At 56.5% G+C, this 56,790-nt stretch carries 57 protein-coding genes and 1 pseudogene (2 of these 58 cut by a window edge); 32 read left to right on the top strand and 26 right to left on the bottom strand.

Going from position 1 to position 56,790, the window contains the following annotated elements; translation table 11 throughout:
* Positions 1–70, top strand: partial view of a sulfotransferase family protein gene (locus ACR0L3_RS16490; protein ID WP_480746855.1) — the 3' end only. It extends 749 nt beyond the left edge of the window; 70 of the gene's 819 nt are visible here — the last part of the coding sequence; the start codon falls outside the window, past its left edge; it ends in the stop codon at positions 68–70.
* Between the two features lie 4 nt (positions 71–74).
* On the opposite strand, the gene ACR0L3_RS16485 is transcribed toward ACR0L3_RS16490, so the two are convergent.
* Together ACR0L3_RS16485 and ilvD are read right to left on the bottom strand one after the other, a co-directional pair.
* The gene (locus tag ACR0L3_RS16485; RefSeq protein WP_480746853.1) at positions 75–524 is read right to left on the bottom strand and encodes an NUDIX hydrolase; all 450 of its coding nucleotides are present in this window, start codon (positions 522–524) and stop codon (positions 75–77) included.
* Between the two features lie 118 nt (positions 525–642).
* Complete coding sequence (gene ilvD / locus ACR0L3_RS16480) at positions 643–2,475, bottom strand: dihydroxy-acid dehydratase (protein ID WP_480746852.1); 1,833 nt, start codon at positions 2,473–2,475, stop codon at positions 643–645.
* Positions 2,476–2,582: 107 nt separating this feature from the next.
* Here ilvD and ACR0L3_RS16475 point away from each other — a divergent pair, with 107 nt between their 5' ends.
* The 4 genes from ACR0L3_RS16475 (at position 2,583) to ACR0L3_RS16460 (ending at position 5,539) form a co-directional block, all read left to right on the top strand.
* Complete coding sequence (locus tag ACR0L3_RS16475) at positions 2,583–3,146, top strand: helix-turn-helix domain-containing protein (protein ID WP_480746850.1); 564 nt, start codon at positions 2,583–2,585, stop codon at positions 3,144–3,146.
* Positions 3,147–3,150: 4 nt separating this feature from the next.
* A complete protein-coding gene (locus tag ACR0L3_RS16470; protein ID WP_480746849.1) occupies positions 3,151–3,420 on the top strand; it encodes a CBU_0592 family membrane protein in 270 nt (89 codons plus the stop codon).
* Between the two features lie 80 nt (positions 3,421–3,500).
* A complete protein-coding gene (gene sseA / locus ACR0L3_RS16465; RefSeq protein WP_480746848.1) occupies positions 3,501–4,355 on the top strand; it encodes a 3-mercaptopyruvate sulfurtransferase in 855 nt (284 codons plus the stop codon).
* Complete coding sequence (locus ACR0L3_RS16460; RefSeq protein ID WP_480746847.1) at positions 4,355–5,539, top strand: amino acid aminotransferase; 1,185 nt, start codon at positions 4,355–4,357, stop codon at positions 5,537–5,539. The genes sseA and ACR0L3_RS16460 overlap by 1 nt, the downstream gene beginning before the upstream one ends.
* 116 nt (positions 5,540–5,655) lie before the next feature.
* On the opposite strand, the gene ACR0L3_RS16455 is transcribed toward ACR0L3_RS16460, so the two are convergent.
* Positions 5,656–6,981: an ammonium transporter gene (locus tag ACR0L3_RS16455; RefSeq protein ID WP_480746846.1), complete on the bottom strand. Its 1,326-nt coding sequence runs from the start codon at positions 6,979–6,981 to the stop codon at positions 5,656–5,658.
* A 33-nt stretch (positions 6,982–7,014) separates the two neighbouring features.
* Complete coding sequence (locus ACR0L3_RS16450; protein ID WP_058273036.1) at positions 7,015–7,353, bottom strand: P-II family nitrogen regulator; 339 nt, start codon at positions 7,351–7,353, stop codon at positions 7,015–7,017.
* A gap of 260 nt (positions 7,354–7,613) precedes the next feature.
* On the opposite strand from ACR0L3_RS16450, the gene ACR0L3_RS16445 reads away from it, so the two are divergent.
* A complete protein-coding gene (locus ACR0L3_RS16445) occupies positions 7,614–9,803 on the top strand; it encodes a transglycosylase domain-containing protein (protein WP_480746845.1) in 2,190 nt (729 codons plus the stop codon).
* A gap of 57 nt (positions 9,804–9,860) precedes the next feature.
* Here ACR0L3_RS16445 and leuB read toward each other — a convergent pair whose 3' ends face one another.
* The gene (leuB, locus tag ACR0L3_RS16440) at positions 9,861–10,964 is read right to left on the bottom strand and encodes a 3-isopropylmalate dehydrogenase (RefSeq protein WP_480746843.1); all 1,104 of its coding nucleotides are present in this window, start codon (positions 10,962–10,964) and stop codon (positions 9,861–9,863) included.
* 91 nt (positions 10,965–11,055) lie between these two features.
* Here leuB and ACR0L3_RS16435 point away from each other — a divergent pair, with 91 nt between their 5' ends.
* The gene (locus tag ACR0L3_RS16435) at positions 11,056–11,583 is read left to right on the top strand and encodes a redoxin domain-containing protein (RefSeq protein ID WP_480746842.1); all 528 of its coding nucleotides are present in this window, start codon (positions 11,056–11,058) and stop codon (positions 11,581–11,583) included.
* On the opposite strand, the gene ACR0L3_RS16430 is transcribed toward ACR0L3_RS16435, so the two are convergent.
* From ACR0L3_RS16430 to ACR0L3_RS16400, 7 genes are all read right to left on the bottom strand, one after another.
* Positions 11,565–12,473: a LysR family transcriptional regulator gene (locus ACR0L3_RS16430; protein WP_480746841.1), complete on the bottom strand. Its 909-nt coding sequence runs from the start codon at positions 12,471–12,473 to the stop codon at positions 11,565–11,567. The genes ACR0L3_RS16435 and ACR0L3_RS16430 overlap by 19 nt on opposite strands.
* 57 nt (positions 12,474–12,530) lie before the next feature.
* On the bottom strand, positions 12,531–13,574 hold the full coding sequence (locus ACR0L3_RS16425; RefSeq protein ID WP_480746840.1) for an endonuclease/exonuclease/phosphatase family protein: 1,044 nt from the start codon (positions 13,572–13,574) through the stop codon (positions 12,531–12,533).
* Positions 13,571–14,401 (bottom strand): hypothetical protein, encoded by an 831-nt coding sequence (locus ACR0L3_RS16420; RefSeq protein WP_480746839.1) that lies wholly within the window; start codon positions 14,399–14,401, stop codon positions 13,571–13,573. Before ACR0L3_RS16420 ends, ACR0L3_RS16425 begins: the two co-directional genes overlap by 4 nt.
* Before the next feature lie 330 nt (positions 14,402–14,731).
* Positions 14,732–15,337 carry a 3-isopropylmalate dehydratase small subunit gene (gene leuD / locus ACR0L3_RS16415; protein WP_170691699.1) on the bottom strand — a complete coding sequence of 202 codons (606 nt, stop codon included), beginning with the start codon at positions 15,335–15,337 and terminating at the stop codon, positions 14,732–14,734.
* A 42-nt stretch (positions 15,338–15,379) separates the two neighbouring features.
* Positions 15,380–15,952 (bottom strand): HdeD family acid-resistance protein, encoded by a 573-nt coding sequence (locus ACR0L3_RS16410; protein WP_480746838.1) that lies wholly within the window; start codon positions 15,950–15,952, stop codon positions 15,380–15,382.
* Between the two features lie 37 nt (positions 15,953–15,989).
* Positions 15,990–17,393, bottom strand: a complete 1,404-nt coding sequence (gene leuC / locus ACR0L3_RS16405; RefSeq protein WP_480746837.1) for a 3-isopropylmalate dehydratase large subunit — start codon at positions 17,391–17,393, stop codon at positions 15,990–15,992.
* A gap of 43 nt (positions 17,394–17,436) precedes the next feature.
* Positions 17,437–17,532, bottom strand: a complete 96-nt coding sequence (locus ACR0L3_RS16400; protein WP_480746836.1) for an isopropylmalate isomerase — start codon at positions 17,530–17,532, stop codon at positions 17,437–17,439.
* 102 nt (positions 17,533–17,634) lie between these two features.
* Between ACR0L3_RS16400 and ACR0L3_RS16395 the strand changes: the two genes are divergently transcribed.
* From ACR0L3_RS16395 to ACR0L3_RS16380, 4 genes are all read left to right on the top strand, one after another.
* Positions 17,635–18,987 carry a mechanosensitive ion channel family protein gene (locus ACR0L3_RS16395; protein WP_480746835.1) on the top strand — a complete coding sequence of 451 codons (1,353 nt, stop codon included), beginning with the start codon at positions 17,635–17,637 and terminating at the stop codon, positions 18,985–18,987.
* Between the two features lie 164 nt (positions 18,988–19,151).
* Positions 19,152–19,511 (top strand): ribosome silencing factor, encoded by a 360-nt coding sequence (gene rsfS, locus ACR0L3_RS16390; protein ID WP_480746834.1) that lies wholly within the window; start codon positions 19,152–19,154, stop codon positions 19,509–19,511.
* Between the two features lie 44 nt (positions 19,512–19,555).
* Positions 19,556–20,026 carry a 23S rRNA (pseudouridine(1915)-N(3))-methyltransferase RlmH gene (gene rlmH, locus ACR0L3_RS16385; RefSeq protein WP_480746833.1) on the top strand — a complete coding sequence of 157 codons (471 nt, stop codon included), beginning with the start codon at positions 19,556–19,558 and terminating at the stop codon, positions 20,024–20,026.
* Position 20,027: 1 nt separating this feature from the next.
* A complete protein-coding gene (locus tag ACR0L3_RS16380) occupies positions 20,028–20,513 on the top strand; it encodes a flavodoxin family protein (RefSeq protein WP_480746832.1) in 486 nt (161 codons plus the stop codon).
* Positions 20,514–20,516: 3 nt separating this feature from the next.
* Here the strand turns inward: ACR0L3_RS16380 and ACR0L3_RS16375 are convergent, their stop codons facing one another.
* The gene (locus ACR0L3_RS16375) at positions 20,517–20,864 is read right to left on the bottom strand and encodes a hypothetical protein (protein ID WP_480746831.1); all 348 of its coding nucleotides are present in this window, start codon (positions 20,862–20,864) and stop codon (positions 20,517–20,519) included.
* Between the two features lie 35 nt (positions 20,865–20,899).
* Complete coding sequence (locus tag ACR0L3_RS16370; RefSeq protein WP_480746830.1) at positions 20,900–21,610, bottom strand: DUF599 domain-containing protein; 711 nt, start codon at positions 21,608–21,610, stop codon at positions 20,900–20,902.
* Between the two features lie 82 nt (positions 21,611–21,692).
* Here ACR0L3_RS16370 and ACR0L3_RS16365 point away from each other — a divergent pair, with 82 nt between their 5' ends.
* From ACR0L3_RS16365 to ACR0L3_RS16330, 8 genes are all read left to right on the top strand, one after another.
* Positions 21,693–23,141, top strand: coding sequence for an FAD-linked oxidase C-terminal domain-containing protein (locus ACR0L3_RS16365; protein ID WP_480746868.1), 1,449 nt, complete (start codon positions 21,693–21,695; stop codon positions 23,139–23,141).
* 22 nt (positions 23,142–23,163) lie between these two features.
* Complete coding sequence (locus ACR0L3_RS16360) at positions 23,164–24,264, top strand: FAD-binding protein (RefSeq protein ID WP_480746829.1); 1,101 nt, start codon at positions 23,164–23,166, stop codon at positions 24,262–24,264.
* Positions 24,265–24,268: 4 nt separating this feature from the next.
* A complete protein-coding gene (glcF, locus tag ACR0L3_RS16355; RefSeq protein WP_480746827.1) occupies positions 24,269–25,591 on the top strand; it encodes a glycolate oxidase subunit GlcF in 1,323 nt (440 codons plus the stop codon).
* A gap of 117 nt (positions 25,592–25,708) precedes the next feature.
* Complete coding sequence (locus ACR0L3_RS16350) at positions 25,709–26,500, top strand: trypsin-like serine peptidase (protein ID WP_480746826.1); 792 nt, start codon at positions 25,709–25,711, stop codon at positions 26,498–26,500.
* Complete coding sequence (locus ACR0L3_RS16345) at positions 26,497–27,312, top strand: trypsin-like serine peptidase (RefSeq protein WP_480746825.1); 816 nt, start codon at positions 26,497–26,499, stop codon at positions 27,310–27,312. The genes ACR0L3_RS16350 and ACR0L3_RS16345 overlap by 4 nt, the downstream gene beginning before the upstream one ends.
* A gap of 121 nt (positions 27,313–27,433) precedes the next feature.
* A complete protein-coding gene (locus tag ACR0L3_RS16340; protein WP_480746824.1) occupies positions 27,434–27,901 on the top strand; it encodes an Hsp20 family protein in 468 nt (155 codons plus the stop codon).
* A 212-nt stretch (positions 27,902–28,113) separates the two neighbouring features.
* Positions 28,114–28,536 carry a hypothetical protein gene (locus tag ACR0L3_RS16335; protein ID WP_480746823.1) on the top strand — a complete coding sequence of 141 codons (423 nt, stop codon included), beginning with the start codon at positions 28,114–28,116 and terminating at the stop codon, positions 28,534–28,536.
* Between the two features lie 338 nt (positions 28,537–28,874).
* On the top strand, positions 28,875–30,851 hold the full coding sequence (locus tag ACR0L3_RS16330; RefSeq protein ID WP_480746822.1) for a glycosyltransferase family 2 protein: 1,977 nt from the start codon (positions 28,875–28,877) through the stop codon (positions 30,849–30,851).
* 105 nt (positions 30,852–30,956) lie between these two features.
* Here the strand turns inward: ACR0L3_RS16330 and ACR0L3_RS16325 are convergent, their stop codons facing one another.
* A complete protein-coding gene (locus tag ACR0L3_RS16325) occupies positions 30,957–33,140 on the bottom strand; it encodes an esterase-like activity of phytase family protein (RefSeq protein ID WP_480746821.1) in 2,184 nt (727 codons plus the stop codon).
* 128 nt (positions 33,141–33,268) lie between these two features.
* Positions 33,269–34,744 (bottom strand): NAD-dependent succinate-semialdehyde dehydrogenase, encoded by a 1,476-nt coding sequence (locus ACR0L3_RS16320; RefSeq protein WP_480746820.1) that lies wholly within the window; start codon positions 34,742–34,744, stop codon positions 33,269–33,271.
* Positions 34,745–34,990: 246 nt separating this feature from the next.
* Here ACR0L3_RS16320 and ACR0L3_RS16315 point away from each other — a divergent pair, with 246 nt between their 5' ends.
* The 8 genes from ACR0L3_RS16315 (at position 34,991) to ACR0L3_RS16280 (ending at position 42,571) form a co-directional block, all read left to right on the top strand.
* Entirely contained in the window at positions 34,991–36,070 is a 1,080-nt protein-coding gene (locus ACR0L3_RS16315) for a hypothetical protein (RefSeq protein ID WP_480746819.1), read from the top strand.
* Between the two features lie 298 nt (positions 36,071–36,368).
* Entirely contained in the window at positions 36,369–37,487 is a 1,119-nt protein-coding gene (locus ACR0L3_RS16310; protein WP_480746818.1) for a hypothetical protein, read from the top strand.
* Between the two features lie 19 nt (positions 37,488–37,506).
* Positions 37,507–39,444 carry an AAA family ATPase gene (locus tag ACR0L3_RS16305; RefSeq protein ID WP_480746816.1) on the top strand — a complete coding sequence of 646 codons (1,938 nt, stop codon included), beginning with the start codon at positions 37,507–37,509 and terminating at the stop codon, positions 39,442–39,444.
* Complete coding sequence (locus ACR0L3_RS16300; RefSeq protein ID WP_480746815.1) at positions 39,437–39,889, top strand: hypothetical protein; 453 nt, start codon at positions 39,437–39,439, stop codon at positions 39,887–39,889. Before ACR0L3_RS16305 ends, ACR0L3_RS16300 begins: the two co-directional genes overlap by 8 nt.
* Positions 39,886–40,314: a hypothetical protein gene (locus tag ACR0L3_RS16295; RefSeq protein ID WP_480746814.1), complete on the top strand. Its 429-nt coding sequence runs from the start codon at positions 39,886–39,888 to the stop codon at positions 40,312–40,314. The genes ACR0L3_RS16300 and ACR0L3_RS16295 overlap by 4 nt, the downstream gene beginning before the upstream one ends.
* Positions 40,311–41,648 carry a DUF6638 family protein gene (locus ACR0L3_RS16290; RefSeq protein WP_480746813.1) on the top strand — a complete coding sequence of 446 codons (1,338 nt, stop codon included), beginning with the start codon at positions 40,311–40,313 and terminating at the stop codon, positions 41,646–41,648. The genes ACR0L3_RS16295 and ACR0L3_RS16290 overlap by 4 nt, the downstream gene beginning before the upstream one ends.
* Position 41,649: 1 nt before the next feature.
* Entirely contained in the window at positions 41,650–41,916 is a 267-nt protein-coding gene (locus tag ACR0L3_RS16285; protein WP_480746812.1) for a hypothetical protein, read from the top strand.
* Positions 41,917–41,926: 10 nt separating this feature from the next.
* Positions 41,927–42,571 (top strand): DUF1523 family protein, encoded by a 645-nt coding sequence (locus ACR0L3_RS16280; protein ID WP_480746811.1) that lies wholly within the window; start codon positions 41,927–41,929, stop codon positions 42,569–42,571.
* 28 nt (positions 42,572–42,599) lie between these two features.
* Here ACR0L3_RS16280 and ACR0L3_RS16275 read toward each other — a convergent pair whose 3' ends face one another.
* The 10 genes and pseudogenes from ACR0L3_RS16275 to ACR0L3_RS16230 form a co-directional block, all read right to left on the bottom strand.
* Positions 42,600–43,694: a flagellar basal body P-ring protein FlgI gene (locus ACR0L3_RS16275; RefSeq protein WP_480746810.1), complete on the bottom strand. Its 1,095-nt coding sequence runs from the start codon at positions 43,692–43,694 to the stop codon at positions 42,600–42,602.
* Positions 43,691–44,701, bottom strand: a complete 1,011-nt coding sequence (locus tag ACR0L3_RS16270; protein WP_480746809.1) for a flagellin — start codon at positions 44,699–44,701, stop codon at positions 43,691–43,693. Before ACR0L3_RS16270 ends, ACR0L3_RS16275 begins: the two co-directional genes overlap by 4 nt.
* A complete protein-coding gene (gene flgK / locus ACR0L3_RS16265; protein ID WP_480746808.1) occupies positions 44,701–46,152 on the bottom strand; it encodes a flagellar hook-associated protein FlgK in 1,452 nt (483 codons plus the stop codon). Before flgK ends, ACR0L3_RS16270 begins: the two co-directional genes overlap by 1 nt.
* A gap of 33 nt (positions 46,153–46,185) precedes the next feature.
* Positions 46,186–47,481, bottom strand: coding sequence for a flagellar hook protein FlgE (locus tag ACR0L3_RS16260; RefSeq protein WP_480746807.1), 1,296 nt, complete (start codon positions 47,479–47,481; stop codon positions 46,186–46,188).
* Positions 47,482–47,579: 98 nt separating this feature from the next.
* Positions 47,580–47,990: an OmpA/MotB family protein gene (locus tag ACR0L3_RS16255; RefSeq protein WP_480746805.1), complete on the bottom strand. Its 411-nt coding sequence runs from the start codon at positions 47,988–47,990 to the stop codon at positions 47,580–47,582.
* A 76-nt stretch (positions 47,991–48,066) separates the two neighbouring features.
* Positions 48,067–48,648, bottom strand: coding sequence for a flagellar biosynthetic protein FliR (locus tag ACR0L3_RS16250; protein WP_480746804.1), 582 nt, complete (start codon positions 48,646–48,648; stop codon positions 48,067–48,069).
* Positions 48,645–50,672: pseudogene (gene flhA / locus ACR0L3_RS16245) on the bottom strand (flagellar biosynthesis protein FlhA). The gene ACR0L3_RS16250 and the pseudogene flhA overlap by 4 nt, the downstream one beginning before the upstream one ends.
* Positions 50,673–50,741: 69 nt before the next feature.
* Positions 50,742–51,437, bottom strand: coding sequence for a lytic transglycosylase domain-containing protein (locus ACR0L3_RS16240; protein WP_480746803.1), 696 nt, complete (start codon positions 51,435–51,437; stop codon positions 50,742–50,744).
* A 73-nt stretch (positions 51,438–51,510) separates the two neighbouring features.
* Positions 51,511–51,939, bottom strand: a complete 429-nt coding sequence (locus tag ACR0L3_RS16235) for an Lrp/AsnC family transcriptional regulator (RefSeq protein WP_480746802.1) — start codon at positions 51,937–51,939, stop codon at positions 51,511–51,513.
* A gap of 36 nt (positions 51,940–51,975) precedes the next feature.
* Positions 51,976–53,205 carry an MFS transporter gene (locus ACR0L3_RS16230; protein WP_480746801.1) on the bottom strand — a complete coding sequence of 410 codons (1,230 nt, stop codon included), beginning with the start codon at positions 53,203–53,205 and terminating at the stop codon, positions 51,976–51,978.
* A 198-nt stretch (positions 53,206–53,403) separates the two neighbouring features.
* Between ACR0L3_RS16230 and ACR0L3_RS16225 the strand changes: the two genes are divergently transcribed.
* The 5 genes in view from ACR0L3_RS16225 to lptB are tightly spaced (at most 15 nt apart) and all read left to right on the top strand, a layout consistent with a single transcriptional unit that may run on beyond the window.
* Complete coding sequence (locus tag ACR0L3_RS16225; RefSeq protein WP_480746800.1) at positions 53,404–54,018, top strand: ribonuclease D; 615 nt, start codon at positions 53,404–53,406, stop codon at positions 54,016–54,018.
* On the top strand, positions 54,015–54,983 hold the full coding sequence (locus ACR0L3_RS16220) for a KpsF/GutQ family sugar-phosphate isomerase (protein WP_480746799.1): 969 nt from the start codon (positions 54,015–54,017) through the stop codon (positions 54,981–54,983). Before ACR0L3_RS16225 ends, ACR0L3_RS16220 begins: the two co-directional genes overlap by 4 nt.
* Before the next feature lie 15 nt (positions 54,984–54,998).
* A complete protein-coding gene (gene lptC / locus ACR0L3_RS16215; protein WP_480746798.1) occupies positions 54,999–55,598 on the top strand; it encodes an LPS export ABC transporter periplasmic protein LptC in 600 nt (199 codons plus the stop codon).
* Between the two features lie 3 nt (positions 55,599–55,601).
* On the top strand, positions 55,602–56,093 hold the full coding sequence (locus ACR0L3_RS16210; protein ID WP_480746797.1) for an LptA/OstA family protein: 492 nt from the start codon (positions 55,602–55,604) through the stop codon (positions 56,091–56,093).
* Positions 56,093–56,790, top strand: the 5' portion of a protein-coding gene (lptB, locus tag ACR0L3_RS16205) for an LPS export ABC transporter ATP-binding protein (RefSeq protein ID WP_480746796.1). 61 nt of this gene lie beyond the right edge of the window; the window shows 698 of its 759 coding nt (coding positions 1–698); it begins with the start codon at positions 56,093–56,095; the stop codon falls past the right edge of the window. Before ACR0L3_RS16210 ends, lptB begins: the two co-directional genes overlap by 1 nt.

The raw sequence follows: 56,790 nt of genomic DNA, 5'->3' as shown, positions 1-56,790 counted from the left end.
AAACCCGGCGAATAAGATGCCGATAGGCGAAATTGATCTGGATGAGGTCCATGCCAAACTGGGCGATTGATCTCTCAGCGAGCGGTGAGGTGTTCCTTTAAGCCTGTAGGATAAAGTTCCGGACCACCTGTATTAAGTGTATCCAGGCTAAACCACCGCGCCGTGCAGCTCACCCCGTCGTCCTCAGCGAACGAGATCGCGGCATCGGGCAGGGCCAGAAGCGCAGCGGATGTTACGTCAGCTGCGAAGATGATTTCATGCCCCGGATGACCTTCGTGCTGATAGATGTTTTCAAATACTAGCGGTTGGCCTTGGACCTGAATCTCTACCCCAAGTTCCTCTTGAAACTCACGCTTCAACGCCGCCTCCCAGGTTTCACCGAATTCGACTGTTCCACCGAGGGGGCGCGCACCCTTCATATGGTTGTTGTCATCATAAACTTCGGCAGCGAGAATCCTGGTCCCTCTCCAATGCAAGCCAATGGCTTTGACACGAATACCCTTATATGGGCGCCAAACCGTCATTTCTTTCCTCATCGCTTAGTCAGAGAAAATCGCTTCTTTACAAAAGCTAAGGCCTCACTAACCGAAATAGTGAGGCCTTGAAAGATGTTTAGCGTCTGCAGGTTAAATGGATGCTTAACTAGACGTGGCGCACGGCCCCTTTTGCCGCGCTGGTGGTTAGCTTGGCATAGGCCTTAAGCGCGGTTGACACCTTGCGCTTGCGCGGCTCAGCTGGTTCCCAGCCTTTTTCATCCTGTTCTTCACGCCGTGCAGCCAGCTCTTCGTCAGACACGGCCAGATGGATCGAGCGGTTGGGGATGTCGATTTCGATCTTGTCGCCTTGGCGTACGAGGCCAATCTCACCGCCTTCGGCCGCTTCCGGTGAAACGTGGCCGATCGAAAGGCCGGATGTGCCTCCTGAGAAACGCCCATCTGTGAGCAGGGCGCAGGCTTTTCCCAGACCTTTGGACTTCAAGTAAGACGTTGGGTACAACATTTCCTGCATCCCCGGTCCTCCGCGTGGGCCTTCATAGCGGATGACTACCACGTCGCCGGCCTCGACCTTGCCGGTCAGGATATCGCTTACGGCCTGATCCTGGCTTTCGCAGACATAGGCAGAGCCGGTGAAGGTCAAGCTGCTTTCATCAACGCCTGCAGTTTTTACGATACAGCCGTCGCGCGCGATGTTGCCGAACAGAACTGCCAAACCGCCATCTTGGCTAAAGGCGTGTTCCTTGTTTCGGATAACCCCGCCTTCGCGGTCAGTATCCAGTTCCTTGTATCGGTTCGACTGGCTGAAAGCTTCGGTGGTGCGGACACCGCCGGGAGCGGCCTTGAACAGCTCCTGAGCCTTGGGGTTGTTGGCGACTTTAATGTCCCAGTTGGCAATCGCTTCACCCATCGTACTGGAATGCACCGTGCTGCAGTCCTCGTGTAGCAATCCGGCGCGGCCAAGTTCTCCGAGGATCGAGAAGATGCCGCCGGCGCGGTGAACGTCTTCCATGTGCACGTTCTCGGTGTTGGGTGCGACCTTGCACAAACAGGGCACTTTGCGGCTTAGGTGGTCCATGTCCGACATGGTGAAATGCACCTCACCTTCATGGGCAATGGCCAGCAGGTGAAGAACAGTATTGGTCGACCCGCCCATGGCAATGTCCAGGCTCATTGCATTTTCGAAGGCTTCGAATGTTGCAATCTCGCGCGGCAGAAAACCTTTTTCGTCCAACTCATAGTGGCGCTTGGTGATCTCAACAATGCGGCGACCGGCTTCAAGAAACAGCTCTTTGCGGTCCGAGTGAGTCGCCAATGTCGAACCGTTACCAGGCAGAGCCAGACCCAACGCCTCGGCCAGACAGTTCATCGAGTTGGCGGTGAACATGCCCGAGCAAGAGCCACAGGTCGGGCAGGCGTTTTCCTCGATATGTTTCACCTGCTCATCGGTGTAGTGGTCGTCGGCGGCAGCGACCATGGCGTCGACCAGGTCGATTTTCTTAACGTCCAGATCCTCGATGTCGATCTTGCCAGCTTCCATCGGACCGCCCGAAACAAAGATTGCCGGGATGTTCAGGCGCATTGCGGCCATCAACATGCCGGGTGTGATCTTGTCGCAGTTCGAGATACACACCATCGCGTCGGCGCAATGGCCGTTGATCATGTATTCCACCGAATCCGCAATGACTTCACGCGAGGGAAGCGAATACAGCATGCCGTCGTGGCCCATCGCGATCCCGTCGTCCACAGCGATGGTGTTGAATTCCTTCGCGACACCACCTGCTGCCTCGACCTCGCGCGCAACCATCTGGCCGAGATCCTTTAGGTGTACGTGACCCGGCACAAACTGGGCGAATGAATTGACGATGGCGATAATCGGTTTGCCAAAATCGCTGTCGGTCATGCCTGTGGCGCGCCACAGGCCACGGGCGCCGGCCATGTTACGGCCGTGGGTGGAGGTTCTTGATCGGTACATTGGCATGATGCTGTTTCCCTTTTGCCCTGGTTGCGATATGCGGGATATGTGCGTTATAGCGCACGTACCACATGTGCGCTATAACGCACAAGAGGATTCGAAAGACGAATAGAATGGCACCTGACGATATTACACTGAAACTGAGGGATGTGCGGGCGGCATCGGGTCTCAGCCTGTCGAAAGTGGCCGAGATGACCGGCGTCAGCAAAGCCATGCTGGGCCAGATCGAACGCGGTGAATCTAGCCCGACAATTGCCACGCTTTGGAAGATCGCCAAGGGGTTTCAGCTGCCGCTGAGCGCCCTGATAGGTTCTGAAGCCCTGCGCGATACGCCCAGTTCCGACGTGTTCCGCACCGTGACCTTTCCCGGCAGTCTTGAGGTCAAGATCGTCTTTCCTTTCGACCCCGCGTTGCGGGCCGAGACGTTTCACGTCAACCTTGCCCCCAATCAGGTGCACGACTCTGCTGCCCACGCGACAGGTGTAACAGAAGAGGTGTTCATCCTGCATGGCGCGCTCGACATTCTGCGGGATGGGGAATGGGTGTCCTTGCAGGCTGGACAGGGGCTACGCTTTGCGGCGGACCTGCCGCACAGTTATCGCGCAGGTGAACAGGGTGCTGCGTTTCTGAATATGCATCACTACGCCCAGTTGGACGCGCTGGCCGCGATTGGTTGAGAACATGACCGCGTTTCTAAACAGTCTGACACTGGCCGATGCCGTAGGCTCTTTTGGGGCCTTGATTGTTGTGGCAGCCTATTTCGCCACTCAGATGCGAGTAATGAATTCCGAAGATCTGGCTTTTCCAGTTCTAAATCTCGCCGGGTCGGTTCTGATCGTCTATTCGCTACTTCAGAACTTCAATCTGGCCTCGATGTTGATCGAGGGCTTCTGGATATTGATCAGTATGATCGGGATCGTTCAGTTTTTCCGGCTGAGACGCACGCGATAGACACGCAAGACCCCTTCCAGCCTTGAACCCGTATGTCCGCGCGTATAGGGACAGATCAAACGCGATTTGGGGAGGCTTTGATGCAGGACGATCCGAAAACCCTCGTTTCAACCGAATGGCTTGCGGCTCATCTCAAGGATCCCGACCTTCGGATTCTGGATGGTTCGTGGTATCTGCCGCAACAGGGGCGTAACGCAAAGGCGGAATATGACGCCGGCCATATTCCAGGCGCGCGGTTCTTCGATATCGATGAGATTTCCGACTTGCGCTCGGATCTGCCTCATATGGCGCCACCGGTCGAGAAATTCATGTCGCGTCTGCGGGCTATGGGCGTGGGCGACGGGCATCAGGTGGTGGTTTATGACGGGGCTGGGCTGATGTCAGCCGCGCGGGTCTGGTGGCTGTTCCGCCTGATGGGTCAGGAAAACATCGCAGTTCTGGATGGTGGGATGCCAAAGTGGGAGGCGGAAGGCCGCGAGGTTGAAGACCTACCGCCCGTCATTCGCGACCGCCACATGACGGTGCGCGTGCAAAATCATCTGGTGCGCGATGTCACACAAGTATCCGCTGCGTCCAAGCTGGCTGATCATGAGATTATCGATGCGCGTTCCGCGGGCCGTTTCGCCGGAACCGAGATCGAACCGCGCGAAGGTTTGCGTTCGGGCCACATCCCAGGCTCACGCAATGTTCCATTTGGTATGCTGCTGAACAAGAACAGTACGATGAAGTCGCCCGACGATTGCCGTGCCGCGTTCGAGGCCGCAGGCGTGGACCTGTCGAAGCCTGCTATTACTTCGTGTGGGTCAGGCGTGACCGCCGCGATCCTCAGCCTAGCGCTTGAGCGCATGGGCAAAAAAGACCATTCGCTTTATGACGGCTCCTGGGCCGAATGGGGTGCCTTCCCGACCCTGCCCGTCGCAACCGGAGAGAACTGATGTTCGAAAATCTCAAACCGCAGCCTGCCGACAAAATTCTGGCGCTGATGCAGATGTACCGCGAAGACCCGCGCGATCAAAAGATCGACTTGGGCGTTGGCGTCTACAAGAATGCCGAAGGGGTGACGCCGGTTATGCGCGCGGTAAAGGCCGCCGAAAAGCGCATTCTGGAAGAGCAGGAGAGCAAGGCTTATACCGGTTTGGCCGGTGATCCGGCCTTTGCCGATGCGATGATCGGCCTGATTCTGGGCAATGCAGTACCCCGAGCGAACATCGCTGCCGTGGCAACGCCGGGCGGGACAGGTGCCTGTCGTCAGGCGTTTGAGATGATCCGCATGGCCAACCCTTCGGCACGTGTGTTCGTCTCTAACCCGACTTGGCCAAACCATCTGTCGATTCTGAACTATCTTGGGATTGAGATGGTTCCGTATCGTTATTTCGACGACGAAACACGTGGCGTCGATTTCGATGGCATGATCGAAGACCTGAAAACCGCCAAGGCGGGCGACGTGGTGCTGCTGCACGGTTGCTGCCACAACCCAACTGGTGCCAACTTGAACATGGTTCAGTGGCAAGAGGTCGTGAACCTGATCAACGAACTGGGTCTCATTGCGATGATCGACATTGCCTATCAGGGCTTTGGCGACGGTCTGGAAGAGGATGCGCAGGGGACCCGTTTGGTGGCGTCTTCGGTCAAGCGCTGCCTGATCGCAGCTTCTTGTTCGAAGAATTTCGGCGTTTACCGTGAACGCACCGGTTTACTGATGGCGATCAGCGATGAGCCGGCGCAAACCGCTCTGAACCAGGCGACCTTGGCGTTTCTGAACCGCCAGAACTACTCGTTCCCGCCGGATCACGGCGCGCGAGTTGTGACCACGATCCTGAATGACGACGCCTTGCGGGCCGATTGGGCCGCTGAGTTGGAAGAGGTGCGTTTGTCGATGCTCGGTCTTCGTCAACAGTTGGCTGATGAGCTGCAACGCCTAAGCGGTTCCGACCGGTTTGGCTTTGTGGCCCAGCACCGTGGCATGTTCTCACGCCTAGGTGCCGCCCCGGAACTGGTCGAGAAGCTGCGCGCGGATCACGGCATTTACATGGTTGGCGACAGCCGTCTGAACATCGCTGGACTGAACGCCAATACAGTGCCGATTCTGGCCAAGGCGATTGTCGATGTAGGGATTTAAGCCCCGACAAAGAAATATGAGAAAGCCGCGCATTTCAGCGCGGCTTTTTTGTTTCGTTCGTCACCAAATGAAAAGGCCGGGCGCGAACGCCCGGCCTTGGATTGGTTGCCTCGATGTCAGCCTTTCGAGAACTCGGGGTAGGCTTCCATACCCAGTTCCGCCATATCCAATCCGTTGATCTCATCCTCTTCGCTGACACGGATGCCAACGGTGGCTTTGAGGATGGACCACAGGATCAGTGCGCCGACGAAGGTGAATACACCGTAGGCGATGATGCCTGTCAGCTGGGTGATCAGGTTTGCCTCACCGTAGAAGATCACGGCGATGGTGCCCCAGATACCGGCGAACAGGTGAACTGGGATGGCGCCGACAACGTCGTCAATCTTGAACTTGTCCAGCATCGGAACCGCGAAGACCACGATGATACCACCTACAGCACCGATCCACAGTGCGCCGAACAGGGTCGGGGCCAGAGGCTCGGCAGTGATCGAAACCAGACCGGCCAGCGCGCCGTTCAGAACCATGGTCAAGTCAGGCTTTTTGTACAGGACCTGAGTCATGATCAGGGCTGCAACAGCACCAGAGGCTGCGGCCATGTTGGTGTTGGCAAAGATACGCGACACGTCGGATACGTCGCCAACGGTGCCCATTGCAAGCTGCGAGCCGCCGTTGAAGCCGAACCAACCCAGCCACAGGATAAACGTACCCAGGGTTGCCAGTGCCAGGTTCGAACCGGGGATCGGGTGAACTTTGCCGTCTTTGTACTTGCCGATACGCGGGCCAAGGATCAGACAGCCAGCCAGGGCCGCCCAGCCGCCGACCGAGTGCACAATGGTTGAGCCGGCGAAATCCGAAAAGCCCATGCCGTCAAGCCAGCCGCCGCCCCATTTCCACGAACCGGTGATCGGGTACATGATGCCGGTCAACACGATGACGAAGATAAGGAAGGGCCAAAGTTTGATACGCTCGGCCACTGCACCTGACACGATGGACGCGGTCGCAGCGACAAAGACCAGCTGGAAGAAGAAGTCCGAACCGATCGATGCATAGTCGAGCGCAGCCGCATCGGCGCCAACGCCAACAGGATCAAGCACGGTGGTCGAGAAGAACGGACCAAGCCAGCCTGCAATTGACCAGCTGTCGCCGGGGTACATCAGGTTGAAGCCGATCAGCCAGTACATGATTGCGGCAAAGGAAAACAGCGCCACGTTCTTGGTCATCTGCATGGCCACGTTTTTCGAACGCACCAGGCCGCCTTCCAGCATGGCAAAGCCCGCAGCCATGAAGAAGACCAGGAAACCCGCCATCAAGAACAGCAGGGTGGTGAAGATATACTGGGTGTGCTGTGCAGGCTCGCCGGTCGCGGCGGCCTCTTGTGCAAGGCCCATCTGCGGCAACGCGACAAGCGCGGCGGCAGGGATGAGAGATTTCATCAGGTTCATTGTCAGTCCTCGAATTTTTGTGAGTGGCGGCGCTTACAGCGCCTCTTCGTTCGTTTCCCCGGTCCGCACGCGCAGGGCTTGCTCGACATCGAGGACGAAAATCTTGCCGTCGCCGATCTTGCCGGTCTTGGCTGTTTTGGTGATAGTTTCGACGATCTGGTCGGCCATCGTGGCAGGGACCACGATTTCCAGTTTGATCTTAGGTACGAAATTCACGGCATATTCGGCACCGCGATAAATCTCGGTATGGCCCGATTGCGAGCCGAAGCCCTTGATTTCGGTCACCATCATGCCGCGAACGCCAGCTTCGGTCAGTGCTTCGCGCACCTCCTCAAGCTTGAACGGCTTGATTGTCGCAATGATCAGTTTCACGTTAGTCCCCTCTGCTTTCCGGGTCTGTCCGGTCTGTTTTTGCACCTGCAGAAAAAGAGCGCGCCTGATCGCGGTAAGGAACGGTTAAGGGGTAAGACGTTGGGGAAAATAGCAGCAAGGTGCACAATTTTTGCACAAAAAATCACTTTTGATTAAAAATAAGGCAGATTGAAGAGGCGAATTGAAGGAATTTCTGACCTCTACTTCGTCGCCTTGGCAGGGTATGGTGCCACAAAACGATAACCGGGCAGAGTTTGAGCATGACTGAGTCCAGGCGCCGAAAGACACCGCTTGTCGCGGACAAAAGATACCCGTCGAAAGGGCGCAAGCCTACTACGACCAAGCGTGCTGCAAAACCTGCCGGTAAAAAGGCGGCTGCGCGCAAAACGACGACTCGCAAGACGACCCGAAAAAGAACCCGTAAAAAGTCTGGCGGCAACGGAGGTGGGTTTTTCCGCCGCCTGATCCGATGGGTCTGGCGCTTGGTCTGGGGTATTACATGGCGCGTGGGTGCAGTGGTGGGCATGCTGCTGGCGCTGGCGGTCGGCGTTGTTTACACCACGCTGCCCGATGTCGACGCGTTGTTGGATGGTCGCGCGCGTGGTTCTGTGACGTTGTTGGATCGCGATGGCAAGGTGTTTGCCTGGCGCGGCGATCAGTTTGGCGGGGTGATTACCGCCGATACAGTTTCTCCTCATCTAAAGAACGCCGTGGTCGCGACCGAGGACAAGCGATTCTACCGTCACTTCGGTGTCAGCCCGCGTGGTGTTGCCAGTGCCGTGCGCATCAACCTGAGCGAAGGGCGCGGTCCGCTGTCTGGCCATGGCGGTTCGACCATTACTCAGCAAACTGCAAAACTGCTTTGTCTTGGCGAATCTTATGTGCCCAGCGAATGGGAGTCTGAGGCCGCCTATGAAGCAGACTGTCGTCAGGGCTCGTTGTGGCGCAAGGCCAAGGAGGCGGTCTATGCAATGGCGATGGAGGTCAAGTACTCAAAAGATGAGATCCTAACCATCTACTTGAACCGGGCTTTCCTAGGCGCGGGCGCACGTGGATTTGAGGCTGCGAGCCAGCGCTATTTCGGAATTTCGGCTGCGCAGGTGAACCCTTCACAGGCCGCAATGCTCGCCGGATTGCTGGTGGCCCCAACACGTTATGCACCCACCAACAACCTTCAACGGTCGCAGGACCGGGCGCGGCTGGTGATTGGGTTGATGGAGGCGCAGGACTATCTGACAGCCTCGCAGGCCAGCCAGGCGCGCAGCAACCCTGCGCAGTTGTCCGAGGCCGCCGCTGCGCGTGCAGGTGGCTATTTCGCTGACTGGGTGATTACCGAACTGCCCAGCTTTTTTGGCACCGATACCACCGATGATGTGGTGATCCGCACCACGCTGGACCAACGCCTGCAAAAATCGGCGGAAGAGGCGTTGAAGTTTATCTTCCAGGAAAAGGTGCGTGAGGGGTCAAAGGCGCAGGCCGCGATTGTGGTCATGTCAGCGGATGGCGCTGTGCGGGCCATGGTTGGGGGGCGCAAGACTCGGGTGTCGGGCGCGTTCAATCGGGCTACGCAGGCGTTGCGCCAGACCGGGTCGTCGTTCAAGCCGTTTGTTTATGCCACCGCGTTGGAACTGGGTTATTCACCACTGGATACGGTCGTGGATGAACCTTACTGCATCAACATCCCCGGATCAGGGCAATGGTGCCCCAAGAACTATACCAACAAGTACTATGGTCGGGTCAGTTTGGCGGATGCGCTGAAGAACTCGTTGAATATCCCGGCGGTGAAAGTGGCCGAAGTTGCCGGTTTGGACAATGTTCGCACGATCGCCAGTGAGTTCGGCATTGAAAGCGACCTGGCCGAAGGACCAGCATTGGCGCTGGGCGCGTCCGAAAGCACGTTGATCGAGATGACTGGGGCCTATGCCGGAATCCTGAACGGCGGATCTGCCGTGGAACCTTATGGCCTGTCAGAACTGAAGCTTTTGGGCGATGACACGCCCCTGATGGTGACAAGCTCGGGCATCGGTGAGCGGGTAATCAACGACAAGGCCGCCAAGCAGCTGACCTGGATGATGGAGCGTGTGGTCTCAGAAGGCACCGGCGCGCGGGCGCAATTGCCCGGATGGCAGGTTGCGGGCAAAACCGGAACGACCCAAGCGGCGCGGGATGCATGGTTTATTGGGTTTACAGCAGACTACGTCGCCGGTGTTTGGATGGGCTACGACGACAACACCCCGCTTTCTGGCGTGACCGGTGGTGGCCTGCCTGCCGAAATCTGGAAGGAAACCATGCTGCGCGTGACTGAAGGAATGACCCCGACACCGCTGCCAATGGTAGCCCCCGATCCACCAGTTCGAACTGCACAACCCAAGAAGAAGAAAAAGCGCAAACCAGGTCGCGGACTGGAAGACACCATCAACAACCTGCTGAACAATATCTTCGGGAATTAAGGCGCAAAAAAAGGCGGTGCAACACGCACCGCCTTCCTTGTTGGGTATCAGCTATAATCAGAGGCTGTCATCCAGCGCCGCCAGAATAGCGTCACCCATTTCCGTTGTCGAAACCGGAGTGACACCTTCATCCGCCAGCAGGTCACCCGTGCGGACACCATCGGCCAGAACTTTTTCGATCGCGGTTTCCAAGCGATCTGCCTCGACGCCCTGATCGAAGCTGTAGCGCAGCGCCATTGCAAAGCTGAGGATGCAGGCAATCGGGTTGGCTTTGCCTTCGCCTGCGATATCGGGGGCTGAACCGTGCACGGGTTCGTACATTGCTTTGGGGCGACCATTTTCCATCGGAGCACCCAGAGAGGCCGACGGCAGCATACCCAGAGATCCGGTCAGCATCGCGGCACAGTCCGACAGGATGTCGCCGAACAAGTTGTCGGTCAGAATAACGTCAAACTGTTTGGGTGCGCGTACCAGCTGCATTGCGCCGTTGTCGGCATACATGTGCGATAGCTCGACCTCGGGGTAGTCTTTGGCCACACGGTCCACCACCTCGCGCCACAGGATGCCCGACTCCATCACGTTGGCCTTCTCCATCGAGCAGACTTTTTTGTTCCGGCGCATCGCCAGTTCAAAGGCCGAACGTGCAGCACGTTCGATCTCGGATTCGGTATAGCGCTGGGTGTTAATGCCTACGCGTTCGTTGCCTTCCTCAAAAATGCCGCGCGGCTCGCCGAAATAAACGCCCGAGGTCAGCTCGCGAACGATCATGATATCCAGACCTGCAACGATGTCTTTCTTCAGCGATGAAAAATCGGCCAGCGCGTCAAAGCACTGCGCGGGGCGCAGGTTGGAGTAGAGGTCCATCTCTTTGCGCAGACGAAGCAGACCACGCTCGGGCTTGAGGCTGAAATCCAGATCATCGTATTTCGGACCACCCACGGCGCCCAGAAGAACCGCGTCCACTTCTAGTGCCTTTGCCATGGTTTCGTCTGACAGCGGCTTTCCATGCGCGTCATAAGCTGCACCGCCGACGAGATCCTCGCTCACGTCAAAGTGAAGGCCACGCTTTTCGCCGAACCAGTCGATGATTCTGCGCACTTCGGCCATGACTTCGGGGCCAATTCCGTCTCCGGGCAGGATGAGGAGCGAAGGGTTGGACATGAAGGATCTCCTTGCGTTTCGTCGCAATGGCCCTAGCGTCTGCGCCGCACCGGGTCAATGAGACGAACCCGCCAATTCACGAGGAAAACACATGTTGATACCGGGAAAACCCGCCCCTGCGCTGAAAATCGAAACCGTAAACCACGGGATTTTCGATCTGAACACCGACAAGGGTGAAAACGGAACGATGGTGATTCAATACCGTGGCTTGCACTGCCCGATCTGCATCAAGCAAATGGCCGAGGTCGAAGCAACGCTGGATGCATTCGCGGCGCTGGGGGTCGAAGTGATCATGATCAGCACGGACACGGCCGAGCGTGCGGCTGAAACGATCGAAAAGGCCGGGGTTTCACGACTGCGCGTTGGCCATAGCCTGCCGATGGCAGCCGCGCGAGAGGATTGGGGGCTGCATATCTCGACAGCACGCGAGGGCAGTTCCGAGCCCGCCCTGTTCGCCGAGCCTGGCCATTTCTTCATTTCTCCGGATCAGATGCTGTATTACGCGTGGCAGCAGACTACTCCGTTCGCTCGACCCGCTATGTCCGACATCGTTGGGGGATTGAAATTCACGTTAAGCAATAATTACCCCCCACGCGGCACCTATACTGGCGCTCTTTGAAGATCGGTTTTTAGCCCGTCTGCCAGCAAGTCCCAGACCCTGCGAATGCGTGGCGTTTGGCGCATTGCTTGAGGTGCGGCCAGCCAAACAGGCAGCGCCAACACTTCGAGGTTCGGAAGCACGATCTCGACATCCGGATCGGCCTGAGCCACCTGAACCTGGGTAAAGCCGATTCCGCAGCCCGCGCGGATCAGCTGCCAATATGCGCTTTGCAGATCGCAACGTGTGGCAAAACTGTCCTTGCTGACCGGCCAACCGCGAGCGCGCATCTTGGTAATCATCTGTTCATTGGCGTCAAAGCCCACCAGATCGTGATCCAGCAAATCCTCGGGGTGCTTAGGCCGTCCCGCGCGGTCCAGATATGATCGGGCGGCGCAAAAACACAGCTGCACGTCCCCCAAATTGCGCGAAATAAGATCCATTTGTTCCGGGCGGTACATTCGAACGGCGATGTCGGCCTCGCGATAGAGAAGGTTCTCGCTGGCATCTGTTGCGACCAGCTCGAGTTGAATAGCCGGTTCTTGTAGCCGAATTTGCGCCAGAATTGGCGGCAACAGGTGTTGAGACGCAAAGACCGAGGCGGTAATGCGAACCGTCCCCTCCAACTGCTGTGACTGACCTGCCGCCGCAAGGCTGAAAGAGGTCATCGCGCCGTGCATCTGTTGTGCCATAGGCAGCAATTGGGTGCCCACCTCACTCAGCTTGAGGCCGCGCGCGTGACGATCGAACAGAGAAACGCCCAACTCATCCTCAAGCGCGTGTATCTGACGACCCAGCGTCGGTTGACTGCGGTTCAGCTGCCGTGCCGCCGCCGATAGTGAGCCGGTTTCAGCTACGGCCAGAAAGCTCTGGATCAGAGACCAGTCTGCATGTGAGAGAGATTTGTCCATTCAGATATGAATACACTTTCTGCGCAACTCGGCAATTCCCGAAAGTAAATGAATGGGTTAATGTGATGGTTGGCCTGGTGTGGTCACGTCTACCCAAACTAAGCGGTGTCTGCTGGCTTGTTCGGCAGCTTTGCGCAGTGGGGATTCACTATTAGGCCAGAACACGCCCGCATCTGTGATTTCCAGATCAACGGAGGGTAGAACATAGTCTACCCGCATTTCGCCGACCGCCTTCCAGAGCACCGTTGTCAAAGCACCAGATGGGTCATTAGGCAGAGCGTCGCGCAGGCGGGGATCGGCCAGCAAATTTTGGATTGCCTCTTTGCGCCCCTCTCCGCGCGTTGGGTCCAGATTGGCATCCCCCGTGATTACAAACGGATCTTCGGGCGGATGCCCTAATTGACCGTCCAGTACAACAGACCAAAGGCGTATCTCATCCCGGTTGCGCAGCCCGTTGCGATCTTCGGGTCCGTCAAAAACGGGCGGAGCTGCATGAAAAGTCATCACGTCCAGCATGCCGATAGGTGTATCCACGGGTACGATCCAATGGGCCACGGCTGACAGGCGCTGTATACGCTGTGCGTTCTCCGAAGGGAATGGACCGTCTTCAGTGGCTGGTAACTGCGCGTCTGGTAGCTCGTGCCACAACAGATCGGTGAAATTCTGAACGCTGTCGGCGTGAATTGGATAGCGTGATAACACTGCAAGCCCATTCTGACCGGTGAAACGACCCCAGCCTTGCGCGTCGGCTGGGCCATGCGTTCGCCCATCACCGTTTAGGTCCAGAGACGTTTCCAGCCCAGAATTGGGCTGTGCTGAAAAGTGATGGGGATAGTCCAACCCAGCCTTTCGCAGTTGCTCGGCCAGAGCAATCACAGCCAAGCCATCCATATCCCAGTCGATACCCTGCAGTGTGACAATGTCAGGTTGTGCAGCGACCAGTACATCAACGACGGCCTGCACCTGTGGGTCACCACGTCGAATATCTCTCAGCAGCAATCCCGGTCCGTCGCGGCTGAGCTCTGTGTTGAATGTGGCAATACGAACCGTGTCTGCCTGCGCCAAAACTGGCGTCAGCAGCAGTAAAAAAAGACGGATCATGCCGTCTGCGTAGTCTCGGTCGTGGAATAGGCGCGACGCTTTTCAACGATCAGGTTGGCGATGCGAAGCGTCGCCATTCCGCGCATGATCATGCTGGCCGGGAGGAACGCCCAAGCACTCAACGTCCAGATCAGGGTCTGAGGGTTATTTAGTGAGATCGGGTCGGCATAGTCAGTCAGCAGTTTGATCAGCGCCGGGATTACGAACGGTAGTAAAATTCCGATAGAGATGTTCAGACGGCCGTCGCGCTGCAAGCGGGCAACAACATCACCGCCCTTGGTCGGATCGAACAGGGGCAGGTTGGTCCAAACGTTGAAAGCGCCGTTGCTGGTTGGCCAACCCCGCACTTTTACTGCGTAGGCAAAGCTACCGATGGTCACGAGAGCGATTATATACGCTACGCTGGCCGCTATTCGCACCAGCTCGATCAGCGGTGCATTTGCATCGGCAGGCAGCATGAGCACGATGAGACGTACCGGTGAATAGGGGAAATCGACTACGTTGGCGATACCCAGACCCAAAGCGTAGATCGTCGTGGTCAAATCGCTGGGCATGTAGGCGTTTTTGCAGATCAGCGTCAAAAAGGTGATCATCGACATCAGCCCGACATAGCGCAGGCGGTTCACAGGCGGTGCGTCACGGAATTCAATGAAGCTGGGAAAAGCCGAGTTATACTCGGCAAAGGTTAGAAAGAAGGCAAGAATAGCGAGAAAGACGACAATCTCGGTGCCATTCGTTGACGATACGGGCAAGTACAACGCGGGGGTCAGCACCAACAATGCGACCAATATTCCCCGAATTGCCGCCCCTGTTGTGCGAGCAATCACTATCCGAACCCTTTCAAACTGGATTAGTCGATTCTGTGCCGACTTTCTTCCAACTTGTGTCCGCCATTTTGAATTTTCGGCGGCTTCCTCTTGAGCGTTAACATTGACCCTGTAATACAAATGGCTCAAGCCAAGCCGCAGAAAACACGTCATTTTGGGCAAAATGATGGCGAAACTGGTGCGAGTTTGCATCATTTCTGACGCAAATCCGGCGTGTAGACCATGCACTGGTCTACATGTTGTGGTTGCTAAGCGTTGAACACCTAAAATGCGAATGGGGTCGCCTAGACGACCCCATTAAGTTGAGTGGCTGAAGATTCGCGCTCAGAATCACACCCAGGGGCGGGCTTGGCTGGCGTGATCTTCAAACTTGTCGATGTGATGATCTTTCTCCATCGTCAGGCCGATATCGTCCAAGCCGTTCAGCAGGCAGTGCTTGCGGTGCGGGTCGATGTCGAATTCGATCACGACGCCATCCGACGTGGTGATCTGCTGATCTTCCAGATGCACGGTCATGCGGGCGTTTTCACCCTTATGCGCGTCGTCCATCAGGATCGCATGGTGCTCTTCTTCAACTACGATGGGCAGGATGCCGTTCTTGAAGCAGTTGTTGAAAAAGATGTCGGCAAAGCTGGTCGAGATCACAACCTTGATCCCGAAATCCTTGATTGCCCACGGTGCGTGTTCCCGCGACGAGCCGCAGCCGAAGTTATCGCCAGCCACCAGAATCTCGGTTTGGCGATAGGCGGGTTTGTTCAGGACAAACTCTTCGTTTTCTTGCCCGTCATCGTGATAGCGCATCTCGTCAAACAGCACGACGCCCAGGCCGGACCGTTTGATGGTCTTCAGGTGCACCTTGGGAATGATCATATCGGTGTCGATATTGATCAGCGGCATTGGGGCGGCCACCCCGTGGACTTTTTCAAACTTTTCCATGTTCACACTCCTGCGGGAGAGGGCCAGCCCCTTGCCCCGCGTTTAAGCTTGTTTCGCTTCTGTTGTATCGCCAGACGGCACGTTTTCGCCTTTGGGGGCGTCCTTGATGAAAAACGCCATGAAGACCAGGCCAAGACCGTTGAAGATCATCTCGATGCCCAGCAGGATACCCAGCAATTGCAGCAGCACCGAAGGATCTGCGGCAGCAAAGCGCCAGATCAGGACCGCCAGCAAGATCGAAATGATGCCCGAGATCATCGTCGCCCAGAAATACTGTGTTCCTCGCATCTGGAATGACAGGATTACGCGGGCAATTCCGCCCGCCATGAAAAGGATCAGGCAGACGGTGGCCAGTGTTACGGTTCCCTGCAGCGGGTGATCCAAGAAGGACCAACCCAGAAACAGCATCACAACACCCATGATGAATGACAGGATTTTGTTGCCGGTACCTTCGACGGTGAAGCCGCCAACCACCTGCAACGCGCCCGAGATCAGCAGCAACACTCCGGTTACTACCGTCACGGCAATCGAGGCGACTGCCGGCGCGCCAAGTACAAAGATACCGAACGCTATGGACAGAAGCCCCAGCAAGAGCCATTTGATCCAGTCACTCATGTCTTCAATCCCTCAAATATCTAGATATGAGGGCAGCTTACATCAATTCACGGACGTCTGTCAGCCGTCCTGTGATTGCCGCTGCGGCAGCCATCGCGGGGCTCAGCAAGTGGGTGCGTCCGCCACGGCCTTGGCGGCCCTCGAAGTTGCGGTTCGAGGTTGCAGCACAGCGCTCGCCCGGCTGTAACTGGTCGGGGTTCATCGCCAGACACATTGAGCAACCTGCAAGGCGCCATTCGAAACCGGCCTCTTTGAAGATATCCGCCAGACCTTCTTCTTCGGCCTGTAACCGCACAAGGCCTGAGCCAGGCACGACCATGGCGCGCATGCCGTCCTTTATCTTCTTACCCTTGAGGATTTCCGCAGCAGCGCGCAGGTCTTCGATCCGGCCGTTGGTGCAGGATCCGATAAAGACGGTGTCGATTTCCACATCGCTCAACTTCTGACCGGCTTCCAGACCCATATACTCAATCGAACGGCGGGCCGCGTCGACCTTGCCGCCTTCGAAATCTTCGGGGTGCGGTACAGATGCAGTGATCGGCAGCACGTCTTCTGGGCTGGTGCCCCAAGTTACGACCGGCGCGATATCTTCACCGCGCAGAGTGATGACCTTGTCGAAATGGGCACCCTCATCGGTATAGAGTGTTTTCCACCAGTCCATCGCCGCTTCCCACTGGGCACCTTTAGGGGCGTGCGGGCGACCTTTTACATATTCAAAGGTGGTCTCGTCGGGGGCGATCAGACCGGCTCGTGCGCCGCCTTCGATCGCCATGTTGCAGACGGTCATGCGGCCCTCCATCGACAGATCGCGGATCGCTTCACCGCAATATTCGATGACATAGCCAGTGCCACCGGCGGTACCGGTCTCACCAATCACGGCCAGCGTGATGTCCTTGGCAGTTACGCCCGGCTGTAATTTGCCGGTGATTTCCACCTTCATGTTCTTTGATTTCTTCTGAATCAGGGTCTGGGTGGCCAGAACATGTTCAACCTCGGAAGTCCCGATACCGTGGGCCAGCGCGCCAAACGCGCCGTGGGTGGCGGTGTGGCTGTCGCCGCAGACAACGGTCATGCCGGGCAGGGTCCAGCCCTGTTCGGGGCCAACGATGTGCACGATTCCCTGACGCACGTCGTGCACCGGGTAATAATGAATGCCGAAATCCTTGGCGTTCTTGTCGAGCGCTTCGACCTGAATCCGCGATTCCGGGTTTTCGATCCCGTTGGCGCGGTCCGGCGTGGTTGGAACGTTGTGATCCGGAACAGCAATGGTTTTTTCAGGCGCGCGCACCTTGCGACCCGCCATTCGCAGACCTTCAAAAGCCTGCGGGCTGGTCACTTCGTGCACCAAGTGGCGGTCTATATAAAGCAAAGATGTGCCATCTTCGGCTTCATGCGCGACATGGGCATCCCAGATCTTGTCATAGAGTGTTTTGGGGGACATTGGTCCTCTCCCGTATGTAATGAGAAATAGCTGGCGAGGTGGCTCAGGCCGCGGATAGGCGGGCCAGGACCGTGCGGGCAGCCCCATAAAACCGTTCACGCAGGCGCGCGCGGTCTTCCAGATTTTGCTGTTGGGCCACATTGAGTCTCATGCGCTTCAGATATATCGGCCTTTGCTGTCAATCAAGGTTCAATCCTTCGCTGGGCTTGCATCGTGCAGCGGCGCTGTCCAAGCTGGCAATATGAACCAAGACCTGATCCCCAGTTCGTTGTCAGACCTCTATAACAACATGGTCGCGGGCTTTTCCGTCCAATTCGAAAATCTTTTCGAATTGATCGTGACGCCGGGTTGGCGGCAACATCAGTTGGTTATCATCGTGGTTTTGTGGGCGCTGGCCTACATCCTGAAGCTGGCGACGCAGGGCCGGTGGAATGCTTGGGCCCGCTCACGCACCGGCTGGCCAAAATGGCGTCTGCGGGTATTGGTGCAGCTGATGCAGCGCCTGACGTTGGTTTATTTCGTGGTTATGTCTTGGGCTCTGTACCTGTTGATGCAGAACATTACTTGGCCATCGCGCAGCTACATAATCGGTGTCGTGGCGACCCTGGCATTGGCTTGGTTGGCCATTGCGATGGTGGCACGTCTGGTTCGCAACAGAACGCTTCGGCGGATTTTCAAATGGGCCATGTGGGTCTATGCAACGCTTGTTGCGCTGAACCTTACCGACGATGTCGCCGAATTTCTGGACGGAGTAGCCATTTCAATTGGCGATTTGCACATCTCGGCATTGGGAATTCTCAAGGCGGTTCTGCTGATTGGCATTCTGTTGACACTCGCTCGCATCGGCACTCGTGCGGCCGAGCGCGGGCTTATGAACAACGAAGATATAACCCCTTCGATGCAGGTCCTGCTGGCCAAGGGTATTCAAGTGCTGCTGTACGGTGCGGTCTTTCTGGTCGCTATCCGAACACTTGGATTTGACCTGACTGGTATTGCACTTTTGTCCGGTGCAATCGGTGTAGGGATCGGTTTTGGCCTGCAAAAGGTGGTGTCAAACCTGATTTCAGGGATCATCATCCTGATGGACCGCTCGATTAAACCGGGTGACGTGATTTCGCTGGGCGATACCTTTGGTTGGATCAACGCGCTGGGCGCACGTTATGTCTCGGTTGTCACAAGGGATGGCCGTGAGTACCTGATCCCGAATGAGGATCTGATCACCAATCAGGTCGTGAACTGGTCACATTCGGACAAGTTTGTGCGGCTGGATTTGGAATTCGGTACCAGCTATGACGACGACCCCCATCAGGTGCGTGCAACCGCGATCCACGCTGTAAAGGCTGTTACACGGGTTCTGAGTGGTGGATCGCATGAACCGGTTTGCCACATCACCGGCTTCGGTGACAGCAGTGTGGATTACGTTCTGCGCTTTTGGATCAGTGATCCGACCAAAGGGTTAACCAATATCCGGGGCAATGTGTATCTGGCCTTATGGGATGCGTTTAAATCAGAAGGCATCTCGATTCCCTTCCCTCAGCGCGAGGTTCGCCTATTGAACGACGACGCAGTGGCGCAACAGATCGCCAAAGAGTGAACCCTTGTGCGCCCTGCATGGCGGGCCTTCATTGAAATGTTGCATTCCCCTTGTTACCTTAATAATACCCCGGCGCCGGGGATGTGCGGCGCGCAGCAAAGGAGGACTATGTCCTGTCTCTACATACCCAGGCGGGTTTGCCCGCCGATGACGGAGCCAGTGTAATGGCTCACTCTCAGTCAATCAGCGACAAGCTGCTTGAACGTATCCTTTCCTCACTTTCCGACGACAAGGCCGAAGAAGTCGTGCAGATCAACCTGCAGGGCAAATCCTCGGTTGCGGATCACATGGTGATTGCCTCGGGTCGGTCGACCCGTCAGGTTTCAGCCATGGCGGAAAAGCTGACGGATCGCATCAAGCAGGAGTTCGGTTTCACCTCGAAGGTCGAAGGCAAGGATGCCGGCGACTGGGTGTTGATCGATACGGGCGACGTGATCGTCCATATCTTCCGCCCCGAAGTGCGTGAATTCTATCAGCTGGAAAAGATGTGGCTGCCCCAGGGCGGCAGCGCCTCAGCGAACTGAAGCGCCATCCCGGCCTGCATTAACAGGCCGGCGGCGAGAGAAATATGCGTATAAGCATTTGTGCGGTCGGGCGATTGCGTGCCGGACCGGAAAAGACCCTGCTTGACGATTACCTGACCAGATTTGATCGAACCGGCCGCGCGCTGGGCCTTGGGCCTGCGCGGGTGATCGAGGTTGAAGACAAGAAAAACGCAGGCATGGGTGCCGAAGCCGCGCTGCTGCGCAAGGTGCTGCCCAAGGGCGCGGTAATCTGCACTTTGGATGAGCGCGGCCGGGTCATGTCTTCCCCCGATTTTGCCAAGAAACTGGGCGGCTGGCGCGATGCGGGGCGTCAGGATCTGGCGCTGATCATCGGCGGGGCCGATGGAATAGACCCTAATCTTAGGGTTGAGGCCGATTTTTCCATCTCATTCGGGTCGATGGTCTGGCCCCATATGCTGGTCCGTGTGATGCTGGCCGAGCAACTTTACCGGGCCGCGACTATCTTGTCGGGCGGCCCATATCACCGGGTCTGACATGGCGCAGCTTCTGATCGTTTTCCATTCACGCACCGGTGGTGCCCGGCAAATGGCTGAAGCTGCGGCTGAAGCGGGACGGGAAGAAGCGGACGTTGTTTTGAAATCAGCCGACCAAGCTGGGCCTGACGATCTGTTGGGCTCTGACGGTTACATCTTCTGCGCGCCTGAAAATCTGGCGGCAATCTCGGGCCTGATGAAAGAGTTTTTCGATCGCAGCTACTATCCAGTTCTGGGCAAGATCGAAGGGCGACCTTATGCCCAGATGGTATGTGCTGGGTCTGACGGTGAAAACGCGGCGCGACAGATAGCCCGCATCGCCACTGGTTGGCGTCTGAAAGAAGTGCAGCCGCCTTTGATCCTGTGCACTCATGCCCAAACGCCAGAGGCGATTCTGGCCGAAAAGATCATCCCTGATGATCAGTTGGATCAATGCCGGGACATCGGCGCGGCCTTGGCGGCGGGCCTTAGCCTTGGTGTGTTCTGAGCATTAGTTGAGATCAACGACCGTTGTGCCTTCGTTCCAGCCATCTACGTTGCAACGTGCTTGAATCTGAACCTGAGTGATATCGCTTGGAACAACTACTCCACTGAGAGATCGCGTAAATGGCTGTTCGTTCTCATGTGGGTGGTGCAGTACGCGCATTCCTAGTTCGTTGCCTTCCATATCAAGAACACGCCAACCGTCTGCGTAGTGGTCCCAACCTGTGTCCGGATGCCGAATCGTGACGTCGAACCGCCATGTATCACCGTTCTGACGAGCAGAAACATTCTCAATAACTGCGGGGTCGGCAAAGGCGGGGCAAGCCATTATGGCGCAAAGAATCACGTATCGCATGGGTCGACCATATGGCGCTTGCCGTACCGGCGTCATCACGTCTTTGTGTTGGAGGGAAGTGTCAGAAGTACCGAGCGTGAATGCGACGCAAACTCCCGGCGGTACAGGACGCCCACGGTCAACAGCGTGCCGATGATCAGGGTCACTGGCCCCAAGATCCACGTTACCGAAGCGAGGGCGAAATATGTGGCACGCAAAGCGCGGTTAAAGCTGCGTGCGGCTGTAACACAAATCTCAGCTGCTTGTGCTGCGCGTGGATAAGCCTGCGGGTCTTCGGGGTCGTTGGGTACGGCGGCCATCAAGACCGCACAATATCCAAAGAGGCGATGTGCCCAGACGTATTTCAGGAATGCGCTCGACAAAAATACGAGAACGACCAGAATTTTGATTTCCCACACTAGCGCGGGTGCGCTGCCGATGGCCAGATCCTGAGCCACTCCAGCCAGGCGCTCGGTATTTCCGAGCAAGGCCAACCCACCCCCGATGGCGATCATCGTGGTTGAGGCGAAGAACGTACTGCCCTGCCGCATACTGGCCACCACTTGGGCATCGAACATGCGCGGCTGCCGTGTCACCATTTCGCGCATCCAGTCGCGGCGAAAACCGTCCATCATCATCGCTACGGATTTCTTGTTGGGTGAGGGGTTGTCGATCCGCCAGCCAATAAGTTGCCAAGCACAGAACAGCAGCAAGAGTGCGGCGTAGTCGAGTGGTGAAAACACCATGGCGCGTTCGATCCAGGTCATGGCCGCGACACTAGTTGTGGATGAGAAAACTTGCCAGATGTATAAATTGGTAATATTACTTTACCAAATTGGAGGATCAGCCATGGACATGCCAACGCCAAATCCCGACGTTTTGCGCCGTAAAGCATTGCTTTTGCAGCGCTTATCAAAGGTATTGCCCGATGATGCTGTGATTCATGACCCTACTGAAACGCGGGCATACGAATGTGATGCGCTGACGGCTTACAGGTGCCCCCCGATGCTGGCGGTTCTGCCTTCGACCACTCAAGAGGTCTCGGACGTGCTGCGTATCTGTCATGAAGAAGGTGTTCCGGTGGTGCCACGCGGGTCGGGTACGTCATTGGCAGGAGGGGCGCTGCCGACGGCCGATAGCGTCATTCTGGGCATCGCTCGGATGAATGAGGTGTTAGAGACCGATTACGACAACCGGTTCATTCGCGTGCAGACAGGCCGAACCAACCTGAGCGTCACAGGTGCAGTTGAAGAAGAAGATTTCTTCTACGCCCCTGATCCATCTTCGCAGTTGGCCTGTGCCATCGCAGGCAACATCGCGATGAATTCCGGCGGTGCGCATTGTCTGAAATACGGTGTGACCACCAACAATCTGCTTGGCGTGAAAATGGTTTTGATGGACGGCAGCATAGTCGAGATCGGAGGCGCACATTTGGATTCAGGCGGGCTGGATCTGTTGGGTCTGATCTGTGGCTCGGAAGGACAGTTGGGCGTGGTGACAGAGGCAACCTTGCGCATCTTACGCAAGCCCGAAGGCGCGCGACCTGTTTTAATGGGGTTCGACGACAATGAGGTGGCGGGTCAATGTGTGTCCGACATCATCAAGTCCGGCATCTTGCCGGTGGCGATCGAATTTATGGATACTCTGTGCATCAAGGCGTGTGAGAACTTTGCCCATGCGGGCTATCCAGATTGCACAGCGCTGCTGATCGTCGAGGTTGAGGGCTCGGAGGCCGAGATCGACTATCAACTGTCGAAGATCATTGAGATCGCCCAGCGCCACAACCCGGTCGAGCTGCGCGAAAGCCAATCGGCCGAAGAAAGTGCGAAAATCTGGCTGGGGCGGAAATCTGCCTTTGGCGCTATGGGGCAGATGAACGACTACATGTGTTTGGACGGGACAATCCCGGTTTCCTCGTTGCCAGAAGTGTTGCGTCGGATTGGAGAGTTAAGCGAGGAGTACGGATTGCCCGTCGGCAACGTCTTTCATGCGGGCGACGGCAATATGCATCCGTTGATCTTGTTTGATGCCAACAAACCTGGCGATCTTGAAAAGTGTGAGGCGTTCGGCGCCGAAATTCTAAAGCTCTGCGTGGACGTGGGCGGGTGCCTGACGGGTGAGCACGGCGTGGGTATCGAAAAACGGGATTTGATGTCGCATCAGTACACGCCGCAGGATCTTGAGGCACAGATGGCGGTCAAAGATGTGTTCGACCCGAACTGGCTGCTGAACCCGGCCAAAGTGTTCCCCTTGGATGCCTCAGAAGCACGCCGTGTTGCGCGTATCGCGGCCCAATAGGCTCTAACAAAGAAGATTTTTGATGAAACCTAAGTCAGAAGCCGAACTGGCCGAAATGGTGGCCGGACTAAAACAACCGGTTCGCATTGTCGGAGGTGGGACCCGAGGTGTTTCCGGTCCCGAGGAAACTATCGAAACAGCTGGACTGTCTGGCATCACTTTGTACGAACCCGGCGCTCTGACCCTTGTGGCGCAAGCTGGCACCCCCGTGGCTGATATCGAGGCCGCACTGGAAGCAGAGGGCCAGCAGTTGGCCTTTGAGCCGATGGATCATCGGGGGTTGCTGTGCACGAACGGAGAGCCAACCATCGGTGGCGTGGTTGCCGCCAATATCTCAGGCCCACGGCGGATACAGGCTGGGGCGTGTCGGGATTTCTTGCTGGGTGTGCGCTATGTCGATGGCATGGGGCAGATTGTCAAAAATGGCGGCCGGGTCATGAAGAACGTGACTGGGTACGATCTGGTCAAACTGATGAGCGGTGCATGGGGCACGCTTGGCGTGCTGACCGAGGTCTCGTTGAAAATGCTGCCCAAACCCGAAGCAACCGCAACGTTGGCAATACAGGTTGCTGACGCGGAAACTGCAATTGACGCCCTGGCAGCGGCATTGAAACTACCGTTCGAGGTCAATGGCGCGGCTTATGATCCACAAGAGGGGCGGGCATTGTTGCGGATCGAAGGGTTCACGGACTCGGTAGCCTACCGGATTGAGCGATTGAAATCTGCCTTGCTGGAGTTTGGAGAAATCTCAGAAATTGACGATCCGGTTGCCCTTTGGCGCGACGTGCGGGACGTTCGGGCGTTTCATGGTCAGAGCGGTGATGTCTGGCGGATTTCGGTGAAACCAACTGACGCGCCCGACATTACGGCACGAGCCGCTGCAGATAAGACGCTGTTCGATTGGGGCGGCGGGTTGATCTGGGCTCTGGTGCCTGCGGGCACTGATCTGCGGGCCCGGTTGGGTGCGTTCGAAGGGCATGCGACGCTGGTGCGTGCGGATGCTGCCACGGCAGAGAAACTTGGCTCTTTCCAACCTGAACCTAAAGGCGTTGCGGCTCTAACCAAAGGCCTTCGGCAGAGATTTGATCCACGCGGCTTCTTCAATCCTGGACTTATGGGGTAGGCCGATGCAGACAACGTTCAGCGAAAAACAGCTACAAGACCCGGCTATTCAGCGTTCAAATGAAATCCTACGCAGTTGCGTCCACTGTGGGTTTTGCACCGCGACTTGCCCGACCTATCAGGTGCTAGGCGATGAGTTGGATAGCCCTCGCGGTCGTATCTACTTGATCAAGGACATGCTCGAGAATGAACGCGAGCCAGACGAAAAGACAGTCAAGCATATCGATCGCTGCTTGTCCTGTCTGGCTTGCATGACGACATGCCCATCGGGTGTGCATTACATGCATCTGGTCGATCACGCGCGAGAGTATATTGAGGCCTATTACAGACGCCCGTTCACGGACCGTGCCTTGCGTTGGGTTCTGGCGCAGATTCTGCCCTATCCGATGCGGTTTCGCTGGGCATTGATTGGGGCGAAGCTGGGGCGACCGTTTCGTTTCCTTATGCCGGATGCGCGGTTGCGGGCGATGCTGGACATGGCGCCAAAGCACATTCCGCCCGTCAGTCGGAACGACGACCCGCAGAGCTTTGCGCCCAAAGGTCAGCGCCTAAAGCGTGTGGCGTTGATGACGGGCTGTGCGCAAAAGGCACTGAACACAGATATCAATGATGCAACGATCCGGCTTCTGACCCGGTTAGGGTGCGAGGTCGTCGTGGCCGAAGGGGCCGGGTGTTGCGGGGCGCTCACCCATCACATGGGCAAGGTTCAGAAAAGTCATAAAGCTGCTGCGGCCAATATTAGGGCCTGGGTTTCCGAAATGGATGGTAAGGGGTTGGACGCCATCGTCGTCAATACAAGTGGATGTGGCACCACGGTTAAAGACTATGGGCATATGTTTCGAAACGATCCGCTTGCCCAGGATGCCGCGCGCGTGTCCAGTAAGGCAATGGACATCAGCGAACTGCTGGTGCAGCTCGACCTTCCGCGGGGCACGAGCAAGGACATGACGATTGCCTATCACGCAGCCTGTTCACTGCAACATGGTCAGCAAATCAAAACGCACCCCAAGGATCTGCTGAAAAAGGCTGGTTTCACTGTAGTAGAGCCTGCTGACAGCCATCTTTGCTGCGGTAGTGCTGGAACGTACAACCTGATGCAGCCTGAAATCTCAGGCCAATTGAAACGGCGAAAAGTCAGAACGCTTGAGGCCGAGAACCCAGATGTGATCGCGGCTGGAAACATCGGTTGCATGATGCAAATCGGCTCGGGAACCGGGATTCCTGTTGTGCATACGGTCGAGCTTTTGGACTGGGCCAGCGGCGGTCCGAAGCCGAAGGCGATGCAACAAGGGTATTCGACCCAACCCGAGATTCCCATTCTCAAGTGAAAGGTTTGATGCAGCACTGCATCAGTTTCCGGCAGAAACTTGCAATCAGGTAAGCGCCCTATTTTCGCCCCACCTGGCGCATAGGAGGATAGGCCTACAGCAACGCCGGAGAACCGATTGCGAAAATGGATCAAGGCTTTAGCACTGGCATTGACACCGATGGCTGCCATGGCGCAGGACAGCGGACTGAAAAGCCTTGAAACCACCGATGCCGGGCGGGCGTGGATGGCTGTGGGTCGATTAGACATCAACGGCGCTGGGTTTTGCACTGGAACCCTCATATCGCCAACTCTGGTCCTTACGGCCGCGCACTGCTTGTACGACAAGGTCACCGGGCGGCGGATTGACCTTTCTGATGTCGAGTTTCTGGCGGCATGGCGATTGGGGCGTGCGTCGGCCTACCGAGCGGCGCGCCAGGCGGTCATTCATCCGGAATACCGATACGACAACGAAACGTCGGCTGCACGGCTTCGCAATGACATTGCCCTGATTGAATTGTGGCAACCTATTCGAAGTACCACCATCATCCCCTTTGAAACAGGAAACCGCCCACATCGAGGGGAAGAGGTCGGAGTGGTTTCATACGCGCAGGACAGGGCAGAGGCACCGTCACTGCAAGAGGTTTGTTCGGTCATGACCCGCCGGTCTGAGGTTATGGTGATGTCCTGCGATGTTGAGTTTGGTTCATCTGGTGCACCTGTTTTTTCTTTCGACGGCGAACGGCCGCGCATCGTTTCGGTTGTGGCGGCCAAGGCTGAATTTAACGGTCAGCGCGTCGCTGTCGGTACCCCGGTCGAAGGAACATTGCATCTGTTGCAAGCGGAATTGTCTGCCGGTCGCGGATTTCTAGCACCAACACCCGACGGCGCGGCCAAAAGAAATATTGGCGCGAGGTTCATCAAGCCATGATGCGACTATTGCTTGGCACGCTTTCGTGCCTACTGGTTTTGTCGACCGCATCTTATGCCCAAAGCGCCAAGCGTACGCTAACGGACCGCGAGGATCTGTACGGCTGGGAGGCCATCGGTCGCCTGGACATTGGCGATACCGGATTTTGTACAGGCACGCTGATCGGGCGGGATTTGGTTCTGACGGCTGCCCACTGCGCTTTGGACAAATCTACCGGCAGGCCTTTCGAGCCGGGAGAGGTTACTTTCCGGGCCGGGTTGAGCAACGGAAAGTCCCTTGCCGATCGCAAGGTGATCCAGATCGCCGCACACCCGGATTTCGTGGCCAATGCACCGGTTTCTGCACCGCGTGTTCGCATCGACGTGGCTTTGATGCGGCTTGATGCGCCGGTGCCCCATGGTGTCGCTGATCCGTTTGCTCTGTATGATGGTCGCGTTAACGGCAACGAAATTAGCGTCGCTTCCTACGGGCGCGGCAGGTCCGAGTCGATCTTGCGCCAGCGTTCCTGCAATATCCTTCAGCGAGGCCAGGGCTTGATCAGCTTTGACTGTGACGTGACTTTTGGATCTTCTGGGTCTGCTATTCTGGCAAAAAAGGGGCCTCGCTGGCAGATTTTTTCGTTGGTGTCCGCTGGCGGTTGGGATGGTCGGCGCAAGGTCGGCTATGGCATGGAATTGTCCAGTATTGTCAGTGACTTGAAGGCTATATTGCGCCGTGACGCACCAAAACCCAAGGCCTCGATACGCCGTTTACAAGTAGGGTCCGGTAAGTCCAGTTCGGGCGCGAAGTTCATCTCCTCCGACGGGTCTTGAACTCGGTCAAAATGCTCCCCATCTGAACTGTACCGGGTCGCCACATACGGGGCTCGGCATACACCATCGCCCGTCCGTACGGAGGGCAAAAACAGATCGCTCAAACATGAGGATATGACTTATGCGTAGTTTTGATTTTGCACCGCTGCACCGAGCAACCGTTGGATTCGACCAGATCGCTGACATGATGGATCGCGTTCTGACCAACGATGTGGCTCAGCCCAGCTATCCGCCTTACAACATCGAAAAAACCGACGCCGACACTTATCGCATCTCGGTTGCTGTTGCCGGGTTTTCTGAAAACGACCTGTCGGTTGAAGTGAAGGAAAACGCGTTGATCGTCGCCGGTAAGAAAGCTGCCGAAGACAAAGACCGCAGCTACCTGCATCGTGGCATCGCCAATCGTGCGTTCGAACGCCGTTTTGCCCTGGCTGACCACGTGCGTGTGACCGGCGCGAGCCATGAGAATGGTATGCTGAACATCGACCTGAAGCGCGAGGTGCCCGAGGCGCTGAAACCGCGCCGGATCGAGATTTCATCCGGCAAAGCGATTGAAAAGGACGTGGTTGACGCCAAAGCCGTTAACTAAGGCTGGTCGACCACACGGCGGTAATCCGGCCTCTCTGGATTATCGCAGACTGCACGCCCCGCGTTCCTCCAGACGCGGGGCGTTGTTTTTTTAAGACTGTTTTACATCGGTTTTAAACATCTGGCATTGATAAAGGCCGTTGGGCTAGGCTCGTTCCGGGAAAGCCACTGATCCCATCCCAAACCAATTTGAAACAAAAGGACCTAGATACGATGCGTCTTAGCCAATTTTTCACGGGAACGATCTGCGCAATGCTTGCCTTCACCACGACACCTGCCAAGGCTGATGACACCGGCGCTTTAATAGCCGGTGTGGCGCTGGGCGTACTGGGCGCTTCAATTGCCCATCATCATTACCGGCATGGCGCACCATATCAGAGACATCCCGGTGTATCCTCTGAGGAAAATGCGATTGGTCTGTGCATGCACCGCACCAAAACCGCCATGGGGCATCAAGGGTACTACGCAGTCGATTTTGAGCGCACGCTTTCCTACACCAAAAATGCGGATGGTATTAACTTGATTGATCTGGAAGTGGCCCGTTCAAAGGACAGCAACGATGCGCGCAGTACAATCAAAGCGCATTGCGCTATCCAAGATGATTCCGTGGTGAATTTCCGGTATTCGAGTTACTGAAAGTCTTAACCTGACAAGGGACCAAATCCACCTACGAAATGGGTTGGATTCTTTGATTGTGAAAAGCGTTATGGGCATTGGGCTACCGCACGGCACGTCCTGCGTTCTTAAAGGCGCGAGGCGTCGTTTCTTGCCGGGATGAATGCGTCTGCGCTGGGCAGGTGAAATCAACCTGCCCGTCGATTGAGCTCGTCCCTTTATTCCCGCAAAGATTACGATATTTTATCGCGGCGGTTGGACTGCTAGTACGTGGAAACCCGGTGAAGCCAGCAATATTTGGTTAAATACACCGGATCGCGGCTCGGGTCGTTTGGGCAGGTAAGAGAAACTATTCAAAGATGGCTAACATACTGTTTTCGGCGATGAAGAACGAAGCCCCCTTTCTGTTGGAATGGGTCGCCTACCACAAAGCGATTGGCTTCGACCAAATCATTGTCGTTACGAATGACTCTGTTGACGCCACGGACGGCCTTCTACGGGCTCTGTCCGAAAAGGGCGAAGTCCAGACCATTCGCCAGAATGTGCCGGCAGACCGCTCTGCGCAAGAGAATGCCAACCGCTTGATAGCGGAAATGGGAATTCTGAACGAAGGCGACTGGGGCATCTTTCTTGATGCCGACGAGTTTCTAAACATTCACATCGGCAGCGGCACCGTCGCGGATCTTGCGCACCACCTTGAATCTCAGGACCGTATCGGGATGCTGATTAATTGGCGTGTTTTTGGGGATTCCGGAAACCTTGTCTTTAACGGCCGCTATATTTCCGGGGATTACACGCAATGCGACGCGGGCCTGGAACGGACACAATTCAAGACTTTTTTTCAAAAGAACAAAGAGACTCGGGGGTTTTCCCAGTTCCTGCACCTCTGTGATCTTGAACCTGCCGCCTCTCGGTTGGATCGGTTCTCGAACCCCAACGGCGAGGCCCTCTCTTTTAAAGACGCAAATGTGAACGATCGTCAAAGGAAGTTTCTCAAACGGTGGATTCAAACTGGCCAGAGCCCGATGGGGAACTTCTTCGGGCAATTTGACGGCTATAAGATCGCGCAAATAAACCACTACATGGTGCGAGATCCGCATTCGTTCCACCTCAAGGCGAAACGAGGTCGGGGATACAAAAGGACGAATGACCGGCACACAAAGGAGTTTTACAAAAAATGGAACCTCAATGAGGCTAGGGATGCATCCATTCTCAGGTGGGAAGACCGGACTCGACAACAAATGGAACGGCTGTCGAAAGTGTGCGGATTGCACGACATGCTTGAGCAGATCAGATCAGAGTATCTGAGCGCATGGCAGCCCCCGGACGAACAAAAACCGATACACTATTCACGCGATGTTCTGAGGATCATTCGCGAGAATGACCTGCACGGTGTGAGCTTGGACCCGCCATCCGGTTTTAAAAGAGGGATTGATGTCATTGGCAACTCCCTACCCGTCGCCTTGGCTCACTCGATCCGGAAATATTTTAGGTTTCATAAACGGTTGCCGAACCTGATCGCGCCGACGACCTTCACTGAAAAGCAGGTTCTATTCAAATTTTTTGGCCCTGTACCCGAGCCCAGCCCGTCTGACAAACTACGAAGCGCAGGGTATCTGCCACGCGCTTTGCGGGAAAAGGTGACCATTCCGAAGAGACCATGGATTTCAGATCGACCGGGGTTTCCGGCGAATGATGAGCTTCCCGAAGGCATCTATTATTTTAAATCGAACCACAGTTCTGGAACCAATATGCCGGTCGCTTTGCCGGCGTCAGATCAGCTGCGCACTGAGGTTACAGGAACCTCGGTCGAGTGGCTGACAAAAGTGCATGATGAAATACGCTCGCTCTGGTGGTATGAGACCATGCCGCGCAACATCTACGTCGAAGAAGATTTGAGCCTTGAGGGCGGCGACGCACCGGATTGGAAGTTTTTTGTGGTCAACGGTCGGGTTGTGCTGTTTCAGGTCGACACAGGACGCCAGACCCACCACATCCAGACAATCTATGATCGGCAAGGCAATTTCCTTGAGAAGGAATTGTATTTCAGATCCGGCGATCCGGTTTCAATTCCGGATTGTCTGCCAACAATGGTTCAGGTTGCAGAGGGGATCGGGCGGAGTTTTGACTTCATTCGTGTGGATATGTTCTTGAGAGACGATCAAATCTATCTGGGCGAAATCACGTTGGTGCCAAACGGTGCAACCAACAAAATTCGCAGTGCTGAGATTGACGCGCAACTTGGAGCAGCCTGGCAGTGTCCTTGGATAGGGCGTGTTGATCCCGATTGGTCAAACAGTCACTATTCGAAAGTGTGTTACGAACCGTGGGATTGAGCCAACGTCCTGTGGTTCCGACGGGTGCCCCAGAATAGTTTGATGTCGGTCTCGAAAAGCCCCGCACTTCTTTGCGCGGGACTTCTGTCTTTCCTAACAGTTCGATCAATTCCCAGCCGTCACCGACCCGATCGACCAAAACATTGTCTCGCCCGATGCATCGTCGACGCCGTCATTGTCGGTCATCACAAAAGCCTCGCCCGAGGGCAGGATGGCCAGTCCTTCGATTTTATCCAGAACATAGCCACCAGTCGATGTCAGGTCCGGCAGCAGGTCGCGGACCTCTTCCTTGCTGACCACAGGAAGTGTGCCACCCAGCGGGGCCGGGGTCATTTCGGACAGCGGGATGCGATAAACTTTCTTGGTCACAGCACGGTGATCGTGCTGGTTGTCGCGCTCGATGACATAGACATGATCACCAAAAGCCACGATCTCAGACAGCCCAACCCAGCCGGTGTCCGGTTGCGCCTTGGGATAGTGAACTGCACCCCATTCGCCGCTGTCCAGGTTATAGGCTACCAGTTTAACGTGGTTCTCCGGATCGTCTTTCCATTCTCGCTGGACAGCCATCCAAAGCGTGTCGCCGACCTTGGTGATGCCCTCAAACCCAAAACGTTGTTCAACAGCCATCAGCTCCGGCGGCAGACCGATCTCGCCCGCGCCGCCCTTGATCAGACCATCCGCACTGACGCGATAGATCGCGTGCGGGATTACGCGGTCGGTGCGTCCTTCCGAGGCGACGTAGAAACCACCCTCATCGTCCAGCGTGATGCCTTCCAGATCCAGCTTCTGCGCCGGCTGGCCGTTGGCGCGGTGGATGCGTATCACGTCGACAATGCGGGCAGGCTGTTGGCTGGGGTCGATCTTGAAAATTGAAGGCTGAAAGCCGTAGAAGCTGTCATTGACCGCATAGATCATGCCGTCGTCGTCAGCCACCAGGCCAGACAATGCACCCCAACCGATCAGTTCATCGGCCCCTGCCGAGGTTAGGTGCGGATAGGCCACAGGTGCGTCCTGATATTCGAAGATGCTGACATGCGCACGAGGGCCACCATCTTCGATCAGGTCTGCCTCGTTGGCCGAGATCAGCAGGTTGCGCTCGGGGATTGCAACATAACCTTCCGGGCCAACGCCCGAAGGCAGCAGTTGTTTCAGAACCGGGTTCGCTGGATCGGTGGCATCATAGACACCCACGATCGAGGCACGCTCGGCCCCTACAAAGATCATTGGCGTGCCGCCAAAGGTGGCCGCAGTCACGCTTTCTGGCTCAACACCTTTGGCGTCCGAACGTTTGTCCGGATAGTGACCAATCTGGATGATCGCTTTCTCGAACTCGGTGCCGTTTTCGTAAACAACGGTCCCATCCTTGTGGAAGATCGTCCAGCCGCGCGATCCGCCTTCGTAGTCACCTTCGTTGGCGGTGGCGAAGTGGTTGTCGTCGATCCATTTCACGGCGTCCGGCTCGCGCAGGCGTCCGGACTGGCTTTCAGTAAAGATTAGCGCGCCGCGTTCGTCCGTGGCGTCGATGCCTTCCAGATCAACGGCACCGGCAGAGAAGTGGCTGATCACGTTGCCGTCCTTGTCGACAACCGCGATGTGGTTGTTTTCCTGCAAGGTGACGACAGTTTCGCCCAACCTATTGATGTCCACGAATTCTGGCTCGGGGTCGGTCGGGGCAACTTCGGCCAGTCCGGTTAGCGAGGCCATCTTCATTCCGGAACAATCCAGCGCACCGTCTTTCAGCGGCACCAGTGCCAGCGATCCGGCAGGCAGTTGCGGGATCACACCGTCGTTCAGGTCTTCGTCACGCTCGTTCTCGATTGCGATGGCGACAAAGCTGCCATCGGGGGCAATGGCGACGCTGTCGGGCTGACCGCCCAGGTCACAGGCACCAGTTTCTGCCTTGCCCGCGATATCAACTGAGATCAACTTGCCCGAGGGGGCGGTATAACTTTCAGAGGTGTTCACGCCAACAAAGGCCGTCGCGCCCACAATGCCTACGGATGTCGGCTCACCACCCACATCCATTGCTCCCAACGGTGCCGGGTTCGCGGGATCAGTGATATCAACCATGCCGATCACGCCCAGTGGGCTGTCGGTGTAGACCAGCGTCATTCCATCCGCTGTCGCCGCGATGATCTCGGGCGAGGTCTCACGGTTGGTATCAGCTCCTTCGGCCATGTTTTTGACGACCGGGAACGAAGCAATTCGATTGAAATTCATCTCTGCCGTGGCCTGACCAGCGGTCAGAGCCAGGGCAGATGTCAGGCAGACAAAGCGCAATGACATCGGTTGGTATCCCCTCTTGATTGGATGAAAAGGGAATGACCGCAGGTCATTGCAGTGATGTGACGGTTTGTTTGCAGTTTTATGACAAACCAATCGGCTCCGGCGCGCTGCACCGAAGCCGCTTTAAATTAGACTGACATGCAGATGTATTTCATCTCAAGATAGTCTTCCATGCCATGATGACTGCCTTCACGACCCAAACCTGATTGCTTTACGCCACCGAACGGGCCCAGTTCGGTCGAGATGATGCCTGTGTTCACTCCGACGATGCCATATTCCAGCGCCTCGGCTACTTTGTATACGCGGCTCAGGTCCTTGGCATAAAAGTACGAGGCCAGACCGAAGATCGTGTCATTGGCCATGGCTATTACATCGTCCTCATCCTCGAACTTGAACAGTGGTGCCAGGGGGCCAAAGGTTTCTTCCTGTGCGACCTTCATCTGTTGCGTTACGCCGGTCACGATGGTGGGCTGGAAAAAGGTGCCACCCAGATCATGGGGCAGACCACCGGTCAGGATGACACCGCCTTTTTCTGTGGCATCGGCGATGTGTTCGCGCACTTTGTCCACCGCCTCATCACTGATCAGCGGACCGGTTGTGGTGCCTTGGGTCAGGCCATCGCCGACCTGTAGTGCTTCGGTCGCTGCCTTAAGTTTGGCGGCGAACTCGTCATATACCCCAGCCTGCACGTAGATGCGGTTAGCGCAGACGCAGGTCTGGCCGTTGTTGCGGAATTTGCACATCATCGCGCCTTCGACAGCTGCGTCCAGATCGGCATCGTCAAATACGATGAACGGTGCGTTGCCACCCAACTCCATCGAGCATTTCATTACTTGATCGGCGGCCTGCCGCAGCAGGATGCGCCCTACTTCGGTCGAACCGGTGAAGGTCAGCTTGCGTACACCGGGGTTCTCGCAAAACTCCTTGCCGATCTCGCTGGCCTGAGACGAGGGGACCACGTTAAACACGCCGGCAGGTATACCGGCCTGTTCCGCAAGCAGTGCCAGAACCAGCGCCGACAGCGGGGTTTCCGACGCCGGGCGGGCGACAAATGCGCAACCTGCGGCCAGCGCCGGGCCCGCCTTGCGGGTGATCATTGCGTTGGGAAAGTTCCAAGGCGTGATCGAGGCTGCAACACCGATAGGCTGTTTTAGAACCGTAATACGTTTGTCACGCTGATGGCCCGGGATCGTCTCGCCATAGACGCGCTTGGCCTCTTCGCCAAAAAATTCGATGAAGGACGCGCCATAGGCGATTTCACCTACGGCCTCGGCCAGCGGCTTACCTTGCTCAGCCGTCAAGATTTTACCCAGATCTTCGGCGTTTTCCATCATCAGTTCGAACCAACGCCGTAGGATCGCAGCGCGTTCTTTTCCGGTCAGTTTGGCCCATTCTTTTTGGGCAGCCTCAGCCTGAGCAATCGCTCCGGCCACCTGAGCACGGCTGACATCGGCAACTTCGGCCACCATATCGCCACGCGCCGGATTGGTCACAGCAATGGTGCCGTTGTCGCCGTCCACCCACTGACCGCCGATATAGGCTTTGGTCACCAGAAGGTCGGGATTTTTCAAAAGGGATTTCAGGTCGGTTGTCGCGTCCAGCATGGGTTAGCCTCCGGCAGGAATTGGTTCAACGCACCCAATCAGGTGGGGTCTGGTATGTCTATGTCCACAATGGTGGTCGGATCAATCCAGATTTGATCAAAAACTCAGGGATCATGTTGGTATTTCGCGCCTATCTTTTTCAGACTGAGTTTGCCAAAGTCTGCATGAATTTTGGACCTAAGGGGATGTAAATCATCGTAACATTCCCTATCTATCAGGTAATTAAAGATAAAAGGGATAGCAGAGATGTCGAACCATCAATTTGACGCCTTGATCGAAGAAACTCAGGCGAAAGTGCGTGAAAGCCAATCGCAGATCGAAAGCCTGACTTCGCGGATCGACGCCGCCCGCGCCAAGATCGGCACTGCCGAGGCGGATATCGACATTGAAAACGCCACGCTTGAGGATGTGCACGCCCATACAGAGGTTATGAATGCCAATATCGCCGAGCTGATCATGGGCCTGGACGACGTCACCAATGCGTTTTCCAAAGATTTCGACGAGATGCGCTCGAAAACCGGGTGGGAGAGCTTTGTCGGCATCTTCGCGAAAGGTAAATCGGAATCGATGCGGCAAGAGCGGATGCGCACCGCCAATATCGACGACAAGCTGCAGGACCTGATCGCCAAGTCGGACGTGATCGTTAAGCTGCTGGAAGGGCAGCTGTCGGTACTGGAGGAGCAGCGTGTCAAGGTTGAAAACAACCTAACTGCCACGCTGGACGATCGTGAGGCCACCGTGGCTGAGCTGGAATCGCTGCGGGTCGAGATTCAGGGTATGGATCCAACCATCATCACGTTGGAAAACAAGATCAGCGTCGAACAGGACGCCGCCGCGCGCACCCAGCTGGAAACCGAACTGGCTGAGCTGAACAAGCAATACAACGCCAAGGTTCAGGAAGAGCAGGTCAAGCTCGCCAAGTCACAAACGCTGGAGCGGTACATCGAAAAGGGTAAGACCTGGGTCGATTCACTCCAGAACCAGGCGGCGACGCAGATGGTTCTGATCAACAAGCTGCAGACAGACACGCAACAGCGCGTGGTGCTGTATGACGCCCTGACCAAATCTCTGAAAACCGCGCAGCAGCAGGACGTGGCCCACCGCATCAACGAGATCGGCGTGCAGACCGACCAAGAGGCGCAAACAGCCATGGCCGCCATCGGCACCGCGACCAATCAGAAAATGGCCGACATGCTAGAGGCGCATGAGGACCACATGGTCTTTGCCCGTGACGTGCTGGAGAAAAAGGCCAAAGCGGATGAGCGCTTTGCCCGCCGTTTTGCCTCGATTGTCGAGAAGCATGATAAGAATTTGTATGGTGGGTGATGCACAGAAGCCCCGTAATCAAATACTTCGGAGTTTTGGCAGCATTAGTCTTGTCGCTTTACTTTGCGTATTTGGCGAAGGACATTTCAGCATTCCAGCTTGAAGGTTCTGCCCAGTACCTTTGGTACATTCCAGCAGCGATATGGACTATTGGTTTCGCGTATCTGTTTGTACAGACTTGGTTTGTAATGGTTTGGGTGTTTGTTTCCATTCTTAAACTCTTGGACGGAATGACAGCAAGTTGGCCCCGATCCATAAGGGAATTGTTTGGTATCCAAGACTTTGGATCTAGAAGAAAATGAACGACCCCACCCAAGACCATGTCGGCCTGACCGACACCTTCGCCTCACGCCGCTATTTCCGCAAATTCGAGGTGATCACCGTCCACCTCCTGCGCGTGGCCGCTACGATGGAGGCCGAAGGCGCGATCAGCAAGCAAGAGGTGCGGATCGTGTCGCGCTACCTCTCGGGGCTGCTCTACACCTTCCGCGCGCTGTCAATGAAATACCTGTTGGTCGGGCGCGATACAGGGCGGTTTTTTGGCAGCCTTGCCATGGACAAGCGCGACAGCGGGTTTCCGGTGGCGGCCGAGCTGCTGACCATGGCCAATGACGCGCAACAGGCGCAGGTGCATCTGGCGAATATGCCCTCGGAAGACGATCTGAAAACCGACATGGTTCGCACTATCATCGGAGATCAGGAAATCCCCACCAAGCTGCAATTCGCGCTGTCTCAAAGGCTCTATTATGAGGAATTGCTGAAGGGGCAGCTGTTTTGGGCGCGCAATGATCCCGAATGCCACTGGATCGGGAACGAAGGCGAGCGGCGCAAGTTCATGATCCACTGGGCGGTCTATGACAGCCAGATCAACCTGCCGGTCATCTATCTGATGCAGTTGGAGGACAGCGGCAAAACCGCCCTGCCCAAAGACCAACGCCGCTGGCCCGAGGTGCAGGCGCATCTGATGGCGCAGGCGCTGGGCGGGTTGAAACTGGTGACCATTGCCAAAGGCTTCGATCAGGACTTTGACGACCTGCATCCCAAACACATGCGCCGCATCCATGTGGGGCCGATGTATTCCTCGGCCTATACTGAGCAATCCGGTCCGCTGCGGCAGGTGCTGGAGGATGCACAAGCGCCAGAGGGGCAGGACTGGGCACTGGCATGGACCACAGAGGAACTGGAAAGCGAAGAGGTCATCGAAGAACGCGCCGGATGGTTTTCGACCGTGGAACGAGAGGTCTTTGCCCTCGACCCGTTCGGCGGGCAAGGGGCCGAAACCGGGGCGACGCGAACGCAGCGGTCGATCATCTTGCCCCAGCGTCCATTCCAGGTACTGGCCGAGCGTAACCCGCCGGGATTTGCTGATGTGCGCAAGTTCGTCGTCAGCAAGTCGGGGCAGGTTTTGAGGTATTAAAAGCAAAGGCGATTTTGAAATGAGTTTGATGTCAGATCAGATGGAATTGCGCGAAGACGACATTCGCAAGCACTATCCGGCCGCGACCGCCTTGTTGAACGGGTTCGAACATGCGCCACGGATTGCTAAGGCTGTCGAAGCTACCGTTGAACGCTCGTCAGGCGTGTCGACAGGGCGGCGATTTCGCTCTACCACGCCGGGGTTGGTTACGCGCCGCACAGCGCGGGCAGATGGGGTGCATCTGGTCGAGCGGATCGAGGCGTCGGACGATGGCGATGCGTTGGTCTCGCCGCCACAGGCGACCACGCAGCAGGCCATTCGCCGTGCCATTGCTATAGCTCTAGCCGTGGCCGAAGCCTATGCCGAGCAGACCCCGTTGGCCGATCTGAAACGTGCGAACCTTGCGGGTGATCTGCCCGCCGCCCGCAAGACCGAATTCTCGGAATTGCTGACGGCTGAAGCGCTGATTACCTCCCACATTTTCGGCAACGCACTGGCCTATCTGATGTCCTCGCATCTGGGCGAGACCACTGTTGATATCGGCGAGATCGAAGAGGTTCTGACCGACAATGGCCAACTCGCTCTGCACGGTGCGCTTTGGGAATTGGACCAGACGCTGGCCAAGCATGCGCCCGACGACGCTCACCTAATCGCGGCCACCAGCGCCTATGCCGAGCAACTGATGGACAAGGTCGCCCTGCGCGCCCAATCCGCAGGCCATCTGGCCCCGTTCCAGAACGCCGCTTGGCATATCGAGGCCGACGATCTGACCATCCGTGGCTTCGAACCGGCATCGAAGGCCAAATCCACTACCCTGACCATGACGTTCAAGAAACCGAACGAGGTGGTCGGCAACCATATCGCCAAGTATCAGGCGATGAAGCTGGCCAAGATGCTAATGGCTTATGACTTTGACCGCCGCCTGAACCCATTTGCCGAGCTGGGCGGGTTCATCTTCACCTTCATGGGCGACGGTAAACCGGGCACCGGCAAGACCACCCTGATCCAGATGATGGCCGGGTTGATCAACGACTATTGCCAGAACGCGGGCTATCCGTTCCGCTATCAGAACCTGAGCACCGACAACATCGACAGTTATCAGGGCAAATCCGGCCAGAACGCCAAGGCGTTTATCAACACGATCGTCGACCCCTTGGTTATCGGCTTCGGCACCATCGACGATATCGACCAGCTGGCGGGCAAACGCGGCGACCGGCAGTCCAGCGCTGGGCAACTGGAAATCACAGCTGTGCTGATGGAAAGCTTTGCGGGCGCCAATACTGTCGTGCGCGGCAACTGCACCTTTGGCATGTTCTCGAACTATCCCGAGAACGTGGACGACGCCCTGCGCCAACGCGCTGGTGCGCGGTTCCTGGTGGACGGGCCGCAAACGCGCGAGGATTACATCGACATCCTGCACCTGCTGATGGGCCGCAACCACGACATCCCGCTGGGCGAACACGACGCCTATGCCGCGCAGGAAATCAAGAAAGCCGTCGCCGCCAGCTTCGAAAGCCATTCCCGCCCGCATGAGGACGCTTTGCTGCAGGTCTATGACCGGGTGTCCGGCGATATCGGCCAGATGGACACCATCGCCAAGCTGGGCACCTACCTCAAGGCGATCCAGCAGGCGGACGAGCGGTTCACTGGCCGCGCGATCAAGAACATCACCGATGCGGTCAAAGTCCGCGCGATGGATTTTGAACTGCCCGACGAATGGATGGAGAACCCCGACTTGTTCCTGTTCCGCGACTACGACACAAAGAAAGCCATGATCGAGGACCTGCGCCAGCCGATCACGGTGGACATGGTGATGCAAGAGATCAACCGCTACGCCGACAGCGAGTTCCGCTATGCCGACAAGAGCGACGAGGTCGCCATCGAGAACGCGGTTCGAGAGATGGACAGGATGGAAGAGGCCAAGCGGCGGTATTTGGAGGGGAAGAGAAATGGATGATCTTCTGCCGCTTGTTGCGTATTATTCCTTAAGCGTCGCTATTTCGGCGGTCGTGGGTTGGCACGCTGGAAAACTCCGTTTGAAGAGAGACGAGCATACCGGAATGGGAGCGGTACTCGTAAGTTTGGTACTTGTATTCGTTGTGGTACCCATTGGGCCGGTCATTCTTTCATCAATACTTTCGGAAGGGTTCGGTAGCGTTCCGACCGTTCTGAGTTTGTGGGGCTGGCTCCTTCTTCTTTCTACAGGTTCTGAAGGCGGGGCCAAGTTCCTACTGCTCCTCGTAGTTTCGAGTGTTGCAGTGTGCCTATTGAACCACGCTTTGGGGCGACGCGCGGCAGCTGAAGGCATTGACTCCCGGCGAGAGTTGGAAAGCCGATTAATTGCACAGAAAAGCCGGATAGAGGAGGCCAAGCGGCGGTATTCGGAGGGGGAAGAGCTATGAGCGACGTGCTCGTTGCAGGAAGCTATTTTCTGACTGCCACAATGGCCAGCTTCTTCACGGGTTGGTTCGCGGCCGAAGGAAAAGTGCCTCTTGTTATCACACTTCTTTGTGCGCCGCTTGTAGGTATGGCGCTTGTTCCGAGCGTCGCAATTGAGGTTTATTTTTTACTTTCAGTTGGCCGATTTGGCGCTGGGGCGATATTTCTTTTCACAGGGTTTGTGTCTGTAGTCTTGGTTTTCCCATGGGTTCTGTTGATTGGCCCAATCCTGTCAGCATCAATCTGCTGCATAGGCTATTATTTCCGTTCTGATCTTTTTCCGATGGATGCAGCGGGTAGGGAAACGGCAAGGCGAATACGCCGTCAACGCCAAAATATGGTTGATGTGAGTAGTATAGGCTCCACTCGAAGGAACAGAAAAAATTGATCCGCCTCATCGAAAAAGGCCTGATGTTCGGCAACCTCGTCCACATCTCCAGCCCGGCTCTGGTCGAGCGGTACAACCGCGCGCTGCAGCATCTGGCGGGCAAGACCACGGCGCTGACGGATTTCCATGTTGATATCTCGGGTTATTCGCCGGAGGTGGGGATTGAGCTGGAGGACGAGCTCTACCTCAACCCCAACGGGGTCAACCGGCAGTTCATCCTGCTGACGACCGAGCAGAAACGCGCGCCTTTGTTGAACGTCAAATTCTCAACCTCGCGCGATATCCTGCGTGAATTCATCGAGATGAACGAGGCGCAGCTGTTCGCCCTGACCGCCACCGACGCGGTGGCCGGAGAGCTGGTGAACTCGGTCTTCAAACTCACCACCCCGCGCGACTTGCTGAACCTGCGCAAGATCGAGATTGAGGCCGACACGGTTGGCGGCACTTTGCGCAAGGCTGAACAACTTGCGGGCATGGTAGAGCAGTTCAAAACCGAAGAAGACGCTTGGTTCGACGATGTACTGATCGCCGAGATGATCGAAACAGCCAAGGAAACCGGCGACGTTACCCGCAACCCGGTCCACCTGCGCCACACGGCTTTTGAACAGCGCAATTTCTGGACGGCGCATTTCGGCGGGCTCTACCTGTTCCCTGATCTGGACTATCCGGCAACGATTTGCATGGGCGACCGACCCGATGATCTGCCCATTGACCGCGTGTTTGATCCTACGCAGAGGCACCAGATTGCGGCATTTCTCAATGACAACAATCTCGTCGAAACAATCATCGAGGCGCGGGGCGTGAACTCTGCCGCCGTTCTTCAGCAAAAGATGGATTTTCTGACTGTCCATGCCGCCGCAGACGCGGGCGTTGACCTGACCGGGTTGGACCGGAGAGACATGCGGCGTCTGGCCCGGAACCATGCTGACCGTCTGCCCGAGGCGTTTCATGGCCTCGCTCAACTGCTGCGCTGGGCGAGCGATGGCGGGCCATGGCCACGCATAACCTCGGATCATCCGGCTTATTTCTACACTCTGCGCGCAGCCGACACACCGCATCGCGATCTGGTAAATATGTTGCTGACCGAGCTGGCCCCGCTGGACCCGCGCCAGATGTTCATCTGCCACAAGGAATTGTTTTATATTACCTATGCCGCCTGGCCCGAGGCCAAAAAAGCCTATGTTGCCGACTTTCTGGAACGCGAGTATCAGGTGGACAAGGCAGGCGCCCGCGCCGCGCTGTTCGGTCACGAACCGGATATGAGCGGCCAAGACCGGGTCAGCGACGAAATCATCGCGCGCGTCGGGCCTTGGGGTGCGTTGAGGAAGGGTTAATATGTTCGGAGCGTTGCGCCTTTTTCTGGTCTTGCTGGTGATCCAGACCGTCGCGTATTTCGCCCTGTCGCTCTATTCGCGTGGTGTGCGGCGTCGGAAACTTGAGGACTGGTGGGACGAAAAGGGTAAAACCGGCAACAAACAAGCCTTTGTCGATCGCGGGTTGCATGTGTATGACAATTCGTTCCGGCGCAAACTGATCCTGGGGGTCTATATTGTCCCTTGGGTTGCGATTGGCGCGCTGATTTATATCGTGAACTACATGTGAGGGTTACGGCATGGCCTATGTGAAATGGGCGTTCATTATCATCTTTTGGGGCACGATTGCCGTGATCCTGCAATACTCGCTGCCGCAGCATGACGTTGTGCGCATCGTGAACACCTATGAAGAGCGTCAGGACCTGAACGACTGGACCCGCATTTTCTGGTCCGAACCTGATGATCAGTCGACCAGCCTTTCGAACCGTGATGTGCAGTTCATTCAGGCCGTGCGGGCCAATGGCAAACCAATCGTTTATCGGAATGAAGACACCAGTTGGGGATGGCCGCCGTATTTCAAGTTCGACACCGCAAACCTGTATACCGAGGCCAACGATGCGATCTCGGACAAGGATGATCCGGATTGGGTTGTTGTGACCCACTATGGCTGGCGCAATGAGTTCATGTCGATTTTCCCAAATGCAGTGTTTATCAAGCACGTGGATGGGCCGGATGTTCGTATTATCCCTTGGTTCAACATCATTTTCCTGACTGTGTTTTTCGCAATTGTCTGGGCGATATGGGTGCGCTGGCGCAGGTTCCGTCAGGCAAAGATCGACCCTATGCTGGAAAACGTCGAAGATGGATTCTATGCGGCAGGCGATGCAATCGAAGAAAAACGTCACGGATTTCGTCGCTGGTTGGACAGTTGGAAGTCTAAATAACCCCTTCAGTCATCGCTTTGAGGCTTGGTTACCGAACTACAAACTCAGCATGCAGCGCGCCGGCCGCTTTGATCGTTTTGAGGATGTCGATCATGTCACGTGGTGATACGCCAAGCGCATTCAGCCCGGCCACCACCTCGGACAGGGTGGTAGCCTCGGGGATTTCCGCCAGCCCGGCGCCTTCATCTTCTTCGATCCCGGCGATGGTGCGGGGGACGACCACCGTCTCACCGCGGGCAAATGGATTGGGCTGGACCGCTATAGGTGCTTCCTCGACCGTCAGGGTCAAATTGCCCTGTGACACCGCCACGCGCGAGATCCGAACCTCTTGTCCCATGACGATGGTGCCCGAGCGTTGATCAACGACCACGCGGGCCTTGGTTTCAGGCTCGACCAGAATGTTTTCAATCCGGCCCAATGCATGCGCAGTTGATACCGACTGGGTCGCCGCAATGTTCAACTCTACCGTTCCGGAATCACGCATGATTGCTACCGCTCGGTTGAATTCTGTATTGATCGCGGTCTCTATGCGGCTGGCCGTGGTAAAATCCGGCTCTCGCAATGCCAGGCGCATTTGCGTCAATGTCGAAAGGTCAAAGTCGATCTCACGCTCAACACGCGCGCCCGAGGGGATCACACCAGATGTCGGCACGCCCTGCACGACCGAAGCGGCATCGCCTTCGGCCACGGCACCCCCTGCCAGAACCGTACCTTGCGCAACTGCGTAAATCTGACCGTCAGCCGCATTTAGGGGCGTCATTATCAAAGTTCCACCTAGTAGACTTTTTGAGTCGCCAATTGCCGAAACCGTGACGTCGATCTGACCGCCGACCCGGGCAAAGGGCGGCAGGCTGGCTGTCACCAAAACGGCCGCCACATTTTTAGGGCGAAAATCTTCACCGTTCACATTGACGCCCAGCCGTTCCAGGATGTTCGACATGATTTCTTCGGTGAAGGGCGCGTTGCGCAATCCATCACCGGTACCATTCAACCCGACGACCAAGCCATAACCCACGAGATCATTGCCTCGGACCCCATCGAAATCCACCAGATCTTTCAGGCGGATCGCCCCGGCAGAAGCGATGCTGGGCAACAGCATCAATAAGAAGGCAAGAATTCTCATCTCAGGAAATTCACCAGCGACAAGTTCGCGTTGCGGACGGTGACGGAGTACAAGCTTTCCAATTGGAATTGGACGGTCTGCATTTGGGCGGCGGTTTCATAAGGGTCTGCGGCGACCAGCTCGTTCCGGCTGTATTCCAGGCTGGTCTGCGCCGCGCTGTTGCGCGTCGCGGCCTGTTCGATCCGCGCCTGTACCGAGCCGACCTGCGCCCGCAGATTCACTATATCGTTCTGGGTGTTGGCCAGATCATCACCCAGCTGCTTGAAAAGACCTGTGCGTTGGTCCCTTGGCAGGTTCAGCGCATCATCGGATGCCAATGCGGCAATCGCTATATCGCGTATCGCAGTTTTGAGAGCTGGGTCCGTTGCCTTGATTGGTATCTTGACGCTTTCATTCTCGGATATTTGCATCGGTGCTAATGAAGTATCCGAGCCTTGATAGATCAGAGCATCAAACCCGGCGGGATCATTGAACCAGTTTTCTGACGCCAGCCGGATATCTGTCACAGTAACGTAGCCAGTCAGTTCCGCCTCAAGCGCGGTCAACAGCGTGTCGCTCGAAGGTAGGGGTGAAACATCCGTGGCTAGGCCGGAAAAAAGGCTTCGCCCGCCCACGCGCGTATTCAATGCGGACATGATCGTGTCCAGCTCATTCCGAGCCTGCACCGAGGCGTTTTCGTGACTGACCGCCTGGTTCGATGTGCCAAATGCCAGCAGGGATGAGGTGACCTCAGTTACCGAGTCATTCACCGTCGTCAAACTCAGCTGCATGGCGTCTGTGAACAACTCAGCCTCGGCGGTCGACACTTTGTAGGCGCTCAGGCGCGACAGGCTACGATCCAAATCCAAAATGTACGAATAATCGCCATCCAGTCGCCCAGAAACATCCTTAACTTGGCCGGTGGACATCTCGTAGGACAGGGTTTCAATCCGGTTTCTGAGTTCGGTCGAGCGGACCTGCAATGCCATCCCCCGCGCCAGATCACCGATTGACGTCAAATTCATCATCACAGCCTCAACAAGGTTTCCATCAATTCATCAATTACCGAGATGACTCGAGCATTTGCGGCGTAGGCCTGCTCAATCTCCATAAGGTTTTGCAGTTCCTGATCGGTGTCCACACCTTGTTCTGCCTCTATCCGGGCCATTTCTAGCTGCGCATTATTTGCAAAGGTTAATCGTTCACTGGCGGTGTGGGCATTGGACCCCGTTTTGGACATCAACGCTTCGGTCAGGTCAGAGGAGCGCATGTCGCCAGTGCTAAAGGGCGATCCTGCGATGGGGCGCGATTCGTTCAAAACAGCTCCGAATGCCTGCAATTGTGTCGCATCGCCCCGAGAGCCCGGCGTAGCCGCGCCAAGCCCATCGCGCAACTTCCAACTGTCGCCGTCATTGTCGGGGTCCACAATCATGTTCAAGCTAAGCCGCAAGGCCAATCCCTCGGGTGCTGTCGCATCGAAACGGTTGCCAGCATCGGTGAATAGCCCCGGGTCCGTCGGTAGCGCAGTGGGGTCCAAACCCGGCGTTTCGAACCGTTCGATCAGATCGCGGGCGACTGAATCCAAATCAGCTTGCGCCTCAACCGCCAAGTCATCGCGAATCTCGAACTGCGCCGCCAACGCACCACCGCGTATCTGAGCCGTGTTACCGCTGGTGCGCACCGGGTTGCCATTCATCTCCAACCCCGACAGTAGGCCGTTGCCTACGGTCATGTGGGGCTTGGTTTCGCCGGTTGTGGTAAACGAGAACTCGGCCGCGGTTCCCTCCAACAGGATCAAGCCACCATCGGAATACAGGGACACCTGATCGTCTGCGCGCGGTACCGCATTTACCGGTATCACCGAATTTACTTGGTCGATCAGCACCTGACGCTGGTCTAGCAGGGCACCAACGTCGCCACCCGAATGTTTGACCTGTGGGATTTTGGCGTTCAGCGCTTCGATATCTTTTAAGGTTTGGTTCAGGCCGTCGACCAGTTTGCCAATCGTGCGATCCGCATCAGAGCGCAGCTGCCGCACCCCTTCAGACGCATTGTTGATGCTGTTGGTCAGATCGCGGCCTGTGCGGGCGACCTGATCCAGCCGTTCGGATGAGTCTGGCAAACTGGCCGCGGTAATCAGGCTGCTGTCGAACTCAGCCAGACGATTGGCAACGGATGCAGGGTCATCCACTGTGCCAACGACACCTTCCACCCCTGCGTGAAAGTTGGACAGCACGGTTTGATATGCCAATTCTGCATCGGTGGTGCGGCGATTGGCGGTGAGGACCGGATCGTGGTTGCGAACAACTCCGACCGTGCGCACACCGGTCCCAGAGAGAACATTCGTGGTCAGTTCCAACGACCTGCGGGCATAGCCCGGTGTCAACGCATTGGCGATATTGTCCGACACTACCGAGGTACCACGGCTGGATGCCGTCAGCCCGCTTACGGCGTTATTGAATGCTGTCGACAAATTCATGAAGCAGCTCCCCTTTCCGGATCAAGAGCTAAATCAGCGCTTGAGATTGGTTGTTTCCTGCAGCATTTCGTCCACGGTTTGAATCACCGTGGCGCTTGACGAATACGCCCGCTGGGTCTGGATGAGTGAGGTCAGCTCGGTTGCGATATCGGCGGTCGATTCTTCACGTGCGAAGGAGACGAGATCACCTGTCGGGCCCTCCCCGGCGTTCCACAGAAAGAAGGTGCCGCTGTCGCGCGACGGCGCGTAGGTCTGACTGTCCAGTGCGGTCAGGCCGTTGGGATTGGGTACATCCGCCAGTGGGATCTGGAACATGCGGCGGCTGACGCCGGTATCATAAAACGCATAGACGTAACCATTTTCATCGACCTGGACACTGGTCATCGTGCCCACAGCCGAGCCGTCGCGTGTAATCGACACTGGTGCGAATGTGTCCGACAGTTGCGTGACGCCGTCCGGGTCGCCGATCTGGCCGATATTGATCTCCATTGGGCCGCCTGCGACACTGACGACGACGCTGCCGGTGGTCGGATCATACGCCCCGCCAGACACAGGCGTGACGCTTGCCAGAGTGCCGCCGGCTGTGCGGCTGTCGGTGAAGGTCAATGTGTATTCGCCGATGACCGCGCCGCCCGACGCTGAATCGCGCAGCACCATGGTCCATTCATTGCTGGTTCCTGTTGCAGGGACGGTAGGCACCAATTCGATATCAATGCTTTCGGATTTGCCTAGGTTGTCAAAATACTCAACTGACAGCGGCTGTGTGTCGCCCGGTGCCCCGGCATCTGTGGCCGTAGCTGGTAGATTCATGCGCAGATTCATCTGAGTGGTTGGGGAGCCGGACAGTTGATTCACGCTAAGCTGTACGGGTTCCAATGCTGCTGGCGTATCACGGGGCACAGCAGGGATTGAACCGTCCGGATTAGCGCGCCAACCTAGCAGAACAAGGCCAGATTCAGTCACCAGATACCCTTCGTCATTGGTGTGGAACGAGCCGGTCGTGGTCAACAGCATCTCATTCGAGCCACCCGCAATCTGTGAGCTCGGGCGCACGGGCAACATACCTCGGCCACGAACGGCTAGATCGGTCGAATTGTTTGTAGTTACCAGCGACCCGCGCTGACCAATCAGGCGCTGACTGGACGTTCTGACCCCGCCCGCCGAGTAACTGCCGCCTTGGCCTGACGTGACCATCGAATGAAAATCCGTTTCGACTCGCTTATAGCCAAAGGTTGATGAATTCGCGATGTTGTCTGAAATCGTAGCCAACCTGTTGGCGTTGGCCTTCAATGAAGCCACACCGGCATTTAGCGAGGAGGAAATCGTCATTGGCACGCCCTTCTGTTGCGTCAATCGTTGATGCAACAGCTAGCGCACTGCCTCTTAACAGCGGGCTAACAGATAAAATGCCGCCTATCCTGTGATTTTCAGGTGTCGCGCAGAAAGATGATTTCGATCCTGTTGTTACGCACGGCCATCGGGTTTTTGTCGAACAATTCCCGATCCGCATGACCGGTTACGCGATCCAGCCGTGACGCCGTAAAACCCTTATCTTCAAGCAATCGCCGCACCACCTGAGCACGTGATGTCGACAAATCCCAAGATGGGTCGCGCGCCAATACGACAGGAGACGCACGGACATGGCCTTCGACCGAGACTTGGTTCGTCACCAAATCCGATGAGCGTGCCACCAACAGTGCCAGTGCCCGCATCATGGGCGTCGGTTCATCCGTATCTGCTTCGAACAAAGACTGCTCCTTGGTATCGAACAATTCGACCACCAACCCCTCGTCGGTGACGCGCGTGACGATGTGTTTCAGCACCTTGTCTGACACCATGCTTTCCCCGGTGCGGCCCAAAAGCTGCGCTTCCAGCGTGGAAAAATCTTTGGATAGTTCCTTGCTACCATCGGGATTAACCCCGATTGACCATGGCTAGAGCGAAGGCCAAACGAAAGCTGTGTGCGATTTGCTGCACGCCCCACTGTGACAAGGCCGGAGCTATCGGGAGCCTGGCCATAGGGAACAATGAGTAGCTTTGAATAAGGAACTCTGCGACTCTGATATGCAACCCAAGCAACACGGCCAAAGTTAGGCCGGCCAACGTTAGCAAATACCCCATAGCCGGGACAGGATCTGCCGCTGCTGGGCCTAGGATTTGGGATAACGAGGTCGCCTGAGCGGCAATTGATCCCGCTGTTTGCAGCGCCAGCACGAATAACCGCAGCGACAGGCCCAGAGCCATCCCAACTAGCACTTCGGTAAAAACCAAGCCGACCATTGTTGGCAAGTCCGACTGATCAATAGGCGCAGGAGCCGCTGGCGCAACAATCAGAGTAAAGGCCGCGGCAATCCCGAATTTAACCCTTGTCGGAATACTACGCTCACCAAAGGCTGGCAGCAGCGAGACCATGGCCGAAACCCGCAGGAAAACAGTGAAAAGATGCCAGAGGCCTTCTCCCAACTGGGGTAAGAGTTCTGGCGGTAGCGTAATCACGCAGTCACCGTTCCGACCAGCGCCGGACGCGCCTCAAGCCCAATTTCCTCAAAGGACAGCACCGGGTTGGTTACACCACGGGCGTGCATGATGGTGCGCAACAACCGCCGCCGCCTGGTCGAGGTCACTACCGCAGGAAACAGCCCGTGATCGGTGGATTGTCCAACGCTTTTAACAACACCGTCCGCCAATTTGTTGAACAGGTTCGGTGGCAGAGCGACGTCCAAACCCGAGGTAGGCGTGTCGATCTGGTAGGTGGCGAAAGTATCCTCCCATTCCGGTGCCAGCTGGATCAGAGGTATCGAACCGTCTTCGCGCTTCAACTCGGCCACCAATTGGAAACCTAATCTCTGCCGGACCAATTCGCAGATGCCCTCGGGTTGGGTGGTGGTCAGGCGCGCCTCGGCCACACTTTCCAAGATCAGGGCCATGTTGCGGATCGATACCCTTTCGTCCAACAGTAGCCGTAACACCGCATGCAACGTGTCGATTGGAACCTTATCGGGGATCAATTCGTCCAGCAGTTTGCGGTTGGCTTCGGCCCGGACCGGATCGCTCAGGCGGGTCATTTCGGACAAAAGACGGCGGAGGGACTTCAGCGTCAGCAGGCGTGAGAAGTTTTGCTTGATGATCTCTAACAAATGCGTAGCCAATATTTCGGGCGGAGAAACGATAGTGGCCCCGCTAAGCGCCGCCGCCTCCTGATCTTTGGGTAGAATCCAGCGTGCAGGGGCGCCATAGACGGGTTCGGTCACGTCGCTGCCTTCTGGCAGCAATTCGCGGTCGTCCTGCACCAGCGCCAGTACCAGATCGGGGTTCAAAACGCCGCGCGCCTGTTCGACGCCTTGCACCTTGACAACATAGGTGCCCATCGGCAGGTCGGCGCGGTCGGTCAGGCGGATTTCAGGCAGGATCAAGCCAAAGCTTGAAGCCACTTAGGTTCGCATATTGGAAATTCGCGCGTCCAATCCGGTGCCGGGATTCAGGACCATGCTGACCAGATCAGGAGCAAACTCCAGATGTACATCGTCCAGGTCTAGAATGTCGCCGATTGCTTGCGACACAGGGGTATCTTCTTGCGACTTTGGGCTGAGGGCCTCATCCTCCTGCGCAATCAGTTTGCGGCGCACATTATAGGCCGCAAAGCCCAGAACGCCGGCACCCAGAATGAACGGTAGGAACGGCAAGCCGGGCACCAGCGCGAACAGCACCATCAAGATCGCAACCGTCCCCAGTGCCGCTGGATGCCGACCGAGTTGCGAGAAGATTGCATTGTCGGTTGCCCCCTGGGTGCCGCCACGGGCCAGCAGCAGGGCGGACGCGATCGAGATGATCACAGCGGGGATTTGCGAAACCAAACCGTCCCCCACAGTCAGGATGGCATACGTTTCGAACGCAGAGGAAATGGGCATCCCGTGAACGATCACGCCCATGATCAGACCCATCACAAGATTCAGCAGCGTAATCAGCAACCCTGCAACCGCATCACCTTTGACGAATTTGGACGCGCCATCGAGCGACCCGAAGAACGTTGTCTCCTGCTGTTCTCGCTCGCGCCGCTCTTTTGCTTGCTGGTGATCAATGGCGCCGGCGGACATGTCGCTGTCGATGGCCAATTGTTTGCCGGGCATACCGTCCAATGCAAAGCGCGCACCGACCTCGGCCATTCGCGCGGCACCTTTTGTGATGACCATAAAGTTCACGATCAGCAGAACTCCGAAGACTACGAGGCCTAGAAAGATACTGCCGCCCATGACGAAATCGGCAAAGCCTTCGATCACGTCCCCGGCCGCATTCGGGCCGGTATGACCCTCACCGATGATAAGCTTGGTCGAAGATACGTTAAGCGACAAACGCAGCATCAGCGAGGCGAGCAGGATCGTTGGAAAAGATGAGAAATCCAGCGGCCGTTCGATAAACAGCGTCAGCGTAAAGATTAGGATCGCCAGTGCAAAAGACGCTGCCAATCCCACATCCAGCACCCATGCAGGCATCGGCAGGATCATCATCACGATGACCGTCATCAGCGCCAGCGCCAGAAGCACGGTGGGCGAGAACAGAGAGCGGACGTCGATCTTGGGCACGCGATCCTCCTAGTTGAATGGGATAAACGCCGAAGTGGACACCGAGGGCGGGACCAGTGATCCCAGCATTCCAGAACCCGATTGCGGCACGTGAATCGGGATCAGAGGGGTCGCAGCGGTGGTAAACGGATCACGTGCCACACGTTCTGAAGAGGAGGGCAGGGCCTGATCCAGCTGTGACAAAACTGTTTGAAACCTGCTGGAATAGGCATCGGCCAGCGAGGGGGTTCTTGAATGATAAGCGCCCACCGCGGCGGGCCATGAGCCAAGTTCGGCGTATAGGTCTTTCAGGAAACGTGCGGCATAGGCGGCGTTTTCATCTGGGTCGAACATTGCGTCGATAGAGCGGAAGGCCCTGCCGTGCCACCGGTAATTGATTTGGAAGCAGCCGATATCAAAGCTGCGCTTTCCGGCTTTGAAGATGTTGAAAACGTAAGATTTGGCCTCGTATTCCGAGGTGAACCAAAATCCTTGCCCTTCGACATTGATGGTCCAGGGCCATGGTTCCAGTCGTCCGTCGCGCAGCCGCCCGGTTTCGATCCGCGCAATCGCACGCATCACGTTCAGCGGCACACCTTCAGAGAGGGCTGCGCGGCGGGCGGTGCTGTCGCAAATACCAGATACGCGAGCATCAGGCATAGCGTAGCCCTGTTGTGTCACACACAGCGCAAGGAAACTTAGTCCAAAAATTAAACGATTGGGCATTCTGCCGGTCCGGGATTCTGATCAGTCCCGGCCAAGCTAGGCGCGCTAGAGTTTACAGACGGTTATCGACCACTCATATTCGATCAATACGGCGGCCGAAGACAACGCTGGTATTGGTGCGCAGCACACCGGGTATTTTTGCGAGGTCGTCGACCAGAATATCCAGATCCTCGATCCGTGGGGCCTCAGCCGACAACAGCAGATCAAATTCACCATTGATAGAAAGGCAGAGCTTCACTTCGGGGTAAGCCTCAAGCCGCTTGATGATGCGCGTCGTTTCCTTTTGCTGCACTTCCAGCAACACAACCACCTGCACGCGCGGAGTGTCCTCAGAGCTATTCAGCACCACCGAATATCCCGCGATCAATCCGCTCTCTTCCATTCGGCGAATCCGCTCGTGCACGGTGGTCCGGGCCACGCCAAGTTTCGCGGCGATTTTTGAGGTCGACTCGCGGGCGTTTTGCTGAAGGGCGGCAATGATGCGACGGTCTAGCTGATCCATGGTGTTCCAAGGTGTAATGCACAGAGGGCAAAGGGCTCAAGGCGTGTCAGCACGTTCTTTTGCAACGGCTTTCTGACCCTTCGGCCAGATCAGGGTGGCAGTCAGCAGCCCAGGTATGGCGGCCAGCGTCATCCAGCCCAACGTTGTAGCCGGGTCGGTAATTGTCATGATCCAGCCGGTCAGCGGATACAGCACCAGCCAACAAGCGTGGGATAAGGTAAATTGGGCAGCGAATAGCGCGGGTCGATCCTCGGGCGGGGCTGAGCGGGTCAACAACCGGCCAGACGGAGTCAGCGTAGCTGAATACCCGAACCCGATACAGGCCCAAAGCGCTGCGAGACCAGCCAGCGAAACAGAGGCATACGCAAAAGTACCGGCAGACAAACCCATCACGAATGTCCCGAAGGTCGCTCCGGTCAGCATGACGGTGCGGTCCTCATAAATGTCCAGCAAGCGCGGCAGGGCAAAGGCGGCTAGCATCGAACCGCCGCCAAACCCGCCCAGTGCGACAGCGACCGCACTTTCCGAGAGAGCAAGATCAGCGCGCACAATCACAACCGTATTGACGATGACCATCGCGCTGAGCGCGGCCGCCGTCCATGTGAGGGCCAATAGCCCCCGCAGGCGCGGTGTACTCAGGTAGATGCGGATGCCGCGCGTTGTTCGGTCATAAATTCCTCGGCGCTTGGTCGGCTTTGGCGACGGCAATGCGACCGATACCACCAACATGGCCGAGGCGAGAAATCCCAAACCTGTGCCCCAGAACAGGCTGTCAAAGCTGACGATAAGCAGCAGCATGGCGGCCACCATCGGACTGATCAGGCTTTCCAAATCATAGGCGAGACGGGAAAGGGACAAAGCCTTGGTATAATCGTGCTCATCGGTCAGCACGTCTGGAATCGTGGCCTGAAACGCCGGGGTAAAACCGGCAGAGGCCGATTGCAGCATGAAGATCAAAACGTAGATTTGCCAAATCTCGGTCACGAAAGGCAGACACACAGCGACCAGCGCGCGAACCAAATCCAATGTTACCAGCATCCTGCGCCGGTCGAGCCGTTCGGCAAAAGCCGCAGCGACCGGGGCGATGATGACATAGGCTATCATCTTGATAGTCAATGCAGTGCCGAGCACCAGACCGGCGGCGTCCCCTGCCATATCATAGGCCAGAAGACCCAGCGCCACCGTCGCCAGGCCAGTACCGGTCAGCGCCACAACCTGTGCAGCAAGTAGATGGCGATACACGCGATTTTTCAGGACGCTCAGCATTGGCGGATCAATCCTTTAATCAATACATGCCAGACCCGGCGTTCGCGGACGGCCGCGGCTTGGCACACGAGACCATTTTCCCGCCAATGGTTTCCGGGTCAAGAAATCTGCGCATCTTTGACGCATTGCGTTGATAGCGTTGAGTTTGCGGGCCAAACCTCCTATCTCGGGGTCGATATCGCATAAAGGAAGACCCCCGTGGCGAACCACCTCTATAAAAACGACCTGCCGGACGGGTTGGACCTTGGCCCTGTTGTGGCCATCGACTGCGAAACAATGGGACTGAACCCGCATCGAGATCGTTTGTGCGTGATCCAGATGTCAGGCGGAGATGGCAACACCCATATCGTACAGGTGGAAAATGGTCAGACCGAGGCTCCGAATCTGTGCGCCATGTTGGAAAACTCCGATGTGCTGAAGCTGTTCCATTTTGGTCGGTTTGACATCGCCGCGATGTATCACACTTTTGGGGCATTGGCCGCACCGGTTTATTGCACCAAGATCGCCAGTCGCCTGGTTCGCACGTATACTGATCGGCACGGGCTAAAGAACCTGTGTCAGGAATTGATTGGCGTCGATATCTCAAAGCAACAACAGATGAGCGACTGGGGTGCCGAAACACTGACCGACGCGCAGCTTGAATATGCAGCCTCGGACGTTCTGTACCTGCATCAGTTACGCGATGCGTTGGACGGGCGACTGGCCCGCGAAGGCCGCACCGAGATGGCGCAGGCTTGTTTTGACTTCCTGCCCATGCGTGCGAAACTTGATCTCGCCGGTTGGCCTGAAACGGATATTTTTGCGCACTCATGACCGATACCGAAGCATTTCTGAGAACAGCCCGCCAGGTCGTTACCGACGAAGCCCGTGCGCTGGATGTGCTTGCCGAAAGCCTGAATGAAGACTTTGCCGAGGCGGTGCAGCTGATCCTGCAGGCGCCGGGTCGCATAATCATCAGTGGCATCGGTAAATCGGGCCATATTGGCCACAAGATCGCCGCTACGCTGGCGAGCACCGGAACGCCTGCCTACTTCGTGCATCCGGCCGAGGCCAGCCACGGCGATCTGGGCATGGTGTCCAAGGGCGATGTGGTTATGGCGATTTCGAACTCGGGCGAAGCGCCGGAACTGGCCAACCTGCTGGCCTTTACCCGCCGTTTTGGCATCCCGCTGATCGGTCTGTCCAGCAAACCCGAAAGCACGCTGATGAAGCAGGCCGATGTGCATCTGTTGATTCCATCCATGGGAGAGGCGTGTGGATTTGGCATGGTGCCCTCAATTTCGACCACGCTGACATTGGCAATGGGCGACGCGCTGGCAATCGCGCTGATGAAGTATCGCGATTTCAAACCCGAGGATTTCCGGGCCTTCCACCCTGGCGGTAAGCTGGGGGCGCAGCTTTCCACTGTGCGCGACCTTATGCATGAGGATCTTCCTCTGGTGTCCGTTGATACGCCCATGAGCGAGGCACTGCTGGTGATGAGCCAGAAAAGTTTTGGTGTCGTAGGCGTGACGGATTCAGAGGATCGCCTAGTAGGCATCGTGACCGATGGGGATTTGCGCAGAAACATGGATGGCCTGCTGAGCAAGGCCGCAAAAGATGTTATGACGACCAATCCACGAACAATAGGCCCTGACGAATTGGCTGAAGGCGCAGTTGCGTTGATGACGATGCAAAAGCCGAAGATTACTTGCTTGTTTGTCGTGGATTCTGAATCCGATGGGCGGGCGCAAGGGATCATACACATCCACGACTGCCTGCGTGTCGGATTGGGCTAGGCGGAGGGCGGCGCGATGGACGGACACTCACGCAGGGTACAGTTCCTAAAGGTTTTGCTACCGCTGGTGGCCATTCTGATGCTGTCCACCGTGTTCCTGCTGTCGCGCACGATCGAAACCAATGTGTCTGTTCCCTTTAGCCAGAAAGACATTGATGAACGGCTGGCAGATCAAGTTGTGACAAATCCAAATTACCGAGGCACCACACGAAAGGGCGAAGAGGTTCAGATCGAAGCAATCCGCGCGACGCAAGGCAGTGAAGCGTCGGTTCCGACTGCCGCCGAATTTCAAGGGCGGCTGGGACTGTTGGGTGGCGGAATTATCACGCTGGACTCAAATACCGGTACCATCCGCCCTGACCAGAACACCGCCACATTTGTCGGCGACGTCGTCATCACGTCGACCGATGGTATCGAAATCACTACCGAACTGCTGAATACTGCACTTGACGAAATTCGTGGGGATGCGCCGGGTCAAGTCAACGGTACCGGAATTATCGGCAATTTTTCTGCAGGTGGTATGACTTTTGGCACGGAAAAAAACGACGGGCCGGTCCATATTATTTTTACAGACGGCGTTAAGCTGATATACGAACCCGAAAAAGCAGAAAGATAACCTGTGTTCGACTTTAGATTTGTTCCTGTTTGCCTTGTTTTAAACTTGGGTGCTTTTTCTGCTGCGGCGCAGGAGGCTCAGGTTGCATTTGGCGCCGTAAAAGCCGACCCCACGCAGCCGGTTGAAGTGACTTCGGAAACCCTGAACGTCAACCAAGAGGACGGGTCAGCTGAATTCTTGGGCAATGTGATCGTCATTCAAGGTGAGATGCGCCTGACGGCTGAGCGGGTCCTGGTCGTCTACAACGAGCAACGCTCGGGTATCGAACGGATGGAGGCGACCGAAGACGTGGTTCTGATCAGCCCTCCTGACGCAGCGCAGGGCGACTGGGCAGAATACACGATCGATAGCGGCGTGATCGTGATGAAAGGCAATGTCCTGCTGACGCAAGGCCCCAGCACCATCAGCGGTGACCAAATGAACGCCAATCTGACGACCGGTTCCGCAACAATGACCGGCAACGTCAAAACCATCCTGCAGCAGGGTGGCAACTGATGGCGCGGCCCACACTGACGGTGGCTGAAGGCGAATCCGGTCTTAGAATCGAGAAGCTGCGAAAATCCTATCGCAAGAAAACCGTGATCAGAGATGTCTCGATGACTCTCGACCGGTCCGAAGTCGTGGCGCTGTTGGGGCCGAACGGATCAGGTAAGACCACCACTTTCTATTCGGTGGCCGGGTTGGTATTCCCCGAGGCGGGTACGGTAACGATTGATGGGCAGACGGTGACGACCCTGCCAATGTACCGCCGTGCAAGGCTCGGTATCGGCTACCTGCCACAAGAAATGTCGATCTTTCGCGGTATGAGCGTTGAAGACAACATCGCGTCAGTGTTGGACATCACGGTAAAGCATGCTCACCGTCGCAAGGAACGGCTAGAGGAACTGTTATCGGATTTCTCGATCGAACATCTGCGCCGGGCACCGGCGCTGGCCCTTTCCGGGGGCGAACGCCGCCGAGTTGAAATTGCACGATGTCTGGCAGCAGACCCGAAATATTTGCTTTTGGATGAACCGTTTGCGGGTGTCGATCCAATAAGTGTGGGGGATATTCGCCATCTTGTTGCCGACCTAAAAAAGCGCGGCATTGGGGTTCTGATCACCGACCACAACGTGCGCGAAACACTCGAGATTGTCGACCGTGCTTATATCCTTCATGACGGTCAGGTTCTGATGTCCGGCACGCCGGACGA

This window comes from Ruegeria sp. CK1 (genome assembly GCF_056536545.1).
The sequence above is the reverse complement of the archived record's forward strand: the minus strand, read 5'-3'. Positions and strand labels throughout refer to the sequence as shown.

What these genes read in the sequence shown, in the direction of transcription:
- ACR0L3_RS16485 (WP_480746853.1), bottom strand. Translation starts at nt 524, where the DNA reads ATGACGGTTTGGCGCCCATATAAGGGTATTCGTGTCAAAGCCATTGGC.
- ilvD (WP_480746852.1), bottom strand. Translation starts at nt 2,475, where the DNA reads ATGCCAATGTACCGATCAAGAACCTCCACCCACGGCCGTAACATGGCC.
- ACR0L3_RS16475 (WP_480746850.1), top strand. Translation starts at nt 2,583, where the DNA reads ATGGCACCTGACGATATTACACTGAAACTGAGGGATGTGCGGGCGGCA.
- ACR0L3_RS16470 (WP_480746849.1), top strand. Translation starts at nt 3,151, where the DNA reads ATGACCGCGTTTCTAAACAGTCTGACACTGGCCGATGCCGTAGGCTCT.
- sseA (WP_480746848.1), top strand. Translation starts at nt 3,501, where the DNA reads ATGCAGGACGATCCGAAAACCCTCGTTTCAACCGAATGGCTTGCGGCT.
- ACR0L3_RS16460 (WP_480746847.1), top strand. Translation starts at nt 4,355, where the DNA reads ATGTTCGAAAATCTCAAACCGCAGCCTGCCGACAAAATTCTGGCGCTG.
- ACR0L3_RS16455 (WP_480746846.1), bottom strand. Translation starts at nt 6,981, where the DNA reads ATGAACCTGATGAAATCTCTCATCCCTGCCGCCGCGCTTGTCGCGTTG.
- ACR0L3_RS16445 (WP_480746845.1), top strand. Translation starts at nt 7,614, where the DNA reads ATGACTGAGTCCAGGCGCCGAAAGACACCGCTTGTCGCGGACAAAAGA.
- leuB (WP_480746843.1), bottom strand. Translation starts at nt 10,964, where the DNA reads ATGTCCAACCCTTCGCTCCTCATCCTGCCCGGAGACGGAATTGGCCCC.
- ACR0L3_RS16435 (WP_480746842.1), top strand. Translation starts at nt 11,056, where the DNA reads ATGTTGATACCGGGAAAACCCGCCCCTGCGCTGAAAATCGAAACCGTA.
- ACR0L3_RS16430 (WP_480746841.1), bottom strand. Translation starts at nt 12,473, where the DNA reads ATGGACAAATCTCTCTCACATGCAGACTGGTCTCTGATCCAGAGCTTT.
- ACR0L3_RS16425 (WP_480746840.1), bottom strand. Translation starts at nt 13,574, where the DNA reads ATGATCCGTCTTTTTTTACTGCTGCTGACGCCAGTTTTGGCGCAGGCA.
- leuD (WP_170691699.1), bottom strand. Translation starts at nt 15,337, where the DNA reads ATGGAAAAGTTTGAAAAAGTCCACGGGGTGGCCGCCCCAATGCCGCTG.
- ACR0L3_RS16410 (WP_480746838.1), bottom strand. Translation starts at nt 15,952, where the DNA reads ATGAGTGACTGGATCAAATGGCTCTTGCTGGGGCTTCTGTCCATAGCG.
- leuC (WP_480746837.1), bottom strand. Translation starts at nt 17,393, where the DNA reads ATGTCCCCCAAAACACTCTATGACAAGATCTGGGATGCCCATGTCGCG.
- ACR0L3_RS16395 (WP_480746835.1), top strand. Translation starts at nt 17,635, where the DNA reads ATGAACCAAGACCTGATCCCCAGTTCGTTGTCAGACCTCTATAACAAC.
- rsfS (WP_480746834.1), top strand. Translation starts at nt 19,152, where the DNA reads ATGGCTCACTCTCAGTCAATCAGCGACAAGCTGCTTGAACGTATCCTT.
- rlmH (WP_480746833.1), top strand. Translation starts at nt 19,556, where the DNA reads ATGCGTATAAGCATTTGTGCGGTCGGGCGATTGCGTGCCGGACCGGAA.
- ACR0L3_RS16380 (WP_480746832.1), top strand. Translation starts at nt 20,028, where the DNA reads ATGGCGCAGCTTCTGATCGTTTTCCATTCACGCACCGGTGGTGCCCGG.
- ACR0L3_RS16375 (WP_480746831.1), bottom strand. Translation starts at nt 20,864, where the DNA reads ATGCGATACGTGATTCTTTGCGCCATAATGGCTTGCCCCGCCTTTGCC.
- ACR0L3_RS16370 (WP_480746830.1), bottom strand. Translation starts at nt 21,610, where the DNA reads ATGACCTGGATCGAACGCGCCATGGTGTTTTCACCACTCGACTACGCC.
- ACR0L3_RS16365 (WP_480746868.1), top strand. Translation starts at nt 21,693, where the DNA reads ATGGACATGCCAACGCCAAATCCCGACGTTTTGCGCCGTAAAGCATTG.
- ACR0L3_RS16360 (WP_480746829.1), top strand. Translation starts at nt 23,164, where the DNA reads ATGAAACCTAAGTCAGAAGCCGAACTGGCCGAAATGGTGGCCGGACTA.
- glcF (WP_480746827.1), top strand. Translation starts at nt 24,269, where the DNA reads ATGCAGACAACGTTCAGCGAAAAACAGCTACAAGACCCGGCTATTCAG.
- ACR0L3_RS16345 (WP_480746825.1), top strand. Translation starts at nt 26,497, where the DNA reads ATGATGCGACTATTGCTTGGCACGCTTTCGTGCCTACTGGTTTTGTCG.
- ACR0L3_RS16340 (WP_480746824.1), top strand. Translation starts at nt 27,434, where the DNA reads ATGCGTAGTTTTGATTTTGCACCGCTGCACCGAGCAACCGTTGGATTC.
- ACR0L3_RS16335 (WP_480746823.1), top strand. Translation starts at nt 28,114, where the DNA reads ATGCGTCTTAGCCAATTTTTCACGGGAACGATCTGCGCAATGCTTGCC.
- ACR0L3_RS16330 (WP_480746822.1), top strand. Translation starts at nt 28,875, where the DNA reads ATGGCTAACATACTGTTTTCGGCGATGAAGAACGAAGCCCCCTTTCTG.
- ACR0L3_RS16325 (WP_480746821.1), bottom strand. Translation starts at nt 33,140, where the DNA reads ATGTCATTGCGCTTTGTCTGCCTGACATCTGCCCTGGCTCTGACCGCT.
- ACR0L3_RS16320 (WP_480746820.1), bottom strand. Translation starts at nt 34,744, where the DNA reads ATGCTGGACGCGACAACCGACCTGAAATCCCTTTTGAAAAATCCCGAC.
- ACR0L3_RS16315 (WP_480746819.1), top strand. Translation starts at nt 34,991, where the DNA reads ATGTCGAACCATCAATTTGACGCCTTGATCGAAGAAACTCAGGCGAAA.
- ACR0L3_RS16310 (WP_480746818.1), top strand. Translation starts at nt 36,369, where the DNA reads ATGAACGACCCCACCCAAGACCATGTCGGCCTGACCGACACCTTCGCC.
- ACR0L3_RS16305 (WP_480746816.1), top strand. Translation starts at nt 37,507, where the DNA reads ATGAGTTTGATGTCAGATCAGATGGAATTGCGCGAAGACGACATTCGC.
- ACR0L3_RS16300 (WP_480746815.1), top strand. Translation starts at nt 39,437, where the DNA reads ATGGATGATCTTCTGCCGCTTGTTGCGTATTATTCCTTAAGCGTCGCT.
- ACR0L3_RS16295 (WP_480746814.1), top strand. Translation starts at nt 39,886, where the DNA reads ATGAGCGACGTGCTCGTTGCAGGAAGCTATTTTCTGACTGCCACAATG.
- ACR0L3_RS16285 (WP_480746812.1), top strand. Translation starts at nt 41,650, where the DNA reads ATGTTCGGAGCGTTGCGCCTTTTTCTGGTCTTGCTGGTGATCCAGACC.
- ACR0L3_RS16280 (WP_480746811.1), top strand. Translation starts at nt 41,927, where the DNA reads ATGGCCTATGTGAAATGGGCGTTCATTATCATCTTTTGGGGCACGATT.
- ACR0L3_RS16275 (WP_480746810.1), bottom strand. Translation starts at nt 43,694, where the DNA reads ATGAGAATTCTTGCCTTCTTATTGATGCTGTTGCCCAGCATCGCTTCT.
- ACR0L3_RS16270 (WP_480746809.1), bottom strand. Translation starts at nt 44,701, where the DNA reads ATGATGAATTTGACGTCAATCGGTGATCTGGCGCGGGGGATGGCATTG.
- flgK (WP_480746808.1), bottom strand. Translation starts at nt 46,152, where the DNA reads ATGAATTTGTCGACAGCATTCAATAACGCCGTAAGCGGGCTGACGGCA.
- ACR0L3_RS16260 (WP_480746807.1), bottom strand. Translation starts at nt 47,481, where the DNA reads ATGACGATTTCCTCCTCGCTAAATGCCGGTGTGGCTTCATTGAAGGCC.
- ACR0L3_RS16255 (WP_480746805.1), bottom strand. Translation starts at nt 47,990, where the DNA reads ATGGTGTCAGACAAGGTGCTGAAACACATCGTCACGCGCGTCACCGAC.
- ACR0L3_RS16240 (WP_480746803.1), bottom strand. Translation starts at nt 51,437, where the DNA reads ATGCCCAATCGTTTAATTTTTGGACTAAGTTTCCTTGCGCTGTGTGTG.
- ACR0L3_RS16235 (WP_480746802.1), bottom strand. Translation starts at nt 51,939, where the DNA reads ATGGATCAGCTAGACCGTCGCATCATTGCCGCCCTTCAGCAAAACGCC.
- ACR0L3_RS16230 (WP_480746801.1), bottom strand. Translation starts at nt 53,205, where the DNA reads ATGCTGAGCGTCCTGAAAAATCGCGTGTATCGCCATCTACTTGCTGCA.
- ACR0L3_RS16220 (WP_480746799.1), top strand. Translation starts at nt 54,015, where the DNA reads ATGACCGATACCGAAGCATTTCTGAGAACAGCCCGCCAGGTCGTTACC.
- lptC (WP_480746798.1), top strand. Translation starts at nt 54,999, where the DNA reads ATGGACGGACACTCACGCAGGGTACAGTTCCTAAAGGTTTTGCTACCG.